Origin of the sequence: Streptomyces verrucosisporus (assembly GCF_017114865.1) — a bacterium.
GTDB classification, from domain to species: Bacteria; Actinomycetota; Actinomycetes; order Streptomycetales; family Streptomycetaceae; genus Streptomyces; species Streptomyces fenghuangensis.
Map to the genome: position 1 here is coordinate 1 of NZ_JADEYH010000009.1, position 54,755 is coordinate 54,755.

At 71.9% G+C, this 54,755-nt stretch carries 59 protein-coding genes and 1 pseudogene (1 of these 60 running past the window's edge); 41 read left to right on the forward strand and 19 right to left on the reverse strand.

Features of this window, described 5'->3' with window-relative positions:
* Window positions 1-324 precede the first annotated feature (324 nt).
* Window positions 325-702 (forward strand): hypothetical protein, encoded by a 378-nt coding sequence (locus tag IQ279_RS12270; protein ID WP_206348453.1) that lies wholly within the window; start codon window positions 325-327, stop codon window positions 700-702.
* Between the two features lie 469 nt (window positions 703-1,171).
* Window positions 1,172-1,801, forward strand: coding sequence for a DUF6082 family protein (locus IQ279_RS12275; RefSeq protein WP_241028023.1), 630 nt, complete (start codon window positions 1,172-1,174; stop codon window positions 1,799-1,801).
* A gap of 207 nt (window positions 1,802-2,008) precedes the next feature.
* Here the strand turns inward: IQ279_RS12275 and IQ279_RS12280 are convergent, their stop codons facing one another.
* Window positions 2,009-2,365 (reverse strand): DUF6247 family protein, encoded by a 357-nt coding sequence (locus tag IQ279_RS12280; protein WP_206348455.1) that lies wholly within the window; start codon window positions 2,363-2,365, stop codon window positions 2,009-2,011.
* 105 nt (window positions 2,366-2,470) lie between these two features.
* Here IQ279_RS12280 and IQ279_RS28640 point away from each other — a divergent pair, with 105 nt between their 5' ends.
* The gene (locus tag IQ279_RS28640; protein ID WP_307792325.1) at window positions 2,471-2,839 is read left to right on the forward strand and encodes a transposase; all 369 of its coding nucleotides are present in this window, start codon (window positions 2,471-2,473) and stop codon (window positions 2,837-2,839) included.
* Between the two features lie 619 nt (window positions 2,840-3,458).
* Here IQ279_RS28640 and IQ279_RS12290 read toward each other — a convergent pair.
* Together IQ279_RS12290 and IQ279_RS12295 are read right to left on the reverse strand one after the other, a co-directional pair.
* On the reverse strand, window positions 3,459-3,701 hold the full coding sequence (locus tag IQ279_RS12290) for a DUF7848 domain-containing protein (protein ID WP_241028007.1): 243 nt from the start codon (window positions 3,699-3,701) through the stop codon (window positions 3,459-3,461).
* Window positions 3,701-3,940: a hypothetical protein gene (locus tag IQ279_RS12295; protein ID WP_206348457.1), complete on the reverse strand. Its 240-nt coding sequence runs from the start codon at window positions 3,938-3,940 to the stop codon at window positions 3,701-3,703. Before IQ279_RS12295 ends, IQ279_RS12290 begins: the two co-directional genes overlap by 1 nt.
* 117 nt (window positions 3,941-4,057) lie before the next feature.
* Between IQ279_RS12295 and IQ279_RS12300 the strand changes: the two genes are divergently transcribed.
* Complete coding sequence (locus IQ279_RS12300) at window positions 4,058-4,801, forward strand: helix-turn-helix domain-containing protein (protein WP_307792326.1); 744 nt, start codon at window positions 4,058-4,060, stop codon at window positions 4,799-4,801.
* A gap of 3 nt (window positions 4,802-4,804) precedes the next feature.
* The gene (locus IQ279_RS12305) at window positions 4,805-5,275 is read left to right on the forward strand and encodes an NUDIX domain-containing protein (RefSeq protein WP_206348458.1); all 471 of its coding nucleotides are present in this window, start codon (window positions 4,805-4,807) and stop codon (window positions 5,273-5,275) included.
* An 87-nt stretch (window positions 5,276-5,362) separates the two neighbouring features.
* Here IQ279_RS12305 and msrA read toward each other — a convergent pair whose 3' ends face one another.
* Together msrA and IQ279_RS12315 are read right to left on the reverse strand one after the other, a co-directional pair.
* The gene (gene msrA, locus IQ279_RS12310) at window positions 5,363-6,022 is read right to left on the reverse strand and encodes a peptide-methionine (S)-S-oxide reductase MsrA (protein ID WP_206348459.1); all 660 of its coding nucleotides are present in this window, start codon (window positions 6,020-6,022) and stop codon (window positions 5,363-5,365) included.
* A 91-nt stretch (window positions 6,023-6,113) separates the two neighbouring features.
* A complete protein-coding gene (locus IQ279_RS12315) occupies window positions 6,114-7,310 on the reverse strand; it encodes a hypothetical protein (protein ID WP_206348460.1) in 1,197 nt (398 codons plus the stop codon).
* A gap of 38 nt (window positions 7,311-7,348) precedes the next feature.
* On the opposite strand from IQ279_RS12315, the gene IQ279_RS12320 reads away from it, so the two are divergent.
* Window positions 7,349-8,551, forward strand: coding sequence for a cystathionine gamma-synthase (locus IQ279_RS12320; protein ID WP_206348461.1), 1,203 nt, complete (start codon window positions 7,349-7,351; stop codon window positions 8,549-8,551).
* A 112-nt stretch (window positions 8,552-8,663) separates the two neighbouring features.
* Here IQ279_RS12320 and IQ279_RS12325 read toward each other — a convergent pair whose 3' ends face one another.
* Both IQ279_RS12325 and IQ279_RS12330 read right to left on the reverse strand, forming a co-directional pair.
* The gene (locus tag IQ279_RS12325) at window positions 8,664-9,053 is read right to left on the reverse strand and encodes a TraR/DksA family transcriptional regulator (RefSeq protein WP_206348462.1); all 390 of its coding nucleotides are present in this window, start codon (window positions 9,051-9,053) and stop codon (window positions 8,664-8,666) included.
* Window positions 9,054-9,177: 124 nt separating this feature from the next.
* On the reverse strand, window positions 9,178-9,504 hold the full coding sequence (locus IQ279_RS12330; RefSeq protein ID WP_206348463.1) for a TraR/DksA C4-type zinc finger protein: 327 nt from the start codon (window positions 9,502-9,504) through the stop codon (window positions 9,178-9,180).
* Between the two features lie 336 nt (window positions 9,505-9,840).
* Between IQ279_RS12330 and IQ279_RS12335 the strand changes: the two genes are divergently transcribed.
* The 4 genes from IQ279_RS12335 to secD all read left to right on the forward strand — a co-directional run bounded on the left by IQ279_RS12335 (window position 9,841) and on the right by secD (window position 14,361).
* On the forward strand, window positions 9,841-10,848 hold the full coding sequence (locus IQ279_RS12335; RefSeq protein WP_206348712.1) for a HAMP domain-containing sensor histidine kinase: 1,008 nt from the start codon (window positions 9,841-9,843) through the stop codon (window positions 10,846-10,848).
* Complete coding sequence (locus IQ279_RS12340; protein ID WP_093852351.1) at window positions 10,845-11,510, forward strand: response regulator; 666 nt, start codon at window positions 10,845-10,847, stop codon at window positions 11,508-11,510. Before IQ279_RS12335 ends, IQ279_RS12340 begins: the two co-directional genes overlap by 4 nt.
* Before the next feature lie 76 nt (window positions 11,511-11,586).
* Window positions 11,587-11,982, forward strand: coding sequence for a hypothetical protein (locus tag IQ279_RS12345; RefSeq protein ID WP_206348464.1), 396 nt, complete (start codon window positions 11,587-11,589; stop codon window positions 11,980-11,982).
* 63 nt (window positions 11,983-12,045) lie between these two features.
* Window positions 12,046-14,361, forward strand: coding sequence for a protein translocase subunit SecD (gene secD / locus IQ279_RS12350; protein ID WP_206348465.1), 2,316 nt, complete (start codon window positions 12,046-12,048; stop codon window positions 14,359-14,361).
* 161 nt (window positions 14,362-14,522) lie between these two features.
* Here secD and IQ279_RS12355 read toward each other — a convergent pair whose 3' ends face one another.
* A complete protein-coding gene (locus IQ279_RS12355) occupies window positions 14,523-14,735 on the reverse strand; it encodes a hypothetical protein (RefSeq protein WP_206348466.1) in 213 nt (70 codons plus the stop codon).
* A 4-nt stretch (window positions 14,736-14,739) separates the two neighbouring features.
* Window positions 14,740-15,612, reverse strand: a complete 873-nt coding sequence (gene mca, locus IQ279_RS12360; RefSeq protein ID WP_206348467.1) for a mycothiol conjugate amidase Mca — start codon at window positions 15,610-15,612, stop codon at window positions 14,740-14,742.
* A 95-nt stretch (window positions 15,613-15,707) separates the two neighbouring features.
* Here mca and IQ279_RS12365 point away from each other — a divergent pair, with 95 nt between their 5' ends.
* Together IQ279_RS12365 and greA are read left to right on the forward strand one after the other, a co-directional pair.
* On the forward strand, window positions 15,708-16,127 hold the full coding sequence (locus IQ279_RS12365; protein WP_206348713.1) for a DUF4307 domain-containing protein: 420 nt from the start codon (window positions 15,708-15,710) through the stop codon (window positions 16,125-16,127).
* Window positions 16,128-16,269: 142 nt separating this feature from the next.
* A complete protein-coding gene (greA, locus tag IQ279_RS12370) occupies window positions 16,270-16,767 on the forward strand; it encodes a transcription elongation factor GreA (protein ID WP_206348468.1) in 498 nt (165 codons plus the stop codon).
* A gap of 144 nt (window positions 16,768-16,911) precedes the next feature.
* Here greA and IQ279_RS12375 read toward each other — a convergent pair whose 3' ends face one another.
* The 3 genes from IQ279_RS12375 to ilvA form a co-directional block, all read right to left on the reverse strand.
* Window positions 16,912-17,772 carry an ABC transporter permease gene (locus IQ279_RS12375; RefSeq protein WP_206348469.1) on the reverse strand — a complete coding sequence of 287 codons (861 nt, stop codon included), beginning with the start codon at window positions 17,770-17,772 and terminating at the stop codon, window positions 16,912-16,914.
* Window positions 17,769-18,794 (reverse strand): ATP-binding cassette domain-containing protein, encoded by a 1,026-nt coding sequence (locus tag IQ279_RS12380; RefSeq protein WP_206348470.1) that lies wholly within the window; start codon window positions 18,792-18,794, stop codon window positions 17,769-17,771. Before IQ279_RS12380 ends, IQ279_RS12375 begins: the two co-directional genes overlap by 4 nt.
* 237 nt (window positions 18,795-19,031) lie before the next feature.
* Window positions 19,032-20,276 (reverse strand): threonine ammonia-lyase, encoded by a 1,245-nt coding sequence (gene ilvA, locus IQ279_RS12385; protein ID WP_206348471.1) that lies wholly within the window; start codon window positions 20,274-20,276, stop codon window positions 19,032-19,034.
* A 286-nt stretch (window positions 20,277-20,562) separates the two neighbouring features.
* Between ilvA and IQ279_RS12390 the strand changes: the two genes are divergently transcribed.
* Both IQ279_RS12390 and IQ279_RS12395 read left to right on the forward strand, forming a co-directional pair.
* Window positions 20,563-21,066, forward strand: a complete 504-nt coding sequence (locus tag IQ279_RS12390) for a MarR family winged helix-turn-helix transcriptional regulator (RefSeq protein ID WP_206348714.1) — start codon at window positions 20,563-20,565, stop codon at window positions 21,064-21,066.
* 140 nt (window positions 21,067-21,206) lie between these two features.
* A pseudogene (locus tag IQ279_RS12395) lies at window positions 21,207-21,329 on the forward strand (DUF255 domain-containing protein); the annotation flags it as partial.
* A 109-nt stretch (window positions 21,330-21,438) separates the two neighbouring features.
* Here the strand turns inward: IQ279_RS12395 and IQ279_RS12400 are convergent.
* On the reverse strand, window positions 21,439-21,606 hold the full coding sequence (locus IQ279_RS12400; protein ID WP_206348472.1) for a transposase: 168 nt from the start codon (window positions 21,604-21,606) through the stop codon (window positions 21,439-21,441).
* A gap of 96 nt (window positions 21,607-21,702) precedes the next feature.
* On the reverse strand, window positions 21,703-22,269 hold the full coding sequence (locus tag IQ279_RS12405; protein WP_206348473.1) for a Uma2 family endonuclease: 567 nt from the start codon (window positions 22,267-22,269) through the stop codon (window positions 21,703-21,705).
* A 196-nt stretch (window positions 22,270-22,465) separates the two neighbouring features.
* On the opposite strand from IQ279_RS12405, the gene IQ279_RS12410 reads away from it, so the two are divergent.
* The 3 genes from IQ279_RS12410 (at window position 22,466) to IQ279_RS12420 (ending at window position 26,514) form a co-directional block, all read left to right on the forward strand.
* The gene (locus tag IQ279_RS12410) at window positions 22,466-24,571 is read left to right on the forward strand and encodes a thioredoxin domain-containing protein (RefSeq protein ID WP_206348474.1); all 2,106 of its coding nucleotides are present in this window, start codon (window positions 22,466-22,468) and stop codon (window positions 24,569-24,571) included.
* 95 nt (window positions 24,572-24,666) lie between these two features.
* Window positions 24,667-25,878 (forward strand): pyridoxal phosphate-dependent aminotransferase, encoded by a 1,212-nt coding sequence (locus IQ279_RS12415; protein ID WP_206348475.1) that lies wholly within the window; start codon window positions 24,667-24,669, stop codon window positions 25,876-25,878.
* 210 nt (window positions 25,879-26,088) lie between these two features.
* A complete protein-coding gene (locus tag IQ279_RS12420) occupies window positions 26,089-26,514 on the forward strand; it encodes an SCO4983 family protein (protein WP_206348476.1) in 426 nt (141 codons plus the stop codon).
* Window positions 26,515-26,637: 123 nt separating this feature from the next.
* On the opposite strand, the gene IQ279_RS12425 is transcribed toward IQ279_RS12420, so the two are convergent.
* Window positions 26,638-28,473, reverse strand: a complete 1,836-nt coding sequence (locus IQ279_RS12425) for a phosphoenolpyruvate carboxykinase (GTP) (protein WP_206348477.1) — start codon at window positions 28,471-28,473, stop codon at window positions 26,638-26,640.
* A gap of 237 nt (window positions 28,474-28,710) precedes the next feature.
* Between IQ279_RS12425 and trhA the strand changes: the two genes are divergently transcribed.
* A complete protein-coding gene (gene trhA, locus IQ279_RS12430; protein ID WP_206348478.1) occupies window positions 28,711-29,454 on the forward strand; it encodes a PAQR family membrane homeostasis protein TrhA in 744 nt (247 codons plus the stop codon).
* Between the two features lie 43 nt (window positions 29,455-29,497).
* On the opposite strand, the gene IQ279_RS12435 is transcribed toward trhA, so the two are convergent.
* Together IQ279_RS12435 and IQ279_RS12440 are read right to left on the reverse strand one after the other, a co-directional pair.
* Window positions 29,498-31,096 (reverse strand): N-acyl-D-amino-acid deacylase family protein, encoded by a 1,599-nt coding sequence (locus IQ279_RS12435; protein WP_206348479.1) that lies wholly within the window; start codon window positions 31,094-31,096, stop codon window positions 29,498-29,500.
* Window positions 31,097-31,153: 57 nt separating this feature from the next.
* Window positions 31,154-32,527, reverse strand: a complete 1,374-nt coding sequence (locus tag IQ279_RS12440) for an amino acid deaminase (RefSeq protein ID WP_206348480.1) — start codon at window positions 32,525-32,527, stop codon at window positions 31,154-31,156.
* Between the two features lie 218 nt (window positions 32,528-32,745).
* On the opposite strand from IQ279_RS12440, the gene IQ279_RS12445 reads away from it, so the two are divergent.
* The 4 genes from IQ279_RS12445 to IQ279_RS12460 all read left to right on the forward strand — a co-directional run bounded on the left by IQ279_RS12445 (window position 32,746) and on the right by IQ279_RS12460 (window position 36,510).
* A complete protein-coding gene (locus tag IQ279_RS12445; RefSeq protein WP_241028029.1) occupies window positions 32,746-33,720 on the forward strand; it encodes a sugar kinase in 975 nt (324 codons plus the stop codon).
* A 5-nt stretch (window positions 33,721-33,725) separates the two neighbouring features.
* On the forward strand, window positions 33,726-34,478 hold the full coding sequence (locus IQ279_RS12450; RefSeq protein WP_206348715.1) for an IclR family transcriptional regulator: 753 nt from the start codon (window positions 33,726-33,728) through the stop codon (window positions 34,476-34,478).
* A gap of 92 nt (window positions 34,479-34,570) precedes the next feature.
* On the forward strand, window positions 34,571-35,005 hold the full coding sequence (locus IQ279_RS12455) for a RidA family protein (RefSeq protein ID WP_206348716.1): 435 nt from the start codon (window positions 34,571-34,573) through the stop codon (window positions 35,003-35,005).
* A gap of 131 nt (window positions 35,006-35,136) precedes the next feature.
* Window positions 35,137-36,510 (forward strand): Nramp family divalent metal transporter, encoded by a 1,374-nt coding sequence (locus IQ279_RS12460; protein WP_206348482.1) that lies wholly within the window; start codon window positions 35,137-35,139, stop codon window positions 36,508-36,510.
* Between the two features lie 121 nt (window positions 36,511-36,631).
* Here IQ279_RS12460 and IQ279_RS12465 read toward each other — a convergent pair whose 3' ends face one another.
* Complete coding sequence (locus IQ279_RS12465; protein WP_206348717.1) at window positions 36,632-38,311, reverse strand: chitinase; 1,680 nt, start codon at window positions 38,309-38,311, stop codon at window positions 36,632-36,634.
* A 428-nt stretch (window positions 38,312-38,739) separates the two neighbouring features.
* Here IQ279_RS12465 and IQ279_RS12470 point away from each other — a divergent pair, with 428 nt between their 5' ends.
* From IQ279_RS12470 to IQ279_RS12560, 19 genes are all read left to right on the forward strand, one after another.
* The gene (locus IQ279_RS12470) at window positions 38,740-39,117 is read left to right on the forward strand and encodes a hypothetical protein (protein WP_206348483.1); all 378 of its coding nucleotides are present in this window, start codon (window positions 38,740-38,742) and stop codon (window positions 39,115-39,117) included.
* Window positions 39,114-40,679, forward strand: coding sequence for a hypothetical protein (locus IQ279_RS12475; protein WP_206348484.1), 1,566 nt, complete (start codon window positions 39,114-39,116; stop codon window positions 40,677-40,679). The genes IQ279_RS12470 and IQ279_RS12475 overlap by 4 nt, the downstream gene beginning before the upstream one ends.
* Before the next feature lie 52 nt (window positions 40,680-40,731).
* Window positions 40,732-41,313: a hypothetical protein gene (locus IQ279_RS12480; protein ID WP_206348485.1), complete on the forward strand. Its 582-nt coding sequence runs from the start codon at window positions 40,732-40,734 to the stop codon at window positions 41,311-41,313.
* 19 nt (window positions 41,314-41,332) lie between these two features.
* Complete coding sequence (locus IQ279_RS12485) at window positions 41,333-41,761, forward strand: DUF3592 domain-containing protein (protein WP_206348486.1); 429 nt, start codon at window positions 41,333-41,335, stop codon at window positions 41,759-41,761.
* Window positions 41,762-41,774: 13 nt separating this feature from the next.
* A complete protein-coding gene (locus IQ279_RS12490; RefSeq protein ID WP_206348487.1) occupies window positions 41,775-41,993 on the forward strand; it encodes a hypothetical protein in 219 nt (72 codons plus the stop codon).
* Between the two features lie 170 nt (window positions 41,994-42,163).
* On the forward strand, window positions 42,164-43,027 hold the full coding sequence (locus tag IQ279_RS12495) for a hypothetical protein (protein ID WP_206348488.1): 864 nt from the start codon (window positions 42,164-42,166) through the stop codon (window positions 43,025-43,027).
* 80 nt (window positions 43,028-43,107) lie between these two features.
* Window positions 43,108-43,812 carry a Flp pilus assembly protein CpaB gene (cpaB, locus tag IQ279_RS12500; protein WP_206348489.1) on the forward strand — a complete coding sequence of 235 codons (705 nt, stop codon included), beginning with the start codon at window positions 43,108-43,110 and terminating at the stop codon, window positions 43,810-43,812.
* A gap of 6 nt (window positions 43,813-43,818) precedes the next feature.
* Complete coding sequence (locus IQ279_RS12505) at window positions 43,819-45,105, forward strand: CpaE/TadZ family protein (RefSeq protein WP_206348490.1); 1,287 nt, start codon at window positions 43,819-43,821, stop codon at window positions 45,103-45,105.
* 22 nt (window positions 45,106-45,127) lie between these two features.
* Window positions 45,128-45,541, forward strand: coding sequence for a TadE/TadG family type IV pilus assembly protein (locus IQ279_RS12510; RefSeq protein WP_206348491.1), 414 nt, complete (start codon window positions 45,128-45,130; stop codon window positions 45,539-45,541).
* Window positions 45,542-45,544: 3 nt separating this feature from the next.
* Window positions 45,545-45,928, forward strand: a complete 384-nt coding sequence (locus IQ279_RS12515) for a TadE/TadG family type IV pilus assembly protein (RefSeq protein WP_307792328.1) — start codon at window positions 45,545-45,547, stop codon at window positions 45,926-45,928.
* A gap of 66 nt (window positions 45,929-45,994) precedes the next feature.
* A complete protein-coding gene (locus tag IQ279_RS12520; protein ID WP_206348492.1) occupies window positions 45,995-47,338 on the forward strand; it encodes a TadA family conjugal transfer-associated ATPase in 1,344 nt (447 codons plus the stop codon).
* A gap of 41 nt (window positions 47,339-47,379) precedes the next feature.
* Entirely contained in the window at window positions 47,380-48,318 is a 939-nt protein-coding gene (locus tag IQ279_RS12525) for a type II secretion system F family protein (protein ID WP_206348493.1), read from the forward strand.
* A 30-nt stretch (window positions 48,319-48,348) separates the two neighbouring features.
* The gene (locus IQ279_RS12530) at window positions 48,349-49,236 is read left to right on the forward strand and encodes a DUF5936 domain-containing protein (protein ID WP_206348494.1); all 888 of its coding nucleotides are present in this window, start codon (window positions 48,349-48,351) and stop codon (window positions 49,234-49,236) included.
* 91 nt (window positions 49,237-49,327) lie between these two features.
* Window positions 49,328-50,728 (forward strand): sensor histidine kinase, encoded by a 1,401-nt coding sequence (locus IQ279_RS12535; RefSeq protein ID WP_206348495.1) that lies wholly within the window; start codon window positions 49,328-49,330, stop codon window positions 50,726-50,728.
* Between the two features lie 92 nt (window positions 50,729-50,820).
* Window positions 50,821-51,864, forward strand: coding sequence for a response regulator (locus IQ279_RS12540; RefSeq protein WP_206348496.1), 1,044 nt, complete (start codon window positions 50,821-50,823; stop codon window positions 51,862-51,864).
* Between the two features lie 257 nt (window positions 51,865-52,121).
* Window positions 52,122-52,358, forward strand: coding sequence for a hypothetical protein (locus IQ279_RS12545; protein WP_372445123.1), 237 nt, complete (start codon window positions 52,122-52,124; stop codon window positions 52,356-52,358).
* Window positions 52,358-52,999 carry a pilus assembly protein TadG-related protein gene (locus IQ279_RS12550; protein WP_206348497.1) on the forward strand — a complete coding sequence of 214 codons (642 nt, stop codon included), beginning with the start codon at window positions 52,358-52,360 and terminating at the stop codon, window positions 52,997-52,999. The genes IQ279_RS12545 and IQ279_RS12550 overlap by 1 nt, the downstream gene beginning before the upstream one ends.
* A 29-nt stretch (window positions 53,000-53,028) precedes the next feature.
* Window positions 53,029-53,625, forward strand: coding sequence for a hypothetical protein (locus IQ279_RS12555; RefSeq protein WP_241028010.1), 597 nt, complete (start codon window positions 53,029-53,031; stop codon window positions 53,623-53,625).
* Window positions 53,625-54,260, forward strand: coding sequence for an OmpA family protein (locus tag IQ279_RS12560; protein ID WP_206348498.1), 636 nt, complete (start codon window positions 53,625-53,627; stop codon window positions 54,258-54,260). The genes IQ279_RS12555 and IQ279_RS12560 overlap by 1 nt, the downstream gene beginning before the upstream one ends.
* Window positions 54,261-54,410: 150 nt before the next feature.
* On the opposite strand, the gene IQ279_RS12565 is transcribed toward IQ279_RS12560, so the two are convergent.
* Window positions 54,411-54,755: the 3' portion of a DUF192 domain-containing protein gene (locus IQ279_RS12565; RefSeq protein WP_206348499.1), read on the reverse strand. The gene runs 12 nt beyond the window's last position; the window shows 345 of its 357 coding nt (coding positions 13-357); its start codon lies off the right edge, out of view; it ends in the stop codon at window positions 54,411-54,413.

Genomic DNA, 54,755 nt, shown 5'->3' on the forward strand with positions numbered 1-54,755 from the left:
CTAGGGTGCGTCGCATGACCACCGAAGCCCCGGCCTGCCCCGAGTGCGGCCGCCCCATGAGGTCCGGCGGCTTCGTGCTCTCGGGGCGACAGGACGGCGGCCGGCGAGCCTGCCGGTCACTGTGGAGATGCGCCGACCGGCCTGACGAGCCCCTGGAGGCGTGCCCGTCACCCGAGCTGTTCCGCTGACACCAGCGAACGCCAACAGCCGGACAGAGTTCCGGGCAAAGACCTTCCCGCCGGTTCAAGTCCCCTTTCACCGTGCGCCGGTGGCGTTCGCGGTAGTACTCAAACCTCCGGCCCAGGCCGTGCCTACCATCCGGATATGGAGAACAAGGGGCTGGGGTTTCTGGTGGGGCTGGTCGTCGCGGGGACGCTCGGCTGGGCGCTCGCGGAGACGGTGTACCTCGGCTGCGGGCCATCGATCCGGGGGTGTGCCGTTCCCGACGGAGGCGGCTGGCACTTCGCCGCGATGATGACGGTGCCGTGGCTTCTGACGTTCTTCGGTAACGCGGTCATCCGGGACGACGACTGGCGTCCGTCCCTCGGCATAACGGCCGGGGCCGCCGCGGGCATCGCCTTCGCCCTGTCCAAGGACGCCATGCCGCCGCGCATGTGGATCCTGGTCACGGTGCTCGCGGTCATCGCGATCGGCGCACCTCTGACCCTGTGGTGCCGGGGGCGCAGCCGGCAGATCTCGTGAACGAAGGGCGGGTGCGGCTTCTGCGGACAGGGAGGGCCGGGCCGGGGGTGCGCTGATCGCCGCAGGGCTGCACGGCCCGGCGTGATCCGGTGCGGCACACCGGGCGTCCCCTGCCACCGTGTGCCGACACGGGACCGTCCGGCACGTCCCCGCACGAGCCGGAGAGGTGACCGTCTTGTGGCTGTGCAGGCCAGCGCGGGCCGACAGGTTGGCAGCCTCCTTGGACCACCCGACGCTGAGAGGTTTGACGTCCAGTTGGGACAGCGCGTCCGGGGCGGTCTCCTGCCTCGCCGGGCAGGAGCGCCGACGTCTGTCCGGCAAGGTGGCTTGACAGTGCCCTTCCCCCGTGAGCCGCGTGGGCTCGGGAGGGGGAGAGTCGCATGACCCGCGTACCGCCCGTGGCCGCCTGGCAGGATGTGGGGCCGAGTCGTGGCAGGTTCTACGCGGTGAGGGGGAAGACGTGCAGAACATGGCGCTGCGCGCTGGGCTGCTCTGGGTGGCGCTGGGTTTCGCGACCCTGCTCTCGATTATCGGAGCGCCTTTCCTGTTGCGCTGGGTGGCGCCAGAAGGGATGAACTGGGCAGAGCTGAGTAATATCAGCCAGGCGTACGCGGCAATCTCGGTCCCCTTTACGGCCGCGGCCTTGCTGGGCGCGATCGTCTCCACGATATATCAGGCGCGTCAGGCTCGTGTGAGCCAGGAAGAGGCAAGGAGCGCCAACCACAGAGACCTATTGGCGATCGCGCTCGAGGACGTGAACCTCAACGCGTGTTGGGGGCCTAAATCGATGAGTCTCACGCGGCAGCAGTGGAAACAGCACACCTACATCAACATGATACTCAGCTTCTGGTATTCGAACTACACCGGAACGGGGGCAGCTTTGGATGCGATTACCAAGGATAATGCAACCCGTCTGTTCCGGGGGCAGGTCGGCCGGGAGTTCTGGGCTCTTTATTCCGCTGAGTGGCAGGTGTTCCACAGCGGTGGGCGGCGGGAGCGGAAATTCATACGCGTGCTTGATCAAGCCTATGCGGAGGCGGTGGCGGCCGGTCCGGCTGTCCCGTTCTCTGAATTCTTCGTTCCGGAGGACTCAGAATAATATAGCCCGGTGGTATCGGCTGTACCGGTGCTGAACCTCTGGGATGCAGGTATCGGTTTCGCCGATTCGCGTGGAGCAGCGGTGTGTCGTGGTCATATTGCCCGGGGATTCCCGCGCGAGGTGGATCCCCGCCTCAACGGCCTGCCGGAGGGCGGGTGGTCCGCGCAGGCACCGATGTTCACAGCTGTCCGAAGGGCGGGACGATCCTCACGACGAAATCAGATGTTTTCTTGAGACGTGCGCGTCGTCCAGGATGCGGCCGATCTCGGAGGCGGCCTCGCGAGCCTGGTCGGCGTCGCCGACGGCGGCCTGGTCCTCCAGACGCCGCAGCCGCTCCGAGAGGTGGGGCTGCCGCTGGATGTGGACGTAGACCGCCCACTGGGCGGCGAAGCGCCGCAGCGGTGCGAGGTCGGAACCCTGCCGTGCCTGGTCGGCGGCATGGTCCAGCTCACGGGTGAAGGCGGGGAGGGCAGCCGGCGTGATCTGGGCCACGGCCTGCCGCAGTGCCGTCACGGTGGCAGGCGGCTGGGGGATGAGGGGCTGCTCCGCAGCGGAGGTGGTCATGGCTTCTCCCATGGGCGGGACTCTGCTCGCTGCGGGCAGCGTATCCGTAGCTAGAGGCCTATCGAGGCCGTCCACGGCAAGGGCAGCTTCGTCCTCGGTGCCCCCGTGCCCGTCCTCACCATCGACCGCACCGTCACCCGCGACACCGCAGGTCGCTTCACCACCGGCCACAACGCATGGGAGCCGGTCGAGAAGCCCAGCGTCTACCGCACCGAGACCACGGCCACCACCGGCCCGCTCCTCCCCCCGGACGAGGACCAAGATCTCTTCGGCGTCGACCGCGCGCTCAAGGCCTATGCAGGCTCCGACCCCATCACCCGCTCTTCTGGGCGCAAGATCACCGTCCTGGCCAAGCACATCAAAAATCGGCGCCTCGCCTCGGCCGACTACACCTGGGCCCTCACCGCCCTCACCGCATACGGAGACAGACCGAAGCAGCCACAGGAGGAACGGGAGCCGTCAGGGCCACGGTAGCCGGGCAGGCCGCACGGCTCGGTGATCGAACTTATAAAGCGGTGGTTAGCACACGGTCTGGGTGGCTACCGCAGGTCGTCTCCCTCTCCAACTCCCCGCAGCAAGCGAGCTACCTCCTGGGCCACGAGGGCCGGTAGGCGTAGGTGGAGGAGGCCTGAGCCGTCGGTGGCGGTGTCGGCGCGGGTTGCCAGCTCGGTGGTGTCGGTGCCGGCGGAGGACAGGGCGTCGGTCAGGTCGGCTGCTGCGTTCGTCGCGTCTCGCCAGCCTGCCACGTAGTCCACGCCACGGACCCAGAGCCAGCCGTCCGGGTCCAGTTCGCCGCTCTCGGAGGCAGGGCCTGTCGGGTCGTGCTGCACTGAACTTCCCTTCCTGCGAATGAGGTTGGGCACCGTGCCGTTCGCGCCGACGATCAGGCATGACGGCGGCCCCGGTGCTTATCGGGCACCGGGGTCCGCGAGGGCTCCCAGGGCCGGACCACCCGGATGCTGTCCAGGCGAGGGGTGGTCCGGCTTCTTTGCATGTCTTGCCGGTCAGCGTGGGTAGGGGTCGCAGGCTATCGCCAGCGGTATGACCACCGCGGCCCAGAAGACGACCATCAGCACGCAGAACAGGCGCTGCCTCACAGGTACTCCCCCTCGGCAGGGGTCATGCGCCAGTTGCGGGTGACGACCTCCCGGTACGTGCGATGGGACGGGTGGCTTCCCGTGTGGGAGAAGGCCCAGGCGCGCGCCTCGTCGAAGTCCGCTTCCGTGCCGGAGGAGGCCAGGCACGAGGAGAACTCCAGCTCGTGCAGCATCTCGGGGGCGTCCGCAGTGATGTGCGGCGCCATCGTCCACGTGATGTAGCGGAAGACCGTGCGCATCACGGCGCTTCCTTGCCGTGCGGATTCCTGCTGTAGGCGTTGACCTCGGCCAGCCGCGCGGTCAGCCGCTCCTTCGGGGTGACGGGCCGCACCTGGCCCGGGTCCGCGTCCCACTCCAGGCCGCCGCCGGGCGGTCTGAGCTGTACGTGCGAGCCGAGGTGGTCCATCACCCGGCCCACGCGGCCCGTTCGTTCGTCCAGCGCCAGCGTGCCCACGTCGAGGGCTCCCTTGTCGCTCATGCAGTGAGGGTCACGCCGGTACCACGGACGTTGGTACCTCCCCCAAAACCCATTTTGGGACGTCCCGGAGTTGGTAGAACGTCCCTGGCTACGCCCCCGCGATCAGGGAGAGACTCGGTGCAGAACGAGCGACTACGAGCCGCCATGGCAGCCGGTGGGTGGACCTACGCCACCCTCGCGGCGAAGGCGGAGGTGGACCCCAAGTCCGTTGAGCGGTGGGTCAACCTCGGCCGCACCCCGCGCCGCACGACGGCGATGCTGGCTGCCGAAGCCTTAGGAGAAGACGTGCACGCACTCTGGCCGGCCCTGCGCCAGGCCCGCAGCGCACGAGCCATAAGTCCCGAACTGATGGCCCTGTACGACCAGCGCGCGGACGTTCCCGTATCGGTGATCATGGACATGCTCGCCCAGGCCCGCGAGCACATCGACGTACTGGTCTACGCGGCCGTCTTCCTGCACGAGTCGTACCCCCGCCTCAACGACATGCTGCGGGAGCGGGCGGCCGAGGGGTGCGGTGTGCGCATCGCCATCGGTGACGCCGACAGCGAGAACGTCCGGCAGCGCGGCCGGGAGGAGAAGTTCGGCCACGGCATCGAGTCCCGCTGCCGACTCGCGCTCATGCACTACCGGCCACTGGTCGGCGTGCCGGGCATCGAGATCCGCACACACGGGACCACGCTCTACAACTCCCTCTACCGGGCAGACGACCAGATGTTGGTCAACGCCCACGTGTGGGGTGTCAACGCCTACGGGGCGCCCGTGTGGCACCTGCGCCGCCACGACAACGGCAAGGTCTTCGGGACCTACGCGCAGAGCTTCGACGCCGTCTGGGCAACGGCGACACCGGTACGGGAAGAGTGAGGCATGGCACGGACCGAGTACTACGACGACCCCGACGCCCCCGAGCCCAACAGTCTGGTCGTCGCAGCCTCCGCCGTCGTCACCGACCAGGAGGGCCGCATCCTGCTCCAGCGCCGCCGCGACAACGACCTGTGGGCCCTGCCCGGCGGCGGCATGGAGATGACCGACTCCCTGCCGGGCACGGCCGTGCGCGAGGTGAAGGAGGAGACCGGGCTGGATGTGGAGATCACCGGCCTGGTCGGCACCTACACCGACCCCCGCCACGTCATCGCCTACAGCGACGGCGAGGTCAGGCGGCAGTTCAACGTCTGCTTCACCGCCCGCGTCACCGGGGGCGAACTGGCGATCTCGGACGAGTCCACCGAGCTGCGGTTCGTGCCGCCCGGAGAGATCGACGCCCTGTCCATGCACCACACCCAGCGCCTCAGGCTCCGGCACTTCCTGGAACACCGTGACCGGCCCTACCTCGGCTGAGTCGGCCGGAAGACGGTGACGCCCCCGCGCTGCGGGAGCAGGCGGGGGCGTCGCGACGAGGCGGCTGGGCAGAGGTCGGCCAGGGGCTCAGCCCTCGGCCCGGGCCACGCCGACCGGGCAGCTCACGCCCGTGCCGCCGATGCCGCAGTAGCCGCCGGGGTTCTTGTCCAGGTACTGCTGGTGGTAGGCCTCGGCAGGGTAGAAGGGGCCGGCGGGGAGGATCTCCGTGGTGATCTCGCCGTAGCCCGAGGAGGTCAGGACGGCCTGGTAGGAGTCGCGGGACGCCTTCGCCGCGGCCTCCTGTTCGGCGGAGTGGGTGTAGACCGCCGAGCGGTACTGGGTGCCCACGTCGTTGCCCTGGCGGAAGCCCTGGGTGGGGTCGTGGGACTCCCAGAAGACCCGCAGCAGCTCCTCGTAGGTGACCTTGGACGGGTCGAAGACGACGCGGACGGCCTCGGTGTGCCCGGTCAGGCCCGAGCAGACCTCCTCGTACGTCGGGTTCTCGGTGTGGCCGCCCTGGTAGCCCGCCAGGGTGGTCCACACCCCGTCGGTCTGCCAGAACTTCCGCTCCGCGCCCCAGAAGCAGCCCAGGCCGAAGTCGGCGGTCTCCAGCCCGTCCGGGTAGGGGCCCAGCAGCGGGTTGCCCAGGACGGTGTGGGTCCCGGGGACGGTGTAGGGACGCTCCGGGCGGCCCTTGAGGGCCTCCTCCGCCGTGGGGAGGGACTTCTTGAAGTGGCCGAACAGCATGCTCAACTCTCCTCGTGGCCTCGGTGGGCCCGGTGGGCCCGGTGCCGCCTGGGGCGGCGTACGCCGTGTGCCGTACGCCGTCCCTACGTCTTCAGTGCGCCGGCGGGGTGTGCGCCGCGTCGCCGCCCAGGCTCTCGTAGCCGGCGACCGCCAGGGCGCGGTACGCCGAGTACTCCGCCACCGGGTCGCCGCCGTCGACCCAGGGCAGCGCACCGACATAACCATCCACGGCCCGCACCTGTTCCACGGCCTGCGCGTACCGCTCGGCGCGCACCAGGAAGCACAGCAGCAGATGGCGCACGTGCGGGGCTACGGGGTGGCCGGCGGGCGCGTGGTGCAGGGCGTAGCGCGCGCCCTCGACGGCCTGCTCCACCACCGCGCTGCGGTAGAGGCCGCTGACCATGTTGGCCTCCGGCAGGTGGTCGTAGACCGCGAAGAGCGGCAGGGCCGGCAGCAGGCTGCCCTCGGGTGCCTCGCCCGCGGCGCGCTGCGCGAAGGCGTAGGCGTCCTCCTTGGAACCGTGGCCCCTGGCGGACCAGTACGGCAGCGCCACCAGGTGCGCGCCCATGTGGTGCGGCGCGCGCCTGCGCACCTCCTCCCAGCGCTCCTCGAACTCGGGGCGGCGCACGCCCAGGGCGCGGGCGGCGAACAGGTCGGTGATGTACGCGGTGGGGTCGGCCGGGGCGAGCCGGATCGCCTCGCGGGCGATCTCGCGGGCCTCCTCCAGGATGATCCGCCGGTCGGCCGAGCCGGTGTCGCCCAGCGCCTGCCAGACCAGGAACTGCGCGTACACCTGCGCGCAGGCCGCGTCGCGCGGGGAGGCGGTGCGCCAGTTGCGCAGCCAGCGCGCGTCCGGGGCGGGCGCGGGGGCCGGCGGCCGCTCCTTGCTGAGGGAGGGCGCCTGCTCCGCCGGAGGGGTCTGCTCCGCGGGGGGCGCGGAGGCGGTGCGCGAGCGCGCCAGTTCCACGGCCGCGGCGCCCGCCAGGGACTGCACGCGCTGCCAGCGCAGCTCCCATTCGTCGCCGGTCAGCGCGAGCAGCCGGGCGACGGGCTGCCAGTCCTGGGTCCGCTGGGTCTCCTCCAGTGCCTCGATCAGCTCCGGGTCGGGGCCCGGCAGCCGCACGTCGAGCCGCTCGGGCGGTACGAGGCCGTAGCGGTCCGGATCGCCGGCGGCCCGGATGCCGGGAGAGCCCCCGGAACCAGTCAGCGCCCGGCGGCGGCGGACCGCGGGCACGATCAGCAGGCCGACGACGGCGGCGGTGGCGATGAGGAACAGCAGGGCTTCCATGTCTCCACGGTACGGCCCGCGAGGCTAGGCTCGTGGCCATGAGTGACCAGCACGCAGCACGGGACGGGGCGCGGGACGCGGAGCAGAACGCGGCGCGTACCCCGGCGCAGCACTTCGAGACCCTCGCCATCCACGCCGGGCAGGAGCCCGACGCCGCCACCGGGGCGGTGGTGCCGCCGATCCACCAGGTCTCCACGTTCAAACAGGACGGGGTGGGGGGCCTGCGCGGCGGTTACGAGTACAGCCGCAGCGCCAACCCGACCCGCACCGCGCTGGAGGAGAACCTCGCGGCGCTGGAGGGCGGCCGGCGCGGGCTGGCGTTCGCCTCCGGGCTGGCCGCCGAGGACTGCCTGCTGAGGACCCTGCTCACCCCCGGCGACCACGTCGTCATCCCCAACGACGCCTACGGCGGCACCTTCCGGCTGTTCGCGAAGGTCGCCGAGCGGTGGGGTGTGGAATGGGACGTGGCGGACTCCTCCGACCCGGCGGCCGTGCGCGCCGCGCTGCGCCCGCGCACGAAGGCGGTGTGGGTGGAGACCCCGTCCAACCCGCTGCTGGGCATCGCCGACATCGCGGCGCTGGCCGACGTGGCCCGTACGGCGGGCGCCCGTCTGGTGGTGGACAACACCTTCGCCAGCCCCTACCTCCAGCAGCCGCTGGCGCTCGGCGCGGACGTGGTGGTGCACTCCACGACCAAGTACATGGGCGGCCACTCCGACGTGGTCGGCGGCGCGCTGATCACCGCCGACGCCGCGCTGGGCGAGGAGCTGGCCTTCCACCAGAACGCGATGGGCGCCATCGCCGGGCCGTTCGACTCCTGGCTGGTGATGCGCGGCGTCAAGACGCTGGCGGTGCGCATGGACCGGCACTGCGCCAACGCCGCGCGGATCACCGAGCTGCTCGTCTCCCACCCGAAGGTCGTCCAGGTGTACTACCCGGGGCTGGAGACGCACCCCGGGCACGAGGTGGCGGCCAAGCAGATGCGCGACTTCGGCGGCATGGTCTCCTTCCGGGTCGCCGGGGGCGAGGAGGCGGCGGTCGGGGTGTGCGACCGGGCGGAGCTGTTCACGCTCGGGGAGTCACTGGGCGGGGTGGAGTCCCTGATCGAGCACCCGGGCCGGATGACGCACGCCTCGGCGGCGGGCTCGGCGCTGGAGGTGCCCTCGGACCTGGTGCGGCTTTCGGTGGGCATCGAGGCGGCCGACGACCTGGTGGCGGATCTGGCGCAGGCGCTGGGCTGAGCCAAGGTCGGGCCCGGGCCCGACCGGGCCGTACGAAGTACCGGCGGGGGCCGCGGTGGGGGCCGTGGTCCCCGCCGTCGCGTGGGCGGGCGGCGCGGGGCGCCGCCCGGTGTCACCGCCGCGGCTCTCCGGCCCGCCGGCAGTCGGCGCAGTACCGGGTCTGCGGGACGACCGCCAGCATGCGCGCCGGGATGGGGCGGGAGCACAGCAGGCAGTGGCCGTAGCCGCCCCGGTCCATCCGCTCCAGGGCGGCCTCCACGTCGGCCAGGACCATCCGGGCGGACTCCGCGAGCCGGGCGTCGATCTCGGCGAGCTCGGTGGCCTGGGTGATCCCGGTGGCCTCGGCTGGCCCGGTGGCCCGCGCCGTCCCGGGGCGGGGGCGGCCGAAGCCCCGCAGCTGGTTGAGGCGGAAGCGGCGCTGCTCCTCCAGGTCCTCGCGCAGCGCGGCCAGTTCCCGGTGGGTGAGGGCGGTGTCGTGGACGCCGGTGGCCTGGTCGTTCATGGGTCACGTCCTCGTGCGGGCGCGGGTGGTGCGTGAGTGGTACGCGGGGCGGGCACTGCGGCAGGGGGGCGGGTGTGCGGTGTCCGCGCCCCCGCCGCCGCCCTTCCGTCAGCCGGACATGCCGTCAGGCGGAGCGCTGCTGGCAGCCGACGCAGCGGCTCGCGTACGGCAGGATCTCCAGCCGCTCGGCCGGGATGGCGCTGCCGCAGCCCTCGCAGACCCCGTAGGTGCCGTTCTCCAGCCGGGCCAGCGCCAGGTCGATCTCCGCCAGCACCCGGCGGGCGGAGTCCGTCTGAACGGCCAGCAGGTCCGCGGACGCCTGGTCCGCGGCCTCCTCGACGGCGCTGAGCTGGGAGAGGCGGGAGTCGCGTTCGTGCTCCAGGCGCAGACGCACGTCGTGCGCCGGGAGGCGTTCGGGAGGGTCCGCGGAGCGGGCCGCGTCGATCGTCATCGCGGTCGTGTTCCTTCCGGGCTGAGGGGACCGATGGCATACGGGAGGGCGCGCGGCCCGTCCCCGGGGGGAGGGTCCACGCGCCCCTGCGCTTCCACCATGGACGGCGCGCCGTCCGCGGTCCATCGGTGGCGCCACCCATTCGGGGGTGGGGGAGGGGTGTACGCGCCGGGTGGGGGGAGGGGTCAGGCCCCGGGCGGGATGGCCCGCGCCACCGATCGACCGCGACGGCCCCGCCGGGGCAGGCTGGCGGGGAAGGGCCGGGCGGTACCGGCCGGACCGCGTCGGTGGCGGATAGTGGTGGGGACGCAGGTGATCGAGGAGGACGTGCACGCCGTGTCCCTGTTCTGGCGAATCTTCGCCCTCAACGCCCTGGTGCTCGGCGCGGCCACGGCACTGCTGCTGTGGGCGCCGGTGACCGTCTCGGTGCCGGTGCTGCTCACCGAGGCCGTCGTACTGGTCACCGGCCTGGCCGTGATGCTGGTGGCCAACGCCGCCCTGCTGCGCGTCGGCCTGGCGCCGCTGGAGCGGCTGACCCGGCTGATGACCCGGGTCGACCTGCTCAGGCCGGGGCACCGGCTGCCGGTGTCCGGGCACGGCGGGGTGGCCGATCTGATCCGCACCTTCAACGACATGCTCGACCGGCTGGAGGCCGAGCGGGCCGCCAGCAGCGCCCGGGTGCTCTCCGCGCAGGAGGCCGAGCGCCGCCGTATCGCCCAGGAGCTCCACGACGAGGTCGGCCAGAGCATGACGGCCGTGCTGCTGGAGCTGAAGCGGGCGGCCGACCGCACCCCGGACGAGGAGCTGCGCGCCGAGCTCCGGCACGCCCAGGAGACCACCCGAGGCAGCCTGGACGAGGTACGGCGGCTGGCGCGCAGGCTGCGCCCGGGCGTACTGGAGGACCTCGGCCTGGTCAGCGCCCTCACCGCGCTGGCCGCCGACTACTCCACCCACACCGGGCTGACGGTGCGCCGCCGCTTCGACGGCGGGCTGCCGCCGCTGGACGGCGAGCGGGAGCTGGTCCTGTACCGCGTCGCCCAGGAGAGCCTGACCAACGTCGCCCGCCACGCCGGGGCCGACAGCGTCGAGCTGCGGCTGCGGCGCACCGCCGGCGGCGTGGTGCTGAGCGTGCGCGACGACGGGCGGGGCATCGGCTCCGCACGGGAGGGCGCCGGCATCCGCGGCATGCGGGAGCGCGCGCTGCTCGTCGGCGCCGACCTGGACATCGGCCCGGCGCCGGAGGGCGGCACCCGGGTCCGCCTGGCCGTGCCCCTGGACGGCGGGCCCGCGCACGGCACGCCGCCGGCCGGCACGACCACCACCGCACAGGAGACGGCCGCGTGAACGCGCCCGAGCCCGCCGTCACCCGCATCCTGCTCGCCGACGACCACGCGCTGGTGCGCCGCGGGGTGCGGCTCATCCTCGACGGCGAACCGGACCTGAGCGTCGTCGCCGAGGCCGGAGACGGCGCCGAGGCCGTCGCCGCGGCCCGCGAGCACCCCGTCGACCTGGCCGTCCTCGACGTCGCCATGCCCCGGATGACCGGACTGCAGGCGGCCCGGGAGCTGTCCGCCCGCCACCCGGGCCTGCGCATCCTGATCCTGTCGATGTACGACAACGAGCAGTACCTCTTCGAGGCGCTCAAGGCCGGGGCCTCGGGATACGTGCTGAAGTCGGTGGCCGACCGGGATCTGGTGGAGGCGTGTCGGGCGGCGATGCGCGGCGAGCCGTTCCTCTACCCGGGCGCGGTCACCGCGCTGATCCGCAGCTACCTCGACCGCGTCCGGCAGGGCGGTGACATCCCCGAACGGGTGCTCACCGCACGGGAGGAGGAGGTGCTCAAGCTGGTCGCCGAGGGCCACTCCTCGAAGGAGATCGCCGAGACACTGGTGATCAGCGTCAAGACGGTGGAGAGGCACCGTGCGAACATGCTGCACAAGCTCGGGCTGCGCGACCGCCTGGAACTGACCCGCTACGCGATCCGCGCGGGGCTGATCGAACCCTGATCCCGGTTCCGCGCCGGCCGCCGGCGGTGACCGCCGGCTCCGGGTGACGGAGGCGGACAGCCAAGGAGGAGGCGGCATGGCCAAGCGGACCGCCGTGCTCCGCTCCGCGCCGGCCCAGGCCCTGGCCCTGCTGGCGGCCCTGGCCCTCCTGCTGGGCGCCCCGGCGCCCGCCGTCCCCGCACCGGCCTCCGCGCCCGACTCCTCCGCCCCGGCCGCACCGCGCACCGCGGGCGCGCACACCGCCGACGGACCCTGCGCGGCCGAATGCGACCGCGTCCCGCTGCTGCACCGGGGCGCCGCGGCCGAGCGGAACGCCCCGCACCCCGCGGGGGCGTCCCTGCCGAGGCGGATCCGCCCCGCCGGGCCCACCCCGGGCATACGCCCGCCCGCACCCCTGCCGCACTCCGCCGACCTTCCCCCGTACACCGCGCGCCATCCGGGCCGGGCCCCACCCCCTCCGCCGGGCAGTTGACGTCACCCGTCGTCCCACCGCCGCGGCCGGCACCCGGCCGCGGCGCCCTGCTGGAGGCACACCTTGAAACGCGCCACCCTGGTGCGGGCACTCCTCGCCCTCGCCGTGATCGCCCTGTCCGTCTACGCCGCGGTCACCTCCTCCCCGAGGCTCGGCCTCGATCTGCGCGGCGGCACCCAGATCGTGCTGGAGACCCGCGACTCGCCCACCACCGAGGCCGACCGCGAGGCCACCGACCGGACCCTGGAGGTGCTGCGCCGCCGCGTCGACGCGCTCGGCGTCGCCGAGCCCGGCATCGCCCGCTCCGGGGACAACCGGATCATCGTCGAGCTGCCCGGTCTGCAGGACCCGCGCGAGGCCGCCGACGTCCTCGGCCGCACCGCGCAGCTCACCTTCCACCCCGTCCTCGGCGCCGCGGCCGAGGGGGAGGAGGCCGAGGAGGAGGGCGAGCGCGTCCTGCCCGACGCCTCGGGCCAGCGGCTGCGCCTGGGGCCGGCCGAGCTGACCGGCGAGGGGGTGGAGGACGCCGAGGCTGCCATCGACCAGCAGACCGGCGGCGGCTGGTACGTCACCGTCGATCTGCGCGGCGGTGGCGAGGACGCCTGGGCCGAGCTGACCGGGCAGGCCGCCTGCTCACCGCCCGGCGACCCCAGACGGCGCGTGGCGATCGTGCTGGACGAGGAGATCATCTCCGCGCCGCAGGTCGATCCCTCGGTCGCCTGCGAGCGGGGCATCACCGGCGGCTCCACCCAGATCACCGGCGGCTTCTCCCAGGAGGAGGCCGAGGAACTGGCCCTGCTCATCGACGGCGGCGCCCTGCCGGTGCCGGTGGAGATCATCGAGCAGCGCACCGTCGGCCCCACCCTGGGCGAGGAGGCCATCGAGGCCAGCGCCCGGGCCGCGGTCATCGGCACCGCGCTGACCGCGCTGTTCATCATCGCCGTCTACCGCCTGCTGGGCGCACTGGCCACCGTGGCACTGGCCTGCTACGGGCTCATCTCCTACGCCGCGCTGACCGCGCTCGGCGCCACCCTCACCCTGCCGGGACTGGCCGGCTTCGTGCTGGCGATCGGCATGGCCGTGGACGCCAACGTGCTGGTCTTCGAACGCGCCCGGGAGGAGTACGCCGCCCGCGGCGGCAAGAACCTGTTCAGAGCCCTGACGGAGGGCTTCCGCAATGCCTTCAGCGCCATCGCCGACTCCAACGTCACCACGCTGCTGGCCGCCGGGCTGCTGTTCTTCTTCGCCTCCGGGCCGGTGCGCGGCTTCGGCGTGACCCTGTCCATCGGTGTGCTCGCCTCCATGGTCAGCGCCCTGCTGATCACCCGGGTGCTCACCGAGTTCGCCGTCTCCCGCGACGCGGTGCGCGGGCGTCCGGGCCTGACCGGCATCGCGGGCGTGGGCCGGGTGCGGGAGTGGATCAACCGCCGCGAGCCGGACCTGATGCGCCGGCGGCGGCGCTGGCTGGCGGTCTCGCTGGCCGCCGTCGTCCTGGCCGGCTCGGGCATCGTGGCGCGCGGGCTGGACTTCGGGGTGGAGTTCACCGGCGGGCGCCTGATCGAGTACTCCACCGCCACCCCCGTCGACCCGGAACAGGCCCGTTCGGCGCTGGCGGAGGCGGGCTTCCCCCGGGCCGTCGTCCAGACCTCGGGGGAGGGCGACCTCTCGGTGCGCACCGAGGAGCTGTCCAACGACGAGGCGGCCGAGGTGGCCGAGACGATCGAGGAGCTGGGCGGGGAGACGGAGAAGGTCCGCGACGAGCTGATCGGCCCCAGCCTCGGGGACGAGCTGCGCAGGGGCGCCCTGATCGCCCTCGGCGTCGCGCTGGCCGCCCAGATGCTCTACCTGGCGGTCCGCTTCCGCTGGACCTTCTCGGTGGGCGCGGTGCTGGCGATGGTCCACGACGTGCTCATCCTCATCGGGATCTTCGCCTGGCTCGGCAAGCCGATCGACGGGGTCTTCCTGGCGGCCCTGCTCACCGTGATCGGCTACTCGGTCAACGACTCGGTGGTGGTCTTCGACCGGGTCCGCGAGCTGTGGGCCGCCCGGCGCAAGGAGCCCTTCGCCGAGATCGCCAACTCCGCGATCCTGCAGACGGTGCCCCGCACCGTGAACACCGGCATGGGCGCGCTGTTCATCCTGGCCGCGCTCGCCCTGCTCGGCGGCGACACCCTGACCGACTTCGCCCTCGCGCTGCTGATCGGCATCGTCGTGGGCACCTGGTCCTCGATGTTCACCGCGACGCCCCTGGCCATCGAGCTGGAGGCGCACAGCAGCGCGCCGCCGCCCAGGCCCGCGCGTTCCAGGTCCGCGGCGGCCGCGGGCCGCTTCGGGACGGGGGACGGCCGCAGGCCGGGCGACAGCGGCGCCCAGGTCTGACCGGCCGGGCGTCGGCCCCGGTCCCCCGGGGCACGCCGCACCATGCCGCCGCACGCCCGTCGGGCGTGCGGCGGCATGGTGCGCGGTACGTGGTGCGGTGTGCGTGCGGGCCCCGGTGTCCGGCAGCGCGGCCGTGCGGGCGCCGACGGCTCCGGGCGGAGTCAGGACCGCCCGGTGTCCGAGGCGGACGACTCCTCGAAGTCGACCTTCCCTATGTGGCGGTTCAGCGACTTCATCAGCATCCAGACGGCCAGCCCCAGCACCGCGAAGACGAGGAAGCCGAGAACGCCGGGCGTCACCTTGTTCTCGTCGAACTCCTTGGCGAGGTCGACGAGGCCGGGGGCCTGGGTGAGGGCGAGATTGGTCGGGCTCATGGCATCAATTGTCGCGGATGCCCGCGAAGAGGTCGTCCTCGGGGAGGGACGTGTCCACCAGGGACTTCGCCAGCTCGTACTCCTCCGTCGGCCAGACCTCCCTCTGGAGCTCCAGCGGGACCCTGAACCAGCCGCCGTCGGGGTCGATCTGGGTGGCGTGGGCGATCAGCGCCTTGTCCCGGACCTCGAAGAAGTCCGCGCAGGGCACATAGGTGGTCAGCGTGCGCTCGGCGCGCTGGAACTCCTCCCACCGCTTGAGCCACTCGCCGTAGGGGGACTCCAGGCCGCGCTCCAGCATCGCCTCGTGCAGGGCGAGGGTGCGGGGGCGGTTGAAGCCCTGGTTGTAGTAGAGCTTCAGGGGCTGCCAGGGCTCGCCCGCCTCCGGATACCGGCCGGCCTCGCCCGCGGCCTCGAAGGCCGCCATCGTGATCCGGTGGGTCATGATGTGGTCCGGATGCGGGTAGCCGCCGTTCTCGTCGTAGGTGGTGACCACGTGCGGCCGGAAGGCGCGGATGCTGCGCACCAGCCTCTCGGCGGCCTCGTCCACGTCCTGGAGCGCGAAGCAGCCCTCCGGCAGCGGCGGCAGCGGGTCGCCCTCGGGCAGACCCGAGTCGACGAAGCCCAGCCACTCCTGCTTCACCCCCAGGATCTCGCGGGCCTCGGCCATCTCCCTGGCCCGCACCTCGTGGATGTGCTCCTCGATGTAGGCGTCGCCCTGGAGCTTCGGATTGAGGATGGAGCCGCGCTCCCCGCCCGTGCAGGTCACGACCAGCACGTCCACCCCCTCGGACACGTACTTCGCCATGGTCGCCGCGCCCTTGCTCGACTCGTCGTCGGGGTGCGCGTGCACGGCCATCAGTCTGAGCTGTTCAGTCAAGGCTCGATCCTCGTTACCTGGTCATGGGAGACGGCTTCTATAGTGACCGAAGCGGCATCCCCTTGTATTCCCGATAGGAACGACAGGACGTGGCGATGAGTTCGGCCGACCCGGCGCGCGCGCAGCTGCCCCAGGGGCGGTACGGGCGCTCGGCGGACGAGCGCTCGGACCGCCGTCTGAAGGCGGCCGGCGCGGTGCTGGGCGCGGCGTTCCTGGCGCTGATCGCCTGGTCCGGGGTGTCCTACGTCACCGGGACGAAGGTCAGCGGCGAGCTGATCAAGTTCGAGATCGTCTCGGACCGCGAGGTGGCCGTCCACCTGGAGGTCCGCAAGGACGAGGGCGTCACCGGCGTGTGCACCGTCAACACCCTCGCGGAGGACGGCGGGGACGTGGGCCGCGCGGACTTCACCTTCGACGGGCCGCACGGCCGCGTCGACGAGGTCGTCACCGTACGCACCACGAAGCGGGCCACGAGCGCCCAGCTGGTCGGCTGTACGGCGGCCGACGGAAACTGACGGTCCTCTCCGAGCCCCGAAGGTCCGACCTTCTTCCCTTTTCCGGCGGAATTGTTAGGCTCGTGGTTTCGCCCACCCATGAAGGCGCACCCTTCGGGTAGGGCGTTGCTTTATATCCCGAGAGTACCTACGAGGAGCACCTGTGACCCAGACCAGCGACAACGTCACCTGGCTCACCCAGGAGGCGTACGACCAGCTCAAGGCCGAGCTGGAGTACCTGTCGGGTCCTGCCCGCATCGAGATCGCCAAGAAGATCGAGGCGGCCCGCGAGGAAGGCGACCTCCGTGAGAACGGCGGCTACCACGCGGCCAAGGAGGAGCAGGGCAAGCAGGAGCTGCGGGTACGCCAGCTCACCCAGCTGCTGGAGAACGCCAAGGTCGGCGAGGCTCCGGCGGACGACGGCGTGGTCGAGCCCGGCATGGTGGTCACCGTCGCCTTCGACGGTGACGAGGACGACACGATCACCTTCCTCCTCGCCTCCCGTGAGTACGCCAGCTCGGACATCGAGACCTACTCCCCGCAGTCCCCGCTGGGCCGGGGAGTGAACGGCAAGAAGGTCGGCGACGACGCCGAGTACGAGCTGCCCAACGGCAAGACGGCCTCGGTGCGGGTCCTGAACGCCAAGCCGTACCAGGGCTGAGCCCCCGAGGGGCGGACGACGCGGACGCGGCCCCCGGCCGCCACGGAGTCTCTCCGTGGCGGCCGGGGGCCGTTTCGCGGTCCTCAAGGCCGTGCTCGCGTTTCCGCTTGGGCCGTTTTCGCGGCCGTGGGCACGGCGCGCCGGTCAGGCCGCCGAGCGGTACTTGCGCACCGCCAGGGTGCGGAAGACCACGATGATCAGCACCGACCACAGCAGCGAGGCCAGTACCGGGTTCTGCATGGGCCAGGCGTCGGGCGCCTGGTAGCCGGGCGGGAGGTTGCCGAACAGCTCGCGGGCCGCCAGCACGGTCGCGCTGAACGGGTTCCACTCGGCCACGTGCTGCAGGAACGACGGCATGTTCTCCGAGGGCACGAAGGCGATCGAGATGAAGGTCAGCGGGAACAGCCAGATCAGCCCGCCGGAGGTGGCCGCCTCCGGAGTGCGCACCGACAGGCCGATCAGCGCGCCGATCCAGGTGAAGGCGTAGCCCAGCAGGAGCAGCAGGCAGAAGCCCGCCAGCGCCTTGAGGACGCCCTCGTGGGCCCGCCACCCGACGATCGTCGCCACGACGGCCAGCACCACCAGCGTCAGCGCGGTCTGGACGAGGTCGGCCAGGGTGCGGCCGGTCAGGACCGCGCCGCGCGCCATCGGCAGGGAGCGGAAGCGGTCGACGAGGCCCTTGTGCATGTCCTCGGCGATGCCCGCGCCCGCGCCGGCCGTGGCGAAGGTGACGGTCTGGGCGAAGATGCCCGCCATGAGGAACTCGCGGTAGGCGCCGGCGTCCACACCGGCGCCGGGGATGCTGATCGAGCCGCCGAAGACGTAGCTGAACAGCACCACGAACATGACCGGCTGGATGAGGCCGAAGATCACCATCTCCGGGATGCGCATCATCCGCAGCAGGTTGCGCTTGGCGATGGTCAGCGAGTCCGTCAGGGACTGCCCGATGCCGCCGCCCGCGCGGGGCGCGCGGGTGGTGGGCGTGGAACCGGTGGTGGTGCTCACTTGGCGTTCTCCTTCCGGCCCGCGGCCTTCGCGGCGGACCCGGTGCCCTTGCCGTCCGGGCCGGCTCCGGCCTCCTCGGCGTCGTCCGCCGCGTGGCCGGTCAGCGAGATGAACACGTCGTCGAGGGTCGGGCGGCGCAGGCCCACGTCGTCGATCTCCACGCCGCGGGCGTCCAGCTCCCGGATGGCCTCGGCCAGCAGTTTGGCGCCGCCGACGACCGGGACGGTCAGCCTGCGGGTGTGCTCCTCCACCGCGACCGCGCCCCTGCCCAGGCCCCGCAGGACCTCCTCGGCGGTGCGGATGTCGTCGCGCTCGTGCACGACGACCTCGATGCGCTCGCCGCCGATGCGGGCCTTGAGCTCGTCGGAGGTGCCGCGGGCGATGACGCGGCCGTGGTCGACCACGGCGATGTCGTGGGCGAGCCGGTCGGCCTCCTCCAGGTACTGGGTGGTCAGCAGCAGCGTGGTGCCGCCGGCGACCAGTTCCTCGATGACCTCCCACAGCGCCTGGCGGTTGCGCGGGTCCAGGCCGGTGGTCGGCTCGTCCATGAACATCACGGGCGGACTGACGACCAGCGCGGCGGCGAGGTCGAGACGGCGGCGCATGCCGCCGGAGTACGTCTTGGCGGTCCGGTCGGCGGCGTCGGCGAGGTTGAACCGCTCCAGCAGCTCGGCGGCCCGCCGCTTGGCGTCGCGTGCGGACATCTGGTAGAGGCGGGCGACCATCTGGAGGTTCTCACGGCCGGTCAGATACTCGTCGACGGCGGCGAACTGCCCGGACAGGCCGATGGAGCGGCGCACCTCCTGGGGCTGTTCGAGCACGTCGATGCCCGCCACGACCGCGCGGCCGCTGTCGGGCCGCAGCAGTGTGGTCAGCACCCGTACGGTGGTGGTCTTCCCGGCGCCGTTGGGTCCGAGCAGGCCCAGCACGGTGCCTTCGGGGACGTCGAGGTCGACACCGTCCAGAGCCCTGACGTCGCCGAAGGTCTTGACCAGCCCCTCGGCGTGGATGGCACCTGGCATGGAGGTCTCCCATGGGTGTGGGTGGTCGGAAAAATGAAGGAAAAGCCGAAAATGCCGAGAACGCGGGAACCGCGCGAGAGCGGCAGCTCCGCACCGAACGCGACGGCACGCGCGGACACACCGCGGGCGCGGCACGGATCAGCACTATGCAGCAACGCGATATAACGCGTCAAAAGGTTTACGGCGTGTCCCGTGGACGGGTCCCGCCGACGCATCGCGCCGGCGTCTCCGTACGCCTCAGCCCGTCACCGTGTAGCCGGCCCTGACCAGCGAGGCCTTCACCTCGGCGCAGTGCTGCGGACCCTTGGTCTCCAGATGCAGGTCCACCTCCACCTCCGTCAGCCCGAGCCGCGGATCGGTCCGCACATGGCTGACGTCCAGGACGTTGGCGTCCGCCACCGACAGCTCCGCCAGGAGCGCGGCCAGCGCCCCCGGGCGGTCGGTCAGCCGCAGCCGCAGCGACAGGTAGCGGCCCGCCGCCGCCATGCCGTGCCGCAGCGTGCGCTGCAGCACCAGGGGGTCGACGTTGCCGCCGGAGAGCACGGCCACCACCGGCCCGTCGAAGGCGTCCGGAGCGGACAGCAGCGCCGCCACCGGACTGGCGCCGGCCGGCTCGACGACGAGCTTGGCCCGCTCCAGGCAGAGCAGCAGAGCGCTGGAGATCGCGTCCTCGCTCACCGTGCGGACCTCGTCGACCATCCTGCCGATGATCTCGAACGGCACGTCCCCGGGCCGCCCGACCATGATCCCGTCGGCCATCGTCGAGACCGACTCCAAGGTCACCGGGTGCCCGGCGGCCAGCGAGGGCGGGTAGGCGGCGGCCCCCTCGGCCTGCACCCCGACCACACGCACGTCCGGCCGCAGCGACTTCACCGCCAGCGCCACCCCGGCCGCCAGCCCGCCGCCGCCGATGCCGACGACGACCGTGCGGACCTCCGGGCACTGCTCCAGGATCTCCAGCCCGACCGTGCCCTGGCCGGCGACGATGTCGGGATGGTCGAAGGGGTGGATGAAGACCGCGCCGGTCTCGGCCGCGTACTCCTGCGCCGCCCGCAGCGTCTCGTCCACCACCTGCCCGTGCAGCCGCACCCGGGCGCCGTAGTCACGGGTCGCCGCCACCTTCGGCAGCGCCGCGCCCACCGGCATGAAGACCGTCGAGCGGACCCCCAGCAGGGACGCGGCCAGGGCGACGCCCTGGGCGTGGTTGCCCGCGGAGGCCGCGACGACCCCGTGGGCGCGCTCCTCGGCGGACATCGCGGCTATCCGCACATACGCGCCGCGGACCTTGAAGGACCCGGTGCGCTGGAGGTTCTCGCACTTGAGGTGGACGGGCGAGCCGACCAGTTCGCCGAGGTGGCGGCTGCCCTCCAGCGCGGTCGTCCGGGCCACCCCGGAGAGCGTCTTCTGGGCGGCGCGTACGTCGTCGAGGGTGAGTGCCGGCGCGTCGTCGCGGCCGGTGTGCTGGACAGTGCTGGCGACCATGCCGCCAGTCTGGCAGCCCGGCCCGCGAGCGGCTCGGGGGGACCCGGCCGCCTCCCGGGACCCCGCGGAGCCCGGACGGGGACCGCGTACCGCTCCCCGCCGCGGGATCCGCTCATTCGTACGCTGCCGGTACGGGGTGGGCACGGGACGCGTACTCTGTGGCACACCCTCAGCCCGTCGTACCCCGTATTCACGAAGAAGCGAGCAACCGGCCATGCCCACGCACCCGGACATGACGACCGCCCACCCCCACGACGAAACGAGCGAAGAGAGCGTGCAGGCCAGCATGCCCCCCACCGCAGACCGCCCGGACCCCGACCAGGACCGGACCGGCTCCGCGCCTCCTCTCGACCTCGACGCCCTGCAGCACCAGGTGGCCCTCTTCGCGCGCCGCGCGGAGCAGACCCGGCTGGGCGGCGTCGGACAGGCCCGCAACTCCATGGACCGCGCCGCCTACCTGCTGCTCAACCGGCTGGACCGGGACGGGCCCACGGGCGTCAAGGCGCTCGCCGCGGGCATGGGGATCGACTCCTCGACCGTGACCCGCCAGGTGGCCCCGCTGGTGGAGTCCGGCCTGGTCAAACGCACCTCCCACCCCGACGACGGCCGCGCCGTGGTCCTCCAGCTCTCCCCGCGCGGCGCCGCGCGGCTGGAGCAGGTGCGCGCCTCGCGGCGCGAGCTGATGGAAGTGCTGACGCGGGACTGGGACGAGGAGGAGCGGACGGCCTTCTGCGAACTGCTCACCCGCTTCAACCAGGCGCTCTCCGACTTCCAGGCGGAGGGCTCCTGACCCTTCGCCGGTCCTTCCGCGCAGGCCCCGGCACGGCGCCCGCCCCCGGCCAAGGCGCAAGGCGTCCGGGGGCGGGCCCCCGCGGCGCGAGCGCGACGCGGCGTTCGCCCCACCGGAGCGCACGGGAACCGGATGGGGACATGGCCAACCGACTCGCCGCCGAGACGTCCCCCTACCTCCTCCAGCACGCGGACAACCCCGTTGACTGGTGGCCCTGGTCGCCGGAGGCGTTCGACCAGGCGCGACGGCGTGACGTGCTGGTTCGTCCAGCACCGCCCGGTGCAGCCGGCGCCACAGCCCGGCCTCGGTCCAGAGCGTGAACCGGCGGTGCGCGGTGGCCGGGGAGACCCCGAAGGTCTCCGGCAGATGCCGTCAGGCGCACCCGCTGGTCAGCACGTACACCACGGCGGTGAAGGCGGCCCGCTCGTCCACCGGGGCGGTCCCGCCGCCCTGCGGCCGGGAGGTGAACTTCGGCAGCAGCGGAGCTGCCAGCTCCCACATCCGGTCAGGAACCAGCCGCTGCGACAGATCGGCACTCACAGCCGCCCATCATGCCGCACCGAACCCACCACACAGGACACGCTCTTAGCCCGCAGGGCGTCGGAGGCGCCGAGGGCGCGGGCGATCGCTCGTTGCTCACAGGGCCCCAAGATCGACCGTGACAGGGAACGGCGCGGTGGCCTTCACGGTGCCGGCGAACATCTCGCCGTCCCGGTAAGCCCTGGTGGCGGGGTCGAGGACGTAGGTGTACACGATCGGAACGCCGGTGGCGGCCTGCTCGATGCGCCAGTAGAAGGGGATGCCGGCCTTGGCGTACTGGTCCACCTCCACGATCCGGTCCGTGGTCTCCGAGCCGGGAGACACCACCTCGACGACCAGGAGCACGTGCTCGGGGCGGGCGGGCGTGAGGTCGATGGTCTCCGCCCGGTAGACGATGACGTCCGGACGGCGGTTGGCGAGCGGCACGTCCTGCAGGCGGACGTCGAAGTCCGTGTCGGCGTTCCAGTCCGGGCCCGCGGCGGCGTCCAGGGCGTTGGCCAGGATCCGGGCCAGCCGGTTGTGGCGCTTGGAGGCGCCCGGGCCCACGACGACCATCCCGTCCACGATCTCGATGCCGGCGCACTGCTCCTCGGACCAGGAGTCGTACTGCTCCGCGCTGATCTGCGTATGCATCCACGCGGGCGCCACCATATCGGCGGTCATGGTGTACCTCCTTCGAGGAGCCTCGGCAGGTCCGGCGCTGCTGCGCCAAGCCTACTGTTTCGAGGTGCCGGGCTGCCCGACTCGGAAGGAAAGGAGCCTCCCGTCATGTAATGGCGCACAAGTGCAATTCGGCCGAGTGAGGCGGGGGCGTCAGCGCTTCACCGGCCGCGGCAGACGCTGTGAGAGGCTGGGGCGTATGAACCGGTTGGCTGGTGTGACCTCGCCTTATCTGCTTCAGCACGCTGACAATCCGGTCGACTGGTGGCCGTGGGGACCGGAGGCGTTCGAGGAAGCGAAACGGCGTGATGTACCCGTTCTGCTCTCGGTCGGTTACTCCGCATGCCACTGGTGCCACGTGATGGCGCACGAGTCCTTCGAGGACGGGGCCACCGCCGAGTACCTCAACGCCCACTACGTGTCCGTCAAGGTGGACCGCGAGGAGCGCCCGGACGTCGACGCCGTCTACATGGAGGCGGTCCAGGCCGCCACCGGGCAGGGCGGCTGGCCCATGACCGTCTTCCTGACGCCGGACGGTGAACCGTTCTACTTCGGCACCTACTTCCCGCCCGAGCCCCGGCACGGGATGCCCTCCTTCCGCCAGGTGCTGGAAGGGGTGCGCGCCGCCTGGACCGACCGGCGCGAGGAGGTCGCCGAGGTGGCCGGGCGGATCGTGGCGGACCTGGCGGGGCGGAGCATCGGCTACGGCGGCGGGGACGCCCCGCGCCCGCCCCGGCCGGAGGAGGTGGGCTCGGCGCTGCTCGCGCTGACCCGCGAGTTCGACGCGCGGCACGGCGGCTTCGGCGGCGCGCCGAAGTTCCCGCCGTCGATGGTGCTGGAGTTCCTGCTGCGCCACCACGCCCGCACCGGCTCCGAGGGCGCGCTGCAGATGGTGGAGGCGACCTGCGAGGCGATGGCGCGCGGTGGCCTCTACGACCAGCTCGGCGGCGGCTTCGCCCGCTACTCGGTGGACGCCGCCTGGACGGTGCCCCACTTCGAGAAGATGCTCTACGACAACGCGCTGCTGTGCCGGGTGTACGCGCACCTGTGGCGTGCCACAGGCAGCGAGCGGGCGCGGCGGGTCGCGCTGGAGACGGCCGACTTCATGGTCCGCGAACTGCGCACCCCCCAGGGCGCCTTCGCCTCCGCGCTGGACGCCGACAGCGACGACGGCACCGGGCGGCACCGGGAGGGGGCGTACTACGTCTGGACGCCCGCGGAGCTGCGCGAGGTCCTCGGTGAGGAGGACGCGGAGCTGGCCGCCGCCCACTTCGGGGTGACCGAGGAGGGCACCTTCGAGGAGGGGGCCTCCGTCCTGCGGCTCCCGGACACCGACGGCCCCGCGGACGCCGGACGGATCGAGTCGGTGCGCCGCAGGCTGCTGGACGCCCGGTCCGCGCGTCCGCGTCCCGGCCGGGACGACAAGGCCGTCGCCGCCTGGAACGGGCTGGCGATCGCCGCGCTCGCCGAGACCGGCGCCTACTTCGACCGCCCCGACCTGGTGGAGGCGGCCACCGCCGCCGCCGACCTGCTGGTCGCCGTCCACCTCGATGCGGGCGGACGTCTGGCGCGCACCTCCCGCGACGGCGCCGCGGGCTCCGGAGCCGGAGTGCTGGAGGACTACGGCGACGTGGCCGAGGGCTTCCTCGCCCTGTACTCGGTGACCGGCGAGAGCTGCTGGCTGGGGCTGGCCGGCACCCTGCTGGAGACCGTGCTGACGCGCTTCACCGCCGCCGACGGCACCCTGTACGACACCGCCGACGACGCCGAGCGGCTCATCCGCCGCCCCCAGGACCCCACCGACAACGCCGCGCCCTCCGGCTGGACGGCCGCCGCCGCGGCCCTGCTGTCGTACGCCGCCCACACCGGCTCCTCCCGCCACCGTGAGGCCGCCGAGCGGGCGCTGGGCGTGGTGACGGCGCTGGCCCCGCGCGTGCCGCGCTTCATCGGCTGGGGCCTGGCCGCCGCCGAGGCGGCGCTGGACGGGCCGCGCGAGATCGCGGTGGTCGGTCCGGCGGGCGATCCGGCCACCGCCGTGCTGCACCGCACCGCCCTGCTGGCCACCGCGCCCGGCGCGGTGGTGGCCGTGGGCGAGCCGTCGGCGGACGGCGGCCGGGGCGCGGGAGGCGGCGCGGGCAGCGGGGCGGGCGGTGGCGCGGACGAGGAGACGCCCGCGCTGCTGCGCGGCCGGCCGCTGCTGGACGGCCGCCCGGCCGCGTACGTCTGCCGGCACTTCGCGTGCGACGCCCCCACGGCCGATCCGGAGCGGCTGGCGCGGACGGTGGGGGCGCCCGCCGGGGCGTGAGGCGGCCGCTTTCGCCGCCCGTATGCCGTCCGCGCGTCACCCGCGTGGGGAAAAACACGGAGCGCCCGGCCCGGGGTGTCCGTACAGTGGCGGTCATGCAGGTGATCCAGTCGACGAAACTCGCCAATGTCTGCTACGAGATCCGGGGCCCGGTTCTCGAGGAGGCCATGCGGCTGGAGGCGGCGGGTCACCGCATCCTCAAGCTCAACACCGGCAATCCCGCGCCCTTCGGCTTCGAGTGCCCGCCGGAGATCCTCGAGGACATGCTGCGCAACGTCGGGTCGGCGCACGGCTACGGCGACGCCAAGGGGCTGCTGGCGGCCCGGCGCGCGGTGATGCAGTACTACCAGACCAAGGGCATCGAGCTGGACGTCGAGGACGTCTACATCGGCAACGGCGCCTCCGAGCTGATCCAGATGTCGATGCAGGCGCTGCTGGACGACGGCGACGAGGTGCTGGTGCCGGCGCCGGACTACCCGCTGTGGACGGCCTCGGTCTCGCTGTCGGGCGGCACGGCCGTGCACTACCGGTGCGACGAGCAGTCCGACTGGATGCCGGACCTGGCCGACATCGAGAGCAAGGTGACCGACCGCACCAGGGCGATCGTCGTCATCAACCCGAACAACCCCACCGGTGCCGTCTACGGCGAAGAGGTGCTGCGCGGTCTGACGGACATCGCCCGCCGCCACGGCCTGATCGTCTACTCCGACGAGATCTACGACAAGATCCTCTACGACGGCGCCACCCACACCCCCACCGCCGCCGTCGCCCCCGACCTGCTGACCGTCACCTTCAACGGACTGTCCAAGTCATACCGGGTGGCCGGGTACCGATGCGGGTGGATGGCCGTCTGCGGGCCGAAGACGCACGCCGCCAGCTACATCGAGGGCCTGACGATCCTGGCGAACATGCGGCTGTGCGCCAACATGCCGTCCCAGTACGCGGTGGCCACCGCGCTGGGCGGGCGGCAGTCGATCAACGATCTGGTGCTGCCGGGCGGGCGGCTGCTGGAGCAGCGCGACACCGCGTACGAGCTGCTGACGTCCATCCCGGGCGTGACGTGTGTGAAGCCCAGGGGGGCGCTGTACCTCTTCCCGAGGCTGGATCCCCAGGTCTACAGGATCAAGGACGACCGGCAGATGGTCCTCGACCTGCTGCGGACGGAGAAGATCATGGTCGTCCACGGGACGGGCTTCAACTGGCCCGAACCGGACCACTTCCGCATCGTCACGCTGCCTCCGGCGCAGGACCTGGCGGACGCGGTGCAGCGGATCGGGAAGTTCCTGGACGGCTACGGCCAGCACTGAGACGGCACTGGGGCGGCACGAGGGGACGGCTCCGGGGCGGGGCCGGGAAGCACCTCGCGCCCGGTGGGCGGTGCGCGGCGACCGGAGTCCGGACGGACGGGAAAGGCCTGGCGGGAGCGGGTGAGGACGCGGAGAATTTTCTGCACCCGCGACAACTTTAGACAGAGTCCAAGTTAAGATGGCCTCCTGCATCAGCCAGGAGGCCATCCCATGTACGAACCGATTCGCACGCCGTCGGTCCACACCATGGCCGATCCGGCCAGGACCGAGGGACTCCTCCCGCGCCGCTCCCGCGAGGAGGAGCTGGACAACAGGCTCGCCGGCCACCTCACCGCGCTGCTGACCGTGACCGACGAGCTCCGCGCCCACACCCCGGACACGGAGCTGGACGAGGCCGCGCGGCGGCTCGACGCCCAGGTCACCCGGTTGTGCGCGGGGCGCGCCCCGCTGCGGGCCGAGCCGTCCGCCGCCGGGGCCGACGCATCCCGCGTCGCGGCCCTCCACCAGCGGGCCCACACGCTCGCCGGGCAGGCCCTGGTCGTGGCCACCTCCCGCTCGGACGCGGCGGCCGCGACCCTGGCCGCCGAGCGGCTGGAGGCCCACGCCCGGGAACTCGGCCTGGCCGGGGTCGGCTGACCGGCGCCGGCCAGGGGCGGGAAGCCCGCCGAGCCCGCGGGCCCTGTCCCGGCATCCTGTGCCGGGACAGGGCCCGCGGGCTCTCGCGCGGCGGCCCGGCCGGGCGGCTGTCCGGCCGACCGCTCAGCCCAGGCGCTCTACCAGGGCGTGGTACTCGTCCCACATCTCCTTCGGGGTGTGGCCGCCGAAGGTGTTCAGGTGCTCGGGGATGAGGGCGGCCTCCTCGCGCCAGGCCTTCTCGTCCACCTTCAGCAGGAACTCCAGGTCCGCCTCGGGCAGCGCCAGGCCGTCGGTGTCCAGGGCGCTCTTGGCCGGGACGACGCCGATGGGCGTCTCGACACCCTCCGCCTCGCCGTTCAGGCGGCCGACGATCCACTTGAGCACCCGGCTGTTCTCGCCGAAGCCCGGCCACACGAACCGGCCGCCGTCGTCCTTGCGGAACCAGTTGACGTAGTAGATCCTCGGCAGCTTCGCCGGGTCCGCCTTGGCGCCGACCTCCAGCCAGTGGCCCATGTAGTCGCCCATGTTGTAGCCGCAGAACGGCAGCATGGCGAACGGGTCGCGGCGCAGCTCGCCGACCTTTCCCTCGGCCGCGGCGGTCTTCTCCGAGGCCACGTTGGCGCCGAGGAAGACACCGTGCTGCCAGTCGAAGGACTCCGTCACCAGCGGCACCGCGCTGGCGCGGCGTCCGCCGAAGAGGATCGCCGAGATCGGCACGCCCCTGGGGTCCTCCCACTCCGGCGCGATGATCGGGCACTGCGAGGCGGGCACGGTGAAGCGGGCGTTGGGGTGCGCGGCCGGGGTGCCGGAGCCGGGCGTCCAGTCGTCGCCCCGCCAGTCGGTCAGACGGGCCGGGGGCTCCTCCGTCATGCCCTCCCACCACACGTCGCCGTCGTCGGTGAGCGCGACGTTGGTGAAGATCGCGTTGCCCCACAGGGTCTTCATCGCGTTGGCGTTGGTGTGCTCGCCGGTGCCGGGCGCCACGCCGAAGAAGCCGGCCTCGGGGTTGATGGCGTAGAGGCGGCCGTCCTCGCCGAAGCGCATCCAGGCGATGTCGTCGCCGATCGTCTCGACCGTCCAGCCCGGGATCGTCGGCTCCAGCATCGCCAGGTTGGTCTTGCCGCAGGCGCTGGGGAAGGCGGCGGCGACGTACTTCGACTCACCGCGGGGAGGCGTCAGCTTGAGGATCAGCATGTGCTCGGCGAGCCAGCCCTCGTCGCGCGCCATCACCGAGGCGATGCGCAGTGCGTAGCACTTCTTGCCCAGCAGCGCGTTGCCGCCGTAGCCCGAGCCGTAGGACCAGATCTCGCGGGTCTCGGGGAAGTGGGAGATGTACTTGGTGGAGTTGCACGGCCAGGGGACGTCCTCCCGGCCCGGCTCCAGCGGGGCGCCGACGGTGTGGACGGCCCTGACGAACGTCCCGTCCTCGCCCAGCTCCTCCAGGACGGCGCTGCCCATGCGGGTCATCGTCCGCATGGAGACGGCCACGTACGCGGAGTCGGTGATCTCCACGCCCAGCGCGGAGAGGGGGGAACCCAGCGGGCCCATGCAGAAGGGGACGACGTACATCGTCCGGCCGCGCATCGAGCCGCGGAAGACGCCGCCCTCGCCGCCGGCCCCGGTGAAGACCTCGCGCATCTTCGCGGGGTCCATCCAGTGGTTGGTGGGGCCCGCGTCCTCCTCCTTCTCGGAGCAGATGAAGGTGCGGTCCTCCACGCGTGCCACGTCGGAGGGGTCGGAGGCGGCGTAGTAGGAGTTGGGGCGCTTGACCGGGTCGAGCTTGGTGAAGGTGCCCTTCTCGGCCAGCTCCTCGCAGAGCCTGTCGTACTCCGCCTCCGAGCCGTCGCACCAGACGACGCGGTCGGGCTGGGTGAGGGCCGCGATCTCGTCGACCCAGGCGATCAGTTCCTGGTGACGGGTGGGGGTGTTGGTGCCGGGAGCCGCAGTACTGCGCGCCACAATCGCTCCAGATGTCGAGGGTTTTGTGCCGGATACCGCACGTGTATCCGTTTTGTTCATCCGTACTTCAGACTCGGCCCCGTGGGGGCTGCGACCCGGATGCTGCGGCGTTGCTCATCCGGTGCCGACCACGCTCATTTGATACTCCGCCTTTGGAGCGATTCTGTCCAGACGGCCGTATGGTGAGCATGGCCACGCGGCGGTGAAACCTACGGTCACGTAGGTACGATGAGACGTATGACCGCCGCAGTGCCCGAATCCCCAAGGACTCTGCCCGCCGAGGACCGCGACGGCCGTGGGGACCGCGAGGACCACGGGGCCGAGAGGTCCGCTCACCTCGTCCACCCCGTCAAGCCCCGCCTGCGGGGCTGGCTGCACGCCGGGATGTTCCCGGCCGTGCTGATCTCGGGGGTCCTCCTGACCGCCCTGGCGCAGACCCCGCGCGGCCGCCTGGCCTGCGCGGTCTACACACTGACCGCCTGTCTGCTGTTCGGCGTCAGCGCCCTGTACCACCGCGGGAACTGGGGCCCGCGCGCCAACGCGGTGCTCCGCCGCCTCGACCACGCGAACATCTTCCTGATCATCGCGGGCACCTACACGCCCCTGACGATCCTGCTCGTCCCCGGAGGCCGCGGGCAGTTGCTGCTGTGGGGCATCTGGGCCGCCGCCGTCGCGGGCATCGCCTTCCGCGTCTTCTGGGTCGGCGCGCCGCGCTGGCTCTACACCCCCTGCTACATCGCGATGGGCTGGGCCGCGGTGTTCTTCCTGCCCGACTTCCTGCGCGCGGGCGGCGTCGCCGTCCTGGTGTGCGTGATCGTCGGCGGCCTCCTCTACAGCGTGGGCGGCCTCGTCTACGGCATCAAGCGGCCGAACCCCTCACCGCGCTGGTTCGGCTTCCACGAGGTCTTCCACTCCCTCACCCTGGCCGCCTTCGCCGTCCACTACGTGGGGATCTCCCTGGTGGCCTACAACGCCACCTGACGCACGGCCCCGTCCCCCGGCCCCGTCCCCCGGCCGGCCGGGGTCAGCCGCCGCGCCGCACCGAGCGGCCGGCGAGCACATCGGTGCGGCGGCCGTCCTCGACGGCGAACCGGCCGCCGACCAGCACATGCGGGATGCCCAGCGGCGGGGTGCGCGGCGCCTCGAACGTCGCCCCCGCCGCCACCGTCTCCGGATCGAACAGCACCAGGTCGGCGTGGTAGCCCTCGCGCACCAGGCCCCGGTCCGGCAGCCGCAGCCGGGCGGCCGGCCGCCCGGTCAGACGCGTCACGCACTCCTCCAGCGACAGCACGCCCAGCTCGCGCACATAGCGGCCCAGGTAGTGCGGGAAGGTGCCCCACGCCCGCGGATGGGGCCGGCCGCCGACGAGGATCCCGTCGCTGCCGCCGGTGTGGGCGCGGTGCCGCATGATCGCCCGGACGTTCCCCTCGTGCCCGACGTGCTGGAGGACGGTGGTGCCCAGCCGGTCGCCGAGCAGCAGCCGCCGCGCCACCGCGAACGGCTCCTCGCCGCGCTCGGCCGCCGACCGTGCGACCGTGCGGCCCACGTATCCGGCCAGGGCGGGGTCGGTCACCCCGGAGACCTCCACGGTGTCCCAGTCGACCGGCACCCCGTGGCAGCCGTCCGAGCCCTCGGTCTCCATGGCGTACCGGATCCGGGCGCAGGCCGCCGGATCCCGCAGCCGGGCCAGGGCCGCCCCGGGGCCGCCCTCGGCCGCCCAGCTCGGCAGCAGCGCGGCCAGGGTGGTGCAGCCGGGCAGGTAGGGATAGCTGTCCAGCGTCAGGTCCACGCCCTCGTCCAGGGCCGCGTCCAGCAGGGCCAGCAGCTCGGGGGCGCGGCCGGCGTTGACGGGGAAGTTCACGGTGGCGTGCGCCAGGTGCAGGGCGCACCCCGAGGCGCGGGCGACCTCGATCATCTGCGCGTACGCCTCCAGCGCGCCGGCGCCGTAGGAGCGGTGGTGGGGGCAGTGGTAGCCGCCGTAGGACGCCACCACCCGGCACAGCTCAGTCAGCTCGGAGTCGGGGGCGTACATCCCCGGGGTGTAGGTCAGGCCGGAGGACATCCCCACCGCGCCCTGCTCCAGGCCCTCGGCCACCAGGCGCCGCATCCTGTCCAGCTCCTCCCGCGTGGCGGGCCGGTCCTCCCAGCCGGCCACCATCGCCCGCACCGTGCCGTGGGGGACGAGATAGGCGGCGTTGACGGCGGTGCCGCGGTCGAGCCGGTCCAGGTACTCCCCGACGGTCCGCCAGTCGAAGTCGACGTCCGAGCCGTCCCCGTTCCAGCCAGTGATCGCCTGCCGCACCCGCGCCAGGGTGCGGTCGTCCACCGGCGCGTACGACAGGCCGTCCTGCCCGAGCACCTCCAGCGTCACGCCCTGGGCCACCTTGGCGACGTGGGCGGGATCGCGCAGCAGCGCCAGGTCGCTGTGGGCGTGCATGTCGATGAAGCCGGGCGCGAGGACGAGACCGTCCGCCTCCAGCACGCGCCGTGCGCCGGGGCGCGGTCCGGGATCCCCCTCGTGGTGGACCACGGCGATCCGGCCGCCGTCGACGCCGACGTCGGCCCGGCGGGCGGGGGCTGGGGTGCCGTCGGCGACGCGTGCGCCGCGCAGGACGAGTTCCACGGCGGACTCCGGTTCTCGGGTTCTCGGGTGGTAGGCGGGGCTGGGCGGGAGAGGGGGTCAGAAGAACGTGCGGACGAAGTCGGTGATGGTGCCGTCGGTCTCGGCGACCGGGATGAGCTGCCACCGGTCGAAGACCGTGCACGGATGCGACAGGCCCAGCGCCACCCAGTCGCCCACCTCAGGCTCCGCACCCGGCGCGAGGCGGAGGAACGCGTGCTGGTCGGCCAGTTTCACCACCTCCATCCCCTCCGCGGCCCGCTCGGCGCCGCCGGCGGTGCGGACGGCCACCGGCTGGGGCAGGCCCAGGTCGTAGGAGGCGTCGCGCTTGCCCGCGTTGAGGAACGCCAGATGCGGCTCGGGCCGGGAGACCACCTGCGCCCACAGCCGGAACGCCGGCAGCAGCGAGCCCTGCCCGGGGACGCGGTTGAACGGGGTCGCGCGGCGGTAGTGGCCGTCGTCGTGCGAGACGTACGCGCCCGAGCGCAGCAGCTTCAGCACCGGGCGCGACAGCCTGGGAACGCGCCCGAAGGCCTCGGCCACCACGTCGAACCAGGCGCTGCCGCCCGCACTCACCACGATCTCCTCGTCCGGTCCCAGGGCGGCGAAGTGGCCCGCCGCGTCCAGGGCGGCGGCCAGCGCGACCAGGTCCTCCAGCCAGGCCCGCACCCGCGCGGCGTCGGCATCCGGGACCTCGCCCTCGTAACCGGCGACACCGACCAGCCGCAGCGAGGCCGCCCGGGCCACCGCCCGCGCCACCCGTGCCGCCTCGTCGGCGGTGCGCACACCGGTACGGCCGCCCGCCACGCCCGACTCGACGACGACGTCGAGGGGGCGGGCGGCGGGGAAGGCGTCGCGGACCGGGGCCAGGGCGGCGTCCATCAGCTCCACGCCGCGCACCGAGTCCACGTAGCAGACGATCACCGCCTCCGGGTCCGCCGCGAGCTCACCGGCGATCCAGCGCAGCGCGGCGGCGTCCACCACCTCGTTGGCCAGGAAGACCCGGCGCACCCCGAAGGCCCGGCAGACGCGCGCCTGGGAGGGCACCGCGACCGTGATGCCCCAGGCGCCGTGGTCGAGCTGGCGCCGGAACAGCTGCGGGGACATCGAGGTCTTGCCGTGCGGGGCGAAGGCGAGGCCGTGCCGGTCGGCGAAGGCGCCCAGCTGCCGCAGGTTGTGCTCCAGCGCCCCGGCGGCCAGCGTCAGCACCGGGGTGGTGAAGCCGCCGGTGAACAGCGGGCGCCGCTGGGCCGCCAGTTCGCCCACCGTCAGTCCGGCCGCGTCCGGGGGCAGCCCCTTGAAGCGGTGGTCGACGACCTCGTCGGCGAGACGGGCGACGGGGTCCGCGGGTCCGGGCCCGCCGGTGTGCCGGGGATGCCCGGGCCGCCGGGGGCGCTCGGTGTGATCGGCGTGATCGGGGTGCTCGGCGGCCATGGTGAACTCCGGACTCCGGGACGTACCCCGGGAGAATGATTGCGATATGTGCAACGTTTATTGCGCATAGTGCTCGTTGCTGTCTAGCATCCCCGCGAACGCCCGGTCAACGGACGGCCGGGAGGGAAGCGGGGGAGGAGAGGGCGACCGTGACAGTGCCTCCCGTGACCTCCCCACCCGCCGGGGCCCCCTTCGACGTGGTCTGCCTGGGGGAGAGCATGGCGGCCTTCCGGCCCGCCGGTCCCGGCAGGCTCGCCGACTCCCCGGTCTTCGTCCGAGGCGTCGGCGGCGCCGAGTCCAACACCGCCTGCCTGCTCGCCCGCGCCGGCCACCGGGTCCGCTGGATCGGGCACGTGGGCACGGACGGCTTCGGCGACCACGTACTGGCCGAGATCGCCGCCCACGGCGTGGACGTCTCCGCGGTGCGCCGTGACCCCGACCGCCCCACCGGCGTCTACTTCCGCACCGGCGGCGAGCGCTCCACCACCGGCGAGCGGCCCGCCGACCCGGCCCTGGCCGAGGTGCTCTACCACCGCGCCGGATCGGCCGCCTCCGCGATGTCCCCGGACACCGTCGACCGCGCCGCCGCCGAATCCGGCCGGATCCTCCACCTCAGCGGCATCACGGCGGCCCTGTCCGACGGCTGCCGGGAGCTGCTGTACGAACTGACCGAGCCCCGCCCCGGGCGGCCGCTGCTGTCCTTCGACGTCAACTACCGGGTGGGGCTGTGGAAGAGGCGGGATCCGGCCGTCCTGCTCGACCTCGCCCGCCGCTGCGACCTGGTCTTCACCGGCGCGGACGAGGCGCGGGCCGCCTGGGGCGCGGCCGGCCCCGCCGCCCTGCGCGAACTGCTGCCGGAGCCGTCCGTGCTCGTGGTCAAGGACGGCGGACGGGGCGCGACGGCCCACACGGCGACGGGCACCTACCAGGTGCCCGCCCTGTCCGTGGAGACGGCCGACCCCGTCGGCGCCGGGGACGCCTTCGCCGCCGGATTCCTCTCGGCCACCCTGCGCGGACTGCCCCCGCGGGCACGGCTGCGGCACGGCCATCTGGCCGCCGCCGCCGCGCTCACCTGCCCGGGCGACCTCGCCGAGCCGCCCGGCCGGGCCCTGGCCGACCGGCTGGCCGCGCTCGACGACGACGCCTGGGGCAGACTGCGGCTCACCCCCGGCTGGACCACACGGAAGGCATGAGACAGATGAGCCAGACCGTCGACCGGGCGCTGAGCATCCTCCCCCTGCTCGCGCGCGGGCCCGCGGGCCTCGAACAGGTCGCCCGGCACCTGGACGTCCACAAGTCCACCGCCCTGCGGCTGCTGCGCACCCTGCACGAGCACGGCATGGTCCACCGCCAGGCCGACCAGCGCTACCGCCTGGGGGCGCGGCTGATCGCGCTGGCCCAGGAGGCCGTGGAGAACATCGACGTGCGCGCCGTCGCCCACCCGTACCTGGCCGAGCTGAACGATGCGTGCGGGCACACCGTCCACCTGGCGGTTCGGCAGGAGGACGAGGTCCTCTACATCGACAAGGTCGAGAGCCGCTACCCGGTGCGGATGTACTCGCGCATCGGCAGACCGGTGGCGGTCACCGTCGCCGCGGTCGCCAAGGTCATCCTCGCCGATCTGCCCGAGGCCGAGCGGCGCGCGCTCGCCGAACGCCTGGACTACCCCCGCCACACCCCCCGCTCCACACCCGGACCGGACGCCTTCCTGAAGGAGCTGGCCCGGGTGCGCGAGCAGGGCTGGGCCACCGACCTCGGCGGCCACGAGGAGACGGTCAACTGCGTCGCCGCCCCCGTGCGCGGCGCGGACGGCCGGGTCGCCGCCGCGCTGTCGGTCTCCGCGCCCGCCGCCGTCGCGGGCTCGGACGAGCTCATGCGCCTGCTTCCCCTGGTGCGGCGTACGGCCGACGCCGTCAGCGCCGAGTACTCGGGCAGGCCGCCCGCCCCCTGAGCTCCGCGGAACCCCGCGAAGTCAGCCCCACCGGAAGGAAGACCGTGAGCGACACCCCCGCGAAGACCCCTGCCGACGCCCCTGCCGACGCCCTGTCCGCCGCCCCGGCCGGCACCTCTGCCAAGACCGCGTTCACCCCGCCGTCCCACACCGCCCCGCCCGCCCGCTTCTCGCACGGCGTGCGCAAGGGGAACATCCTCCAGGTGGCCGGACAGGTCGGCTTCCTGCCCGCCGTCCCCGGGCAGCCGCCCGCCCCCGCGGGGCCGTCCCTGCGCGAGCAGACCCTCCAGACCCTCGCCAACGTGGAGGCGGTCCTGAGAGAGGGCGGGGCGAGCTGGGAGGACGTGGTGATGGTCCGCGTCTACCTCACCGACACCGGCCACTTCGCCGAGTTCAACGAGATCTACGACGAGTACCTCGCCGGTACGGCGGGGCTGACCGGCCCGCCGTCGGCGCGGACGACCGTCTACGTCGGTCTGCCCGCCGGTCTGCTGGTCGAGATCGACGCCATGGCCGTCCTGGACTGACGCGCGGGCGCCTCCGGGGGCCCGCCCGTGCGCCCATGCGCCCGCGCGTACCGGTACGCCCTCTTGTGCCGTCCGGCGGCGCGCTGTTGTATGCGCCACGCCGGTTGCGGGGACGAGAACGGAGGGCGCACATGGCCAGTACGGGTGAGAAGGGCGCGGCGGACGGAGCGGACGGCACGGGCGGGACGGAACGGCCCGGGAGCGGGACGGAGGCCGTCGCGGAGACCGCCGCGGCCCCGGCCGAACGGAAGGCGAGCTGGCGGCTGGTCGGCCCCGGCATCGTGGTGGCCGCCACCGGCGTCGGAGCCGGAGACCTGGTGGCCACCCTCGTCGCCGGCAGCAGGTTCGGCTACACCCTGCTGTGGGCGGCCGTCGTCGGCTGCCTGGTGAAGATCGCGCTGGCGGAGGCGACCGGCCGCTGGCACCTGGCCACCGGCCGGACGATCTTCGACGGCTGGCGCAGCCTGGGCGCGTGGACCACCGTCTACTTCGCGGTCTACGTCACGGTCTGGGGTTTCGTCTACGGCGCCGCCGCCATGTCCTCCAGCGCGCTGCCGCTGGTCGCGCTCTTCCCCGGGCTCCTGGAACTGAAGACGTGGGCGATCCTGTGCGGGCTGGCGGGCCTGGCGTTCGTCTGGTTCAACCGCTACGCGATCGTCGAGAAGATCATGATGGTCTTCGTCGGCGTGATGTTCGTGGTCGTCCTCTACGTGGCGGTCCGCGTCACCCCGCACCTCGGCGACGCCGTGGCCGGACTGCTTCCCGTGCTGCCGGACGGCTCGCTGCTGTACACCCTCGGCCTGGTCGGCGGCGTCGGCGGGACGATCACCATGGCCGCGTACGGCTACTGGGTCAACGCCAAGGGGTGGACCGACAGCGGCTGGATGCGGATGATGCGCCTGGACAACCGGGTCGCGTACCTGACCACCGGCGTCTTCGTGGTGGCGATGCTGATCGTCGGCGCCGAACTGCTGCACGCCGCCGGCACCGCCGTCGGCTCCGGCGACCAGGGGCTGCTGGACCTGGGCCGGATCCTGGAGGAGCGCTTCGGGGCCGTCACCGCCAAGCTCTTCCTGATCGGCTTCCTCGCCGCCTCCTTCTCCTCCCTCGTGGGCGTCTGGCACGGCGTCAGCCTGCTGTTCGCCGACTTCGTGGAGCGTACGCGCGCGGCACGGGCGCAGGGCACCGGCGGCGAGCCCCCCGTTCTGGAGGTCGCGCGCGGGCAGCGCGAGCGCTCCGGGCCGTTCCGCGGATACCTGCTGTGGCTGACGTTCCCGCCGATGGGCCTGCTGTGGCTGGACAAGCCCTTCGGGCTGGTCATCGCCTACGGCGTGCTGGGCGCCTTCTTCATGCCCTTCCTCGCCGGGACGCTGCTGTGGCTGCTCAACTCCGGCCGGACGCCGAGCCGGTGGCGCAACGGGCCGCTGAGCAACACGATGCTGGCGGTCGCCGGGCTGATCTTCGTCGTGCTGTGCGTCCAGCAGGTGCGCGAACTGCCCTGGTGACCGCGTCCGCCGGGCGTCCGTGCGGGAACGGCACGAGGACGACGGTACGGGGCCCGCTCCGCGTCCGCCGCGGAGCGGGCCCCTTCCTCTTCCCCGCCGTGCCGTTGTTCCGCCGCCGGTGCTACGGCAGCGCGTGGACGTGCGGGCCGACGGTGTCCGACCACCGGTTGCCGTTGAGCGCGTCCCAGTTGGTGGACCAGGTCATGGCCCCGCGGATGCCCGGGTAGGTCCGCGCGGGCTTGAACGAGCCGCAGTTCGTCCCCCTGGCCAGGCAGTCCAGGGCGGCGTTCACCACGGAGGGGTCCACGTAGCCGGAGCCCGCTCCGCGTGTGGACGCGGGGGTGCCCAGGCCGACCTGGGAGGGGTCGAGACCGCCTTCGAGCTGGATGCAGGCGAGCGCGGTGAGGAAGTCCACCGAGCCCTGCGAGTACACCTTGTTGTCGCAGCCCATCATCGAACCGCTGTTGTAGTAGTGCATGTTGACGACCGTGAGGATGTCCTTCACGTTCAGCGCCAGCTTGAAGTACTCGGTGGACGTGGACTGCATGTCGATGGTCTGCGGGGCCATCGTGAGGACCATGGAGGGCCCGGCCTTCGCCGACAGCGAGCGCAGGGCCTGCGTCAGCCAGGTGGAGTTGATGCCGTGCTCCAGGTCGATGTCCACACCGTCGAAGCCGTACTCCCGCATCAGCCGGTGGGCGCTGTCGGCGAAGCGCGCGGCGGAGGCGGAGTCGTTGACGATGACATTGCCCTTCTCGCCGCCCACCGAGAGGATCACCTTCCTGCCCTCCGCCTGCTTGGCGGCGATGTCGTCCTTGAACTCCTGGACGGAGGAGTAGCCGAGCGCCGGGTCGAGGTTGAAGGTGATCTCACCGGCGCTGGCCGTGGAGTCGGCGAAGGAGACGGCGATGATGTCGTACTGGTCCTGCACCTCGCGCAGCTTCTGCACCCGCGCGCCGTTGTCGAAGTTCTGCCAGTAGCCGGTCAGGGCGTGCTCGGGGACGCCGGTGTCGGGTGCGCCGCCGTCGTCGCCCCTGGGACGGGTGGTGGCGGTGACGGGGGCGGACTTGGCCGACTCGCCCGCGCCGTTGACGGCGCTGACGCGGAACTCGTAGGAGGTGGCGGCCGCCAGTCCGGTGACGGTGGCCGAGGTGCCCTGCGTCGACAGTGCCCTGGCCCCGTCCCGGTAGACGGTGTAGCCGGTGGCGCCGTCGACGGCGTTCCAGTTCAGGGTGACCGAGGAGGAGGTGGCCGCGCCGACGGTCGGTGCGCCGGGCGCGGCCGGGGGCTCGGGGTCGGGCTCGCCCGGATCGCCGCCGGGGCCGGTGAGGAGCACGTCGTCCACGTGGTAGGCGCTCTGGCCGTACCAGCCGTGGGTGTGGACGGTGACCGAGGTGGTGTCCGGGCCGGTGGTGAAGGAGGTGCGCAGCTGCTGCCAGCCGGAGGTGCCGGGGGTCCAGGTGGAGACGTCGGTGGTGCCGGTGCCGGACGCGCCGAGGTAGACGTACGAGCCCTGCACCCAGGCGCTCAGCTGGTACTGGGAGTCCGGCTGCACGGCGACGGTCTGGGTGCACTTGGCGTTGTCGCCGCCGGCAGGGGCGGCCTTCAGCGCCGCCGTGCCGCCGTGGACGGGGGAGGAGACGGTCGTGCCGCTGCCGGCGGAGCAGGTCCAGCCGCTCAGGCCGGACTCGAAGCCGGCGTTTCGCACCAGATTCGGCTCGGCGGCCCCGGCACTGCCCGAGAGCCCGCCGAACGCCACCGCGCCGAGGGCGACCGCCCCGGCGCCGAGGACCGCGGTGATCCTGGTGCGGGCGCGCGCGGTACGGCGCGCGCCGGGCGCCGCGTCTCTCCCGCCATCCGTGGTGTCTGTTCGCGTCCTGCGTTCCACTGCTGCCTCCGTGCGTAGGGGGTGAGCGCGCGTGGGGGAGACGGTGGCCACCGTGCTGAGCCGGAAGAATGGTTCAGACCAATGAGGATGTCAAGGGGGACGGCACTCAGGGCGGGAGAGGGTCTCCGGGCGAGCGGCCCGGGAAGCCGGCCCGGCGTGAACTTTGGGCCCCGGGTGGGTCCTTGGGCCCATGAAGTCCACCGTGACGAGTGCATAAGTTGTGCCCGGCATATCGAAGGACGATCAGAGGGGCGCCACGGATGCGTGGGACAAGGGGGCCGTCGTGGGCCGGTGAGGCACACGGGCGGACGACACGTGGGAGCGCAGGAGGCTTCGCACTCGTGCGCGCCTGGTCCGTCGGGTTCGTGGTGCTGCTGATCACCGAGTATCTGCAGGTCACCTATCTCTACGAGGCCTTCGCCACCACCGAGCGCCTCGAGCCCTTCGGCGGCCGGCTGCTGCTGGTGCACCTGCCGAACGCGGTGTGCATCGCGCTCGCCGCATGGGCGGCAGGGAGAGTGCACCGGGAGCCTTTCCGGCACTCCCCCGTACGGCACGCCCTCGCGGTCTTCACGATCCCGGTCTTCGCGCAGGTGATCACCGTCGTCCTGCACTGGGACCGGGCTTCGGCGGAGGGCCTTCTGATGTCCTGTGCCGTCATGGTGGTCGGCGCCTTCACCGGTTACGTCGCCGACCGGCTGCAGGAGGGGGAGCGATGAGGGGGAGACAGGCCGGCGAGGCGGCCGGAAGAGGAGCGGGGAGCGGTCGCAGGGCGGTCGCGGCCGACACGGGCGCTACGACCCTGGAGTACGTCGGTGCGGTGCTGCTCGCCGCGGCCGTCGTTCTGGCACTGGTCGCGACCGGAGTCGCCGGTTCCGTAGGGGACAGGTTCCGCTGCTCCATCATGTCCGTCTGGGGCGGCGGGAGCTGTTCCTCCGGTGACGAGGGGGCGGAGAAACCGGCGAGCGACGCCGACTACGAGCCCCCGCTGTGCGCCATCTCGACCGTCACCGACAAGGCCGGCAGCAAGGCGAAGATCGGCTGGTTCGAGTGGGGCAACGAGTACGGCTTCCAGGACAGGGTCCACCGGGCGAACTACGACGTCAACGGGGACGGGAAGATCGACGAGAGCGACCAGCTGATCTACACCACCTTCACCGACTCCGCCTCGGCCGGCGTCACGATCGGCGCGGGCGGCGAGATCGAGGGGCTGGGTGAGGGGCAGGTCGACCTCGGGGCCGGAGTCAAGGTCAACAACGGCGACACCTGGGTGTTCAAGAGCCGGGAGGAGGCCGAGGCGTTCCGCGAGGACCTCGAGGACCTGAAGATGTACGAGATGCGGCGCACCTCCCCAGGCGGGTCGCAGGCGGCCATGGGTGACAGCATCCTGGCGCTCTTCGGCAAGGGGCCGCTGGTCGAGGAGCAGAAGCTCCGCGACCGGATCGAGGAGAAGCTCGGCGACCGGCACATCAGCCACGGCTCCATCGGTTCGTACGGCGAGGTCAACGGCGGCCTGTCGCTCGACGCCGGCTCCAGCGGCCGGCTCTCGGCCAAGCTCGGCGGCAGCGCGAGGGTCAGCAGCGATGTGCTCTTCACCAAGGACGACTACCGGGGCACCGAGTCCTACACCTACTCCGTGAAGGCGGAGGGCGAGTGGGGCACCGGCGTCGCAGCGGGCGGATACGAGAAGGGCCAGCACAAGCAGGCCAACCGCTCCGCGACGGTGACCATCACCCGGGACCAGGAGACCGGCGAACTCGTCCGCATCGACTTCACCCAGACCACCGAGACCGGGGCCAGCGGCACGAGCGAGGGCGCGGACGCGGACAACGGCAAGAAGGGCAAGGACGCCCGCGGCGGCAGCGTCGGGAGCACCGACAACTCGGGTGCCAGCGACATCGAGGTCCACACCAACACCCTGACCTTCCCGAAGGGGGAGAAGGGCGACGCCGACCGGGCCGTCGCGCAGGCATGGCTGGACGGCGACGGTGACGGCAACGCGCCCCTGGAGTACATGCTGTCGAACAACGCGCCGACCTCCAGGCCCGGCTCGGACGACCCCTTCGGGCAGCTTCTGTTCGACAAGGGGAAGTCCAGCAGGACCACGTACGATGGCATGGCCGACGCGCAGGAGTACGGATTCGAGCTGAACCTGGGGCTGTCCGTGGGCCTCTCCGTCTCCATGGAGAACAAGGCCGAGACGCTGGCGGACGCCGAGTTCCTGGGCGCGCCCCGGGGCGACAGGCGCGAGTACGTGCCGTACAGCTACTGCGCGCAGTGAGGACGGGCGGGGCGATGCAAGAGCGGTTCGCGACCAGTGAGGAAACCCGGGGATGAGCTGGAGGTCGAGGCGCGGTCTGTGCACGGCGGCGGTCGGTCTGGCCGGTGCGCTGCTGACCGGCTGCGGTGGCGGTGGCGGTGGTGAGGCGGCCGAGGTTCCCGAGGGCTGGGGCACACTGAGGACCGAGCGGCTGACCGTCGCCTATCCGGAGGGGTTCGAGGAGACGGCCTCGCGGGACGGCGGTCCGTACGAGGTGGCCCGGGCCGCTCTGACCGAGAAGGGGCGCATGACGGCCTCGATGACGGTCGAGTTCGACTTCGGGAAGGGGCTGAACGACGCGGACATGGCCGCGGGCGGAGCCAAGGCCCGCATCCAGCTGGGAGCGACCCCGGTGAAGACCACCGAGATCGAGGTGGCCGGCCCCGGGGGACGGGAGGAGGCCCGCCGCATCGACTACTCCTTCACCTTCCGGGGCGAGGAGGGCGGGCCGCCCGAGGGCACCGAGATGGACGGGGTGATGCTGGCCGGAGTGGACACCGAGCAGCGGCCCTACCTGATCACGGTGAACTCCATCAAGGGGACCCTGTCCGAGCGGGATGTCGCGGACATCGCCGGCAGCGTCGAGCTGAAGTAGGCGTCCGGGAGGGGGCGGGATGGAGGCGGTCTTCCTGATCGCCGGTACGGCGGCGGCGGCCGTGTGCCTGCTGTGCCTGCGCAGGATCGCGGTGGTGCTGTGGCTGGTGGCGCGCGGGGAGCGGGCCCGGGGGTGGTGCGCGCGGCGCCGGATGGCCGCGTGGGGAGCGGGCACGGACGGTGTCCGCGGCCACCGTCCGGAGTTCTTCTTCGCCTTCCGGACCCCGGACGGGGACACGGTGGAGTTCAGGGACCGGCCGGGCGCCCTCGGGTACGAGGAGGGCGCGCCGGTCGGGGTCCACTACGATCCGGCCCGCCCCCGCCGGGCGACCGTCGCAGGCGGCGGCACCTGGGGGCCGTTGTACGTACCGGCCCTGGTCGCCGCGCCCACCGGGTTTCTCGCCGTGGTGCTCCTGCGCGCCCTGGCACTCCACAACGGCCTCGGATGAGAGGGGCGATCACATGACGGTTCCGGAGATCCTCGACTTCCTGCCGCCCTCGCGGTTCGACGACGAACTCAGCCCAGGCCTCTTCGGCCTCTTCGTCCTCGTCCTGCTTCTCATATGCCTTCGGCGGGGCGTTCGCGCGGCACGGGAGGGCAGGGCCTTCACGCTGGTGCTCTGGGCCGTCGTCGCCGCGGCCGCGGCGACCGCGGGGGCGTACGCCTACGAACTCCTCTGAAAGAGCGGGACTTCCCGGCACGGGGGTATCGCATTCAGGGAGCGGGGGGCCGGGGCGCAACGGTGTTCTCCATTGTGCGGGGCGTCGATAAGATGAGAGCGCGATTGGGCTGCACAGTTGACAACCTGCGGTTACAGGAGATTGCGGCCGAAGCGAACGGGGATCTTGAAGTGTCGACAGCGATCGCGGTCACCAGTGCCGATCTGGTACTCCCGCCGACGGATCAGCAGACGCCCACCGCGGCGCTTCTCCGGTCGCCGGACAGTCAGTCGCTGGAGGAGGCCGTCACCGACATGCGGCTTCTGCTGGAGCAGCGGGGATATGTCGTGGCCGTCTGCTCCACAGGGCTCCGGCCGGCCTTCGAGCAGCGGCTGCGCACCGTTCGCTCGATCCTGGAGAGCGACAGGATCGCCCTCCTGCAGTCGGACCTTCCCCCGCTCGGTCTGGCCGTACTCGTCCGCCAGCTGAGGCAGTTGTCCGTCTGCGGCTTCAGCGCGGGCGTCGTCGCGTCGGCGGCCCGCCTGCTCTCCCACTACGTCCACGCCGGTGCGATGCTCAACTCGGTCGCCAGGCTCGACCGGGTTCCGGTGAGCCTGAGGACGCATGCGAAGTCATGGGTGCCGGGATCGCAGTTCGGGGTGGTCGCCGCTCCCGAGGCGCAGTTGATCAAGATCGGCGGCGGTTCCCTGACCGGGCCGCCCTTCGCCACGCATCTCCTGGTCGCCAGGGGACAGCTGCAGTCCGACTGGGTCACCGGCACACTCGCCCCCGAGTGGAAGGCCCAGGCCGTCCACGAAGCCGGGCTGCCCGCCGACTCCCCTCGCTGGTGGGGCACCGGCAAACTGATCGAGTTCGCGGCCTACCTCCCCGACATCTCGATCCTCTATCAGCTTGTCTCGTCCGTGCGGCGCGAGAAGTGCCACTGGTGTGCAATGGAGTTCATAGGCGACCGCTGCGGCTTCTGCACCGCCCCGCTTCTGTCGCACGAGAACCAGAACCAGGCTTCCGGTGTCATGAACCAGGGGCCTTCCTGACACATGCGAGTCCAGAGGTGCTCGCGCGGCCCGTCCCACCGACCGTTCCCCTCCACACCCCTTACGAGGTTGTCCGGCTCATGAACTCACGCCAGCGCCGCGGCGTCATACTCCTGCTCCTCTCCGTCCTCTGCGCCTTCATCGCGTTCGCGGGCGTCCTCTCCGTGATCAGCGATGTGAACTCCAAGGTGGGGCCGGAGGTTTCGGCCTATCAGGTGAAGAGTGACATCGCGCCTTACAGCCGGCTCGGCGAGAAGCAGTTCGAGAAGGTGTCCATGCCCAGGCGCTGGCTCTCGGAGAACGCGGTGACCGACCTTTCCGAGATCGACGGGAAGATAGCGGTCACGCGACTGCGCGAGGGATCCCTGCTGCAGAGCGACATGATCGTGGAGCGGCCGGCGCTGGAGGCCGGTGAGCAGGAGATCGCCATCATGATCGATGCCGCCACCGGTGTGGCCGGCAAGATCACGCCCGGCTCCAAGGTCAACATCTTCGCCACCTTTCCGGGTGATCAGGAGGGGACCCCGGCCCAGTCGAAGATCATCGTGGCCAACGCGAAGGTCCTGGACGTGGGCCAACTGACCCCGCTGGACTCCAGGGACGGCGACGGTCCCCGCTCCAGCGAAGCCGTCCCCATCACCTTCGCGCTCAAGACCCTGGACGCCCAGCGCGTCGCCTATGCCGAGTCGTTCGCACAGAACGTCCGTCTCGCACTGATCGCCCCGGGCAGCGACACCTCTCTCCGCCCGGGGGAGCGCACCTACGAAATCGGCAAGGACAAGTGAGACCGGATGGTCACCAGGATTCTCCCGGCCGTCGGTGACGCCGACGCCGCCCGATCCATCACCACCCTGCTCAGCCAGCTTCCCGACGCGGAACCGGCGATGCCGGTCGGAGACTCCACCCAGCTGATCGACACCCTCGCCCGCCTCGCGGGCGAATCATTCGACGAGCTGCCCGAGGTCGTGCTCGTCCACGAGCGGATCGGACCGGTGCCGGCACTCGAACTGATCCGGGAGGTCTCGCTCCGTTTCCCGGCGGTCGGGGTGGTCCTCATCACGGCGGACGCCACCCCGGGACTGTTTTCCGCGGCCATGGACTCGGGCGCCCGGGGCCTGGTGGCACTGCCGCTCGGCTACGAGGAACTCGCCAACCGGGTGCAGGCCGCGGCCCAGTGGGCGAGCGGGGTCCGCCGTCACCTTGGCTCCGGGGGCGACTCCCCGGCCGGCCCCGGCGGTGTGGTCGTCACCGTCTCGGGGGCCAAGGGAGGGGTCGGTACGACCGTGATCGCGACCCAGCTCGCTCTGGCGGCCCAGGCGTCCGGCCAGAGCACCGCGCTGGTCGACCTGGACCTGCAGACGGGCGACATCGCCTCCTACCTGGACGTGCAGTTCCGCCGCTCCGTCGCGGACCTCGCGGCGATCCAGGACATCACCCCCCGTGTGCTGCAGGACGTCGTCTTCAGCCACGAGACGGGCGTCTCCCTGCTGCTGGCGCCGAGTGAGGGCGAAAGGGGCGAGGAGGTCTCGGACCGGTCGGTCCGCCAGACCGTCAACTCGCTGCGCTCACGGCACGCGGTGGTGGTCGTCGACTGCGGTTCGCAGATGAGCACGGCCAACGCGGCGGCCGTGGAGATGGCGGACACCGCGTTGCTGGTCACCACGCCGGACGTGGTCTCCGTGCGCGCGACCAAACGACTGGTGCGGATGTGGACCCGACTCCAGATCCGCAAGGCGGAGGAGACGCTCACGGTCGTCAACCGCTACACCCGGACCGCGGAGATCCAGCCGCCGCTGATCCAGAAGATCACGGGCACCCGGGTCGCCGGCCTCGCCGTCCCCGCCAACTTCAAGGAGCTCCAGGGAGCGGTCGACGCGGGCCGGATGCACGAACTGGACGCCAAATCCACCGTGAAACAGGCACTGTGGGGACTGGCGGGAGAGCTGGCCCTGGTGAAGGCTGCCGAAGGGCAGGCTAGGCAGGGCAGGTTCCGGATGGACCGGGGAGCGGTCGGAGTGCGGCGCCGGCGCCCCCGGAGCGATGACGCGGACGACGGTCAGCCGAGGAAGAACTCGTAGAGCCAGGGGGCGAATCGCCATTATGAGAATCCGGGGGACGGGCCGGGACGGCGGCATCGGCGGCCTGCCGCCGCGTGACGACCGGGGGCAGGTGGCGGTCGAGTTCGCGGGCATGGCGCCGGTCATCCTGGTGACACTCGTGCTGATCTGGCAGGCCGCACTGGTCGGCTACGCCTTCTCGCTGGCGGGCAACGCGGCCGACAAGGCGGTGCGGGCCGGGGCGACGACCGACACCTGGCGGCAGAGCCGGAACCAGGCGTGCGACAGGGCGGGCCGCGAGGACCTGCCGGACACCTGGACGGCGACGATCCGCTGTCGCGAGGACGGCGACATGGTCGAGGCCGTCGTGAGGGTCAGGGTGCCGGTGCTCTTCCCCGGCGGGGTCGACTTCCCCCTGTGGATATCGGGCAGGACCGCCGCGGCGAAGGAGAGCTGAAGCGTGCCGAACCGCTTTCGAGAAGAGAACGGGACAAGAGGCCGCGAGCGCGGCCAGGTGGCCATCGAGTACGTGGGGATGCTGTCCCTGCTGCTTCTGGTGGGCCTCCTCGTGATCCAGCTGGGGCTGGCGGTCTTCGCCGTCCAGCAGGTCGGTACGGCCTCCCGCGCTGCCGCCCGTATCGCCTCGTACGACGACGCGGACCGCGGCTACCGGCAGGCCGGCCGCGACGCGATGAGCACCTGGCTGGCCGACGAGGCGGTCTTCCGGCGCGCGGTCCGGGGCGACGAGGTGAAGGTGACGGCGAGTGTGCCGATCCCTTCTCTCATCCCCGGGCTGCTGAGTGGGCTGGAGGCCCAGAGGAGTGCCACGATGCCGCTGGACTGACCTCCACCGGTCCCGGTCACCGCGCGATCCGCGCCGCCGTACACGAGCAGCAGGGAGATGGACGATATGGGCTTGCGAGCGCGTCTCAACAGCTCCGAGCCGTCGGAGAAGGGCCACAACGAGGAGAGCCGCCTCGTAGCGGTCTACCGCGCCAAACTGCTGGAAGAGATAGACCTGGCCGAGATGTCCGCCCTCCAGGCGTCCGACCGCAGGATCCGCCTGGAGAGGGTCCTGGGGCACATCATCAGCCGTGAGGGCCCGGTCCTCTCCACGGTGGAGCGGGCCCAGCTCATCCGCCGGGTCGTGGACGAGGCCCTCGGCCTGGGCATCCTGGAACCGCTGCTCGAGGACGCCTCCGTCAGCGAGATCATGGTGAACGGCCCGGACCAGGTGTTCGTGGAGCGAGGCGGCCGGCTGGAACTGCTGCCCATGCGCTTCACCTCGGACGAGCAGCTCATGCAGACGATCGAGCGCATCGTCTCCACGGTCAACCGCCGTGTGGACGAGGCCAACCCGATGGTCGACGCGCGGCTCCCCTCCGGGGAGCGCGTCAACGTCATCATCCCGCCGCTCTCCCTCACCGGTCCGATCCTCACCATCCGGCGCTTTCCCCGTGCCTTCACGCTCCACGAGATGATCGGCCTCGGTTCACTGGACGAGCAGATGGTGCTGCTGCTCTCGGGGCTGGTGCGCGCCAAGTTCAACATCATCGTCTCCGGAGCCACCGGCACCGGCAAGACGACGCTCCTGAACGCCCTTTCCGGGCTGATCCCCGATGGGGAGCGCATCATCACCATCGAGGACTCCGCCGAACTCCAGCTCCAGCAGTCCCACGTCATCACCCTGGAGAGCCGGCCCGCCAACGTCGAGGGCAAGGGACAGGTCGGCATCCGCGACCTGGTGCGCAACTCGCTGCGCATGCGGCCGGACCGCATCGTCGTCGGTGAGGTCCGGGGCGGCGAGACGCTCGACATGCTCCAGGCCATGTCCACCGGCCACGACGGTTCCCTGGCCACCGTCCACGCCAACAGCGCCGAGGACGCGCTGATGCGCCTGCAGACCCTGGCGTCGATGTCGGAGGTCGGGATCCCGTTCGTGGCGATCAAGGACCAGATCAACAGCGCTCTCGACGTCATCGTGCAGCTGACCCGGCACGCCGACGGCTCTCGCCGCATCACCGAGATCGCGGTCGTCGACTCCAAGGGCCGTGAGGACTACCGGATCGTCTCGGTGTGCCGTTTCAACGCCCGGCCGATGTCCGCAGACGGCCGTGTCCATGGCGAATTTGCACACCATTCGCTGCCCCGGCGGATCGCCGACCGCCTGTACATGAGGGGCGAGCCGATCCCCGCCGTCTTCGGTGTGGCCCAGTCGGACGACCAGCTGGTCGTCCGCGAGTCCGCCTCCTGAACGTTCCCGGTCCGCCGCTCTCCGAGAAGGTCCCGTCCGATATGGCCAACCTCCCCCTCCTGACGACAGGCGTCACACTGCTGGCCTGCGTACTCGCCGTCGCGGGCGTGCACGTGTCCGCCAAGGGAAAGGCCCAGCAGCAGTATCTGGTCCAGAGGATGTCCCAGACGGGACAGATGCCGGTCGTCGGCCGCAGCCGCCGCTTCCAGGGCATCGACCGGCGGTTGCGCAGGACCGGGCTGGGCAAGCGCATCGAACACAAGATCAACACCACCGGGCTCGACCTGACCCCCGGCGAGTACTTCGTCTACGTGCTCGCCTCCCTGCTCGCCGTCTACTTCGTCGTCGGCACGGTCTTCGCCTCCTTCTTCGGCCTGCTCGCGGCCCTCATCGGTCTCTGGGGCGGCAACGCCTTCCTCAACCACCAGATCCGCAAGCGCACCGAGGCCTTCATCAACCAGCTCCCGGAACTGACCCGGGTCCTCGCCAACGCCACCCAGGCGGGTCTGGCACTGCGCACCGCCATCGGGATGGCGGCCGAGGAGCTGGACAACCCGGCCGGTGAGGAGCTCAAGAGGGTGGCCGACCAGTTGGCGGTCGGCCGGTCCCTGGAGGACGCACTGAACGAGCTGGCCGAGCGGCTGCCCTCGCGTGAACTGACCGTGCTCGTCTCCACCCTGATCCTGTCCAACCGGGCGGGCGGCACGATCGTCTCCTCGCTGCGCAACCTCACCGAGACGCTGGAGGAGCGCAAGGAGACCCGCCGCGAGGTCACCACACTGCTGTCCCAGGTGAAGGTCACCGCCGTCGCCGTTCCCGTCCTGGGTTTCGGTTTCCTGCTGATCCTCAACGGGATGCGGGCCGGGGCCCTGGACGACATGACCGGCGCCTTCGCAGGGAAAGTCGCCGTCATCGTCGCCTCCTGCCTCTACGGCCTGGGCTTCTTCCTCATCAACCGTCTCACCCGCGTCCGTATCTGAGGCCACGGAAGCCGAAAGGAGGAACACAGCATGGATCTTCTGCTCGCCGCCGCCGTGGGGCTCGCCGTCTACGGCGCCATCCACGGCATACGTCTCTACCGCGAGGAGGCCAAGCTCCCCGCAGACCTCGTCGTGGCCCTGGAGATGGGCGCGTCGCGCACCACCGCCACCGGATCCGCCATCGACCGGCTGGGCATGAGATACGCCCCGCGGGTGCTGCGTCTGATGGGCCCCAAACGGGTCGACAAGGTGCGCCGCAAGCTGGATCTGGCCGGAAACCCCGGTGGCCTGACGGTCGACCGGTACGCGGCCCGTCTCGCGGTGTACGGCGGGCTCGGCTCGCTGACCAGTCTGAGCATGCTGATGAACGGCCAGATCATGCTGGCGGTGCTCTTCCTGGTCTACGGCTTCTTCTGGACCGACGTCACCATCCGGTCCGCCATCGGCCGGCGCCGGGACGACATCGAGCGCACCCTGCCCGACTTCCTGGACGTCCTCGCCGTCGTGGTGTCCGCGGGTCTCGGTTTCCGGCAGGCGCTGGAGCGGGTGTCGGAGAAGTACGAGGGCCCCTGGTCAGACGAACTGCGCATCACACTGCGCCAGATGGACATGGGCGTGAGCCGCCGGGAGGCGTTCGAGCAACTGCGCAGGCGGAACGAGTCGGAGCAGGTCTCCATGTTCGTCTCCGCCCTCCAGCAGGGAGAGGAACTCGGCGCCCCGATCGTCGACACCCTCATCCAGATCGCCAACGACATGCGCCGCACCGACGCGCAGAACGCCCGGCGCAGGGCGGCCAAGGCCGTCCCCAAGGCCACGCTCATCGTCACCAGCTTCATGCTGCCCGGAACGATGCTCCTCATCGGAGTCGGCTTCTACTACGCCTCCGGCATCGACTTCAACGACCTGCTCGGAGGCTGAGCGGGCGGCAGGGCGGCAGGGCGGCAGGGAGGCGGACCGGAGGAAGGACGAAGGGCCCCGGAAGGAGGTGCGGAAGGAGTTGATCTCGCGGATGCTGTCGAGGACAGGAGCCGGGACGATACCGGCCGACGGCCCGCACGGGCGTGCGAGCGGCACCGTACCGACACTGCCGATCCAGGTGAGCGCGCTGTCCGCCCTCTGCCGCCAGCTCTTCGGCTTCCGGCTGGCCATGACCGCGCTCGCCACGCCCTTCGCGCTCGGCGGGGTCAGGGGGAGCCCGGGAGCCTGGCTCGTCGGTTCCGCCGTGCTCGTCACCGTCATGGTGTCGTACCTGCTGCTGCGGGACTGGGAGCGCTTCGGGCCGGTCCTGCTCAGACACCCCTCACTGCTCGGCGCCGACATGCTCTTCGGCGCGATGCTCCTCTTCACCGCCTCCCCCAACTCGACCCTCGCCTACGTCACCATCTGCACCCCCCTGCTGGCCGGCCTGGTGTACGGCTGGCGCGGCGCCGCCGTCTTCGCGGCCCTCCAGTCGCTGCTGCTCGCCGCCGCGTGCGCGGTCGACACCAGGATCGAGATGGACACCTCGATCCTGCTGATCACGGGGCTCTGCATACTGGCCGGTGCGAGCGGCAGCTCCCTGAGGGGGCTACTCCTCGGCTTCGGCGTGGCCTCCCAGGCGCTGGTCGAGACCCGGGCCCGCCTCGCCGTCAGCGAGGCGGTGGAGCAGGAGCGCTCCCGGCTCGCCCGGGAGATGCACGACTCGGTGGCCAAGACACTGCACGGACTCGCCCTGGCCGCCGACGGACTCGCCCGGTCGGCCGATCGCCTGGACCCCTGTGTGGTCAAGGAGCAGGCGGGGCTGGTCTCCCGCGCCGCCCGGCGCGCCGCCGCGGAATCCCGTGAGCTGCTGTCGGACCTGCGCCGGGAGTCAGGCCTGGACGGCGGCGTCGACATGGCGGGCGAACTCGCCTCCCGGGTCAAGGACTTCGCACTACGCCACAAACTGCGTGCCACATACCGCCCCCTGGACACGACCCCGTTGCCGCCGGTCCCGCACGCGGTGGCCAGGCAACTTCTCTCCATCGTCTCCGAGGCGATGGAGAACGCCCAGCGGCACGCGGCCCCCGGCAGTGTGGACGTGTCGGCGGGCATCGTGGACGGTGTCCTGCGGATGAGCGTGTACGACGACGGGCGAGGCCTGCCCCCGGGGACCACCCTCGAAGACCTGAGGCGGGCCGGTCACTTCGGTCTGGTCGGCATGGTCGAGCGGGCGGCCTCCATCGGAGCCCGCATCCGCATCGGTAAGGGACGGGCGAAGGGGACCGAGGTACGCCTGGAACTGCCCGTCGCGGCACTGGGCACGTGCCCGGCCCCGCAGGAGGGCGAGCCGGGGGCCGGGCACGCCGGAGCGTTCGGCGGCGCGCGGCCTCTCTCCGCGGTTCCGGCCAGGCCCGGCACATCGGTCCGGGGGAGTGAGGCCGGACGGTGACATCCGTACACAGGCCGTACCCGCGGCCTTGCCCATGGCAGGACCCGGTCCCCCGGGCAGGCCACGTACTCCCGGAGAGGAGGCCGTACACGTTGGATGACGACACCTTCCGTGCGCCCGGGCGGGGGCCGGCGCACCGGCCGGCCCCGCAGCACCCGCCGAACCCGCCTGCCGGTACCCCGCCCCCCGCCCGGGCGGGGGCGGAGCCCGTCGGGGCACCGGCCTTTCCGATCCCCGCCGCCGGGCCCGGAGAACCGCTGACGGTGGTCGTCGCGGACGACAACCCCGTGGTGCGGGCGGGACTGGGAGTCCTGCTCTCCGGCCGGGACGACCTGCGGGTCGTTGCGGAGGCTGCCGACGGACACCAGGCGTACGAAGCCGTGGTGCGGCACCGTCCCGACGTGGTGCTGCTCGATGTGCGGATGCCGGGTGTGGACGGCATCTCCATACTCCCGTACCTCGCACGCCTCGCCCCCGTGATGATGCTGACGTACAGCAGGGAGGCCGGGATCGTCCACGAGGCCCTGCGCCTGGGAGCGGTCGGCTACCTCGTCCACGGTGAGTTCACGGCGGACCAGCTCGTCACCGCGGTGCGGGACATCAAGGACGGACGCTCCCACTTCACACCGACGGCCTCCAGCGCGCTGCTGGAAACCCTGCGGGAGGGCTCAGCCGGTGGGGCGGGGCCGCTGCCGGACGGTCTGGGGACGGCCTTCGACGACCGGGGCCGGCCGTCGACACAGCTGGACACGCTCTCTGCAACCGCACATGGGATAGATGGTAAAACCCCTCCGGCCGCGTCCCAGAGGCCGCAAAATGTTTATACAAGGCAGGAGTCGCGGGAACAGCGCACCGATAGCGAACCTTTGCTTTCGCAACAAGAGGTGGGATATGCTTCCCCCGCTCCCGGAGCCGGGGAGGTGCTTGACCGACTGAGTCGGCGGGAGGTGGAGGTGATGGATCTGATCGCGTCGGGGATGACCAACCAGCAGATCGCCGCCACCTGCTTCGTCAGCCAGAAGACGGTCAAGAACCACATAAACCGGATCTTTTCAAAGCTGAACGCCGGCAGCCGGGGCGAGGCCATCGCCATCTGGCGCGGTGTCGCACGAGGGGGGTCGGCCGACCGTGGCTGAGCGAGCGGTGAACGAGGCGGAAGCCCTGCCCGGGCCGGGCGCGGCCGTGTCCCGTCCGGGGGCGGCGGGGGCCCAGTCCCCACGCTGGGCCCGTAGTTGGGCCCTGGGGCCCATGTGCGCGGGTATCCTCCCGCCGTATGTTTCCCATGCCGCCGGCGAGACCGGCCGGGAGAGCGCCGGAAACGCGAGCGGCTCGCAGACTTCGCACACCACGCAGCCGGACGGACACCGGTCGGCCGAAACGGGAGGGGAAGACCATGATGAAGGACACCGCGCTCAAGGCCGCCACCAACGCCAAGGTCCACGTCGGTCACTGGGCCAACGCGCGCGCCGAGAAGATGCGGGCCCGCGGGGACAAGGGCCAGGGCGCGATCGAGTACGTGGGCATCACCATCCTGGTCGTGGCGATCGTCGTCGCGCTGATGAACACCGACATGGGCGAGACGATCGCGGACGCGTTCACGGAGAAGATCAACGAGGTCCTCGGCGGCTGATGAGGCCGCGGAGGCGCCACGAGGAAGGGCAGGCCGCACCGCTGTACATCACAGCGGTGGTCGGTCTGCTCTTCCTCGCGCTTGCGTTCTTCGCGTTCGGTCAGGCAGATGTGAACCGAAACGGCGCGCAGACGGCGGCGGACGCCGCCGCTCTGGCGGCCGCCAAGGACTCCAGGGACCAGCTCAGGGGCGGCTTCCTGGAGAACATCCTCGACGGCGACTATCTGGACGACATCCTCAACGGAAACGCCCCCGGAACGAGGAGCGGGTGTGACGCCGCCAGGCGCTTCGCCGGTCTGAACGAGGCCAGGACGGACGCCGGCGGATTCTCCTGCCGGCCGCTTCCGGGAAGCCGTTGGGGTTTCACGGTCGAGGTGGAGTCCCGGGAGTCGATGGGCGAGAGCATCATCCCCGGTACGGACGGCAAGCATGCGAAGGCGACGGCCACGGCCGTCGTCGAGCCGCGCTGCCGGTTCGAACCCGGCGAGGACGAGGGTGGGGGCGGTGACGAGGGCGAGGAGCGCGAACCGTCCCCGGGCAGGATCGACTGCGACGGCAGGGACTGGGCCATCGACCCGGAGAACCTGGACTTCCTTCCGGACATGGCAGACCTCTTCAGCGTCCGGCTGTCCGAGAGCTGACCGCGAACGAGCGCAAAGGAAAACACCTCATGGGAACTTGGAAAACCGGGAAGCTGCGCCGGTCCGGGGTGGCGGCCCTGCTGGCCGCGGCGTTGACCGTTTCCGCCGCGGCCTGCGGTGGCGACGAAAGCGCGAAGGAGAAGGACGGGAGCCCGTCGGCGTCGAGCGAGAACCAGGGCGGGGAGAAGGGCGGCGAGGGTGAGGGCAAGACCCTGCCGGACACCAGCAAGGTGATCGCGACGCTCAAGGGCGAGGAAGGCATCGAGATGGTTCTCCACTCGGCCGTGCGGGACGCAGGCGGCTTCCTGACCGTCAGCGGCGAGTTCAAGAACACCGGAGGCAGCCGGTACACGACGTCGGTTCGGTGGAGTGGGGACGAGCAGGCGGTGGCGAGGACCGGCCGGTCGGTCGCAGCCATGACGCTTGTGGACTCCAAGGAGAAGAAGCGCTACTACGTACTGCGCGACACGGACAACCGGCCGTTGACCACTTCCGGGTACCAACCCGCCATCGACGCCGGTGAGAGCCTCCCCTTCTTCGCCCAGTTCCCGGCGCCCCCCTCGGACACCACCGAGGTCAGTCTCCAGTTCCCCGGCTTCCCCAACGCACCGATTGAGATCTCCTGATGAGTGCCGTCAACTCCCGCCGCGGACGGCCCCGCAGGGGTGCGGTCGCGGTCGCTCTCACCGGAATCCTCGCGTTCGGACTGGCCGAGGCCCCGTACGCCGCCGCGGACGAGGACGACCCGTACCCGTCGGCATCGGCTTCCGTTCCCGTCGAGGTCGACGCCGCCGACCCGGACCTGAAGCTCGCCGATGGCGCCACACTCGCAGAACCCAAGGTTCTCGACATCAAGTCCGTCGTCGAGGACCTCGACGGTGAGGAGCGCCGCGAGGACACCAACGAGGACATCAAGCTCGCGCTGCAGTCCGAGGTCCTCTTCGGCAAGGACAGCGCGGTTCTGAGCAGCGAGGCGAAGTCCCGTATCGCCGAGGTCGCCGCCGAGGTCAAGGAGCACGGGGCGACCAAGGTCCGGATCTTCGGCTTCACCGACAACCTCGGTTCCTCCGCGCACGGCGACGTGCTCTCCCGGAAGCGTGCCAACGCGGTGCACAAGTTGCTGGCCAATGATCTCGACTCGAGCGTCACCTACGAGGTCCGCGGTTACGGCGAGCAGTACCCGATCGCCGACAACAGCACCGAGGAAGGCCGCAAGAAGAACCGTCGTGTGGAGATCTCCTTCCCGCGCGGCGGGGAGTAGTCCCCGAACCGGTGCCGGCCGCGAACCGGGTGGAGCGGACACCGTCCGCTCCACCCGGTTCGCGCCGAGAGCCGCCCGGTGCAGGACACCCGGCCCGGGCCGCCCGCGCGGCCGGCCGGGCCGAACGACGAGAACGACGAAGGCGCCGCGTCAGGCCTCGACGCGCAGCCGGGCCCCCGGGCGTATGCCCCACCGCTCCATGGCCCCGGCCTCCGTCTCCAGCACATGGCGGGAACGCAGCCGGGGCGAGCCGAGGCGTCCCGGCCGCATCGTCCGTACGGCGATGACGCTCAGCCCCTTGTCCAGGTAGGCCACGTCGATCGTGAAGCGCATTCCGAAGGTGTGCACGCTCGCGCAGGGGGTGAGCAGTATCGCCCCTTCGACGCCGCTCCGGCCGAGCAGGCCCCGGGCGCGGGTCCGGTAGGAAGCCGCGATCTCCAGGGGGAGCACCGTCCCGTCCCGCCCCGCCACCGCCAACCTGCCCGTGCCGTTTCG

Bases quoted from the DNA above. Each gene is read 5' to 3' on its own strand.
- IQ279_RS12270 (WP_206348453.1), top strand. From the start codon at position 325: ATGGAGAACAAGGGGCTGGGGTTTCTGGTGGGGCTGGTCGTCGCGGGG.
- IQ279_RS12275 (WP_241028023.1), top strand. From the start codon at position 1,172: ATGGCGCTGCGCGCTGGGCTGCTCTGGGTGGCGCTGGGTTTCGCGACC.
- IQ279_RS12280 (WP_206348455.1), bottom strand. From the start codon at position 2,365: ATGACCACCTCCGCTGCGGAGCAGCCCCTCATCCCCCAGCCGCCTGCC.
- IQ279_RS12290 (WP_241028007.1), bottom strand. From the start codon at position 3,701: ATGCGCACGGTCTTCCGCTACATCACGTGGACGATGGCGCCGCACATC.
- IQ279_RS12295 (WP_206348457.1), bottom strand. From the start codon at position 3,940: ATGAGCGACAAGGGAGCCCTCGACGTGGGCACGCTGGCGCTGGACGAA.
- IQ279_RS12305 (WP_206348458.1), top strand. From the start codon at position 4,805: ATGGCACGGACCGAGTACTACGACGACCCCGACGCCCCCGAGCCCAAC.
- msrA (WP_206348459.1), bottom strand. From the start codon at position 6,022: ATGCTGTTCGGCCACTTCAAGAAGTCCCTCCCCACGGCGGAGGAGGCC.
- IQ279_RS12315 (WP_206348460.1), bottom strand. From the start codon at position 7,310: ATGGAAGCCCTGCTGTTCCTCATCGCCACCGCCGCCGTCGTCGGCCTG.
- IQ279_RS12320 (WP_206348461.1), top strand. From the start codon at position 7,349: ATGAGTGACCAGCACGCAGCACGGGACGGGGCGCGGGACGCGGAGCAG.
- IQ279_RS12325 (WP_206348462.1), bottom strand. From the start codon at position 9,053: ATGAACGACCAGGCCACCGGCGTCCACGACACCGCCCTCACCCACCGG.
- IQ279_RS12330 (WP_206348463.1), bottom strand. From the start codon at position 9,504: ATGACGATCGACGCGGCCCGCTCCGCGGACCCTCCCGAACGCCTCCCG.
- IQ279_RS12345 (WP_206348464.1), top strand. From the start codon at position 11,587: ATGGCCAAGCGGACCGCCGTGCTCCGCTCCGCGCCGGCCCAGGCCCTG.
- IQ279_RS12355 (WP_206348466.1), bottom strand. From the start codon at position 14,735: ATGAGCCCGACCAATCTCGCCCTCACCCAGGCCCCCGGCCTCGTCGAC.
- IQ279_RS12365 (WP_206348713.1), top strand. From the start codon at position 15,708: ATGAGTTCGGCCGACCCGGCGCGCGCGCAGCTGCCCCAGGGGCGGTAC.
- IQ279_RS12380 (WP_206348470.1), bottom strand. From the start codon at position 18,794: ATGCCAGGTGCCATCCACGCCGAGGGGCTGGTCAAGACCTTCGGCGAC.
- ilvA (WP_206348471.1), bottom strand. From the start codon at position 20,276: ATGGTCGCCAGCACTGTCCAGCACACCGGCCGCGACGACGCGCCGGCA.
- IQ279_RS12390 (WP_206348714.1), top strand. From the start codon at position 20,563: ATGCCCCCCACCGCAGACCGCCCGGACCCCGACCAGGACCGGACCGGC.
- IQ279_RS12405 (WP_206348473.1), bottom strand. From the start codon at position 22,269: ATGACCGCCGATATGGTGGCGCCCGCGTGGATGCATACGCAGATCAGC.
- IQ279_RS12410 (WP_206348474.1), top strand. From the start codon at position 22,466: ATGAACCGGTTGGCTGGTGTGACCTCGCCTTATCTGCTTCAGCACGCT.
- IQ279_RS12415 (WP_206348475.1), top strand. From the start codon at position 24,667: ATGCAGGTGATCCAGTCGACGAAACTCGCCAATGTCTGCTACGAGATC.
- IQ279_RS12420 (WP_206348476.1), top strand. From the start codon at position 26,089: ATGTACGAACCGATTCGCACGCCGTCGGTCCACACCATGGCCGATCCG.
- trhA (WP_206348478.1), top strand. From the start codon at position 28,711: ATGACCGCCGCAGTGCCCGAATCCCCAAGGACTCTGCCCGCCGAGGAC.
- IQ279_RS12440 (WP_206348480.1), bottom strand. From the start codon at position 32,527: ATGGCCGCCGAGCACCCCGATCACGCCGATCACACCGAGCGCCCCCGG.
- IQ279_RS12445 (WP_241028029.1), top strand. From the start codon at position 32,746: ATGGCGGCCTTCCGGCCCGCCGGTCCCGGCAGGCTCGCCGACTCCCCG.
- IQ279_RS12450 (WP_206348715.1), top strand. From the start codon at position 33,726: ATGAGCCAGACCGTCGACCGGGCGCTGAGCATCCTCCCCCTGCTCGCG.
- IQ279_RS12460 (WP_206348482.1), top strand. From the start codon at position 35,137: ATGGCCAGTACGGGTGAGAAGGGCGCGGCGGACGGAGCGGACGGCACG.
- IQ279_RS12475 (WP_206348484.1), top strand. From the start codon at position 39,114: ATGAGGGGGAGACAGGCCGGCGAGGCGGCCGGAAGAGGAGCGGGGAGC.
- IQ279_RS12480 (WP_206348485.1), top strand. From the start codon at position 40,732: ATGAGCTGGAGGTCGAGGCGCGGTCTGTGCACGGCGGCGGTCGGTCTG.
- IQ279_RS12485 (WP_206348486.1), top strand. From the start codon at position 41,333: ATGGAGGCGGTCTTCCTGATCGCCGGTACGGCGGCGGCGGCCGTGTGC.
- IQ279_RS12490 (WP_206348487.1), top strand. From the start codon at position 41,775: ATGACGGTTCCGGAGATCCTCGACTTCCTGCCGCCCTCGCGGTTCGAC.
- cpaB (WP_206348489.1), top strand. From the start codon at position 43,108: ATGAACTCACGCCAGCGCCGCGGCGTCATACTCCTGCTCCTCTCCGTC.
- IQ279_RS12505 (WP_206348490.1), top strand. From the start codon at position 43,819: ATGGTCACCAGGATTCTCCCGGCCGTCGGTGACGCCGACGCCGCCCGA.
- IQ279_RS12510 (WP_206348491.1), top strand. From the start codon at position 45,128: ATGAGAATCCGGGGGACGGGCCGGGACGGCGGCATCGGCGGCCTGCCG.
- IQ279_RS12520 (WP_206348492.1), top strand. From the start codon at position 45,995: ATGGGCTTGCGAGCGCGTCTCAACAGCTCCGAGCCGTCGGAGAAGGGC.
- IQ279_RS12525 (WP_206348493.1), top strand. From the start codon at position 47,380: ATGGCCAACCTCCCCCTCCTGACGACAGGCGTCACACTGCTGGCCTGC.
- IQ279_RS12530 (WP_206348494.1), top strand. From the start codon at position 48,349: ATGGATCTTCTGCTCGCCGCCGCCGTGGGGCTCGCCGTCTACGGCGCC.
- IQ279_RS12535 (WP_206348495.1), top strand. From the start codon at position 49,328: ATGCTGTCGAGGACAGGAGCCGGGACGATACCGGCCGACGGCCCGCAC.
- IQ279_RS12545 (WP_372445123.1), top strand. From the start codon at position 52,122: ATGATGAAGGACACCGCGCTCAAGGCCGCCACCAACGCCAAGGTCCAC.
- IQ279_RS12550 (WP_206348497.1), top strand. From the start codon at position 52,358: ATGAGGCCGCGGAGGCGCCACGAGGAAGGGCAGGCCGCACCGCTGTAC.
- IQ279_RS12555 (WP_241028010.1), top strand. From the start codon at position 53,029: ATGGGAACTTGGAAAACCGGGAAGCTGCGCCGGTCCGGGGTGGCGGCC.
- IQ279_RS12560 (WP_206348498.1), top strand. From the start codon at position 53,625: ATGAGTGCCGTCAACTCCCGCCGCGGACGGCCCCGCAGGGGTGCGGTC.